Raw genomic sequence first — 57,671 nt, 5'->3', positions numbered from 1 at the left:
AAGTAAATAATGTGAACCTAAGTTTGATGTCATGATGACTACAGTATTTGTAAAGTTCACCGTACGTCCTTGGCCATCTGTAATACGACCATCATCTAAAATTTGCAGTAAAATATTCGCAACATCTGGATGTGCTTTTTCGATTTCATCAAGTAATACGACCGCATACGGATTACGACGAATTTGCTCAGTCAATTGACCGCCTTCTTCATAACCGATATAGCCAGGAGGCGCTCCAACTAAACGAGAAACGCTATGTTTTTCCATATACTCACTCATATCAATACGCACAAAGTGGTCCTCTGAATCGAATAATTGTTCAGCTAACGCTTTTGCTAATTCCGTTTTACCGACACCAGTTGGCCCTAAGAATAAGAACGAACCAATTGGTTTATTCGGATCTTGAATACCAGCGCGCGCACGCCATACCGCTTCCGTTACTAATTTCACCGCATCGTCTTGGCCAACGACACGATTGTGTAAAATATCGCCAAGTGCCAGTAATTTTTCACGTTCACTTTGGAGCATTTTTGTTACCGGTACGCCTGTCCAGCGAGAGACAATTGCAGCAATTTCATCAGATGTCACATCTTCACGTAATAAACGTGTATCACCTGATTCTGTTAATTTTCGCTCTAGTTCTTCTAATTCTTTTTTCAGTTGTGGAATTTCACCGTGACGCAATACCGCCGCTTTATTTAAATCATATTCGGCTTCTGCTTTTTCTAATTCGCTACGTTTTTTATCAAGTAATTCTCGTTTCGCTTGGATATGTTGTAACGCGTGTTTTTCACTATCCCATTGTGATTTCATTGACGCTGAAGAATCTTTTAATTGTTGTAATTCCTCACGTAAATTTTTCAAGCGTTTTTCAGAAGCTGCATCCGTTTCTTTCATCAATGCTTGTTCTTCAATTTCAAGCTGCATTTGGCGACGCGTTACTTCGTCTAACTCTTGTGGCATCGAATCGATTTCTGTACGAATCATTGCACAAGCTTCATCGATTAAATCAATCGCTTTATCTGGTAAGAAACGCTCGGTTAAATAGCGATTTGACAGTTCCGCTGCCGCTACAATCGCGCGGTCATGAATTTTAACAGCGTGGTGCAATTCAAAGCGCTCTTTTAAGCCACGTAAAATCGAAATTGTATCCTCAACAGATGGTTCACGTACAAGTACTTGTTGGAAACGACGTTCAAGTGCAGGGTCTTTTTCAATATTCGTGCGATACTCATCTAATGTTGTCGCACCAATACAATGCAGTTCACCGCGTGCAAGCATCGGTTTTAGCATATTGCCGGCATCCATTGAACCTTCTGTTTTCCCAGCGCCAACGATTGTATGAATTTCATCGATAAATAAAATAATGCGACCTTCTGCTTCCTTTACTTGTTTTAATACGCCTTGTAAACGCTCTTCAAATTGGCCACGGTAACTTGCACCAGCAATCAGCGCACTCATATCAAGCTCGTAAATTTCATGGTCTTTTAAACCTTCCGGCACGTCGCCTTTAACGATACGTTGTGCTAATCCTTCAACAATCGCCGTTTTACCAACACCAGGTTCACCAATTAATACCGGGTTGTTTTTTGTTTTACGAGAGAGAATACGGATGACATTACGGATTTCTTCGTCACGTCCAATAACCGGATCCAACTTGCCTGCTTTTACAGTTTCATTTAAATTACGTCCATATGTTTCTAACGGATTTTTCTCTTGTTCATTGTTCATGTTCATTTGCATATAATTTCCCACTCCTTCATCGGATGTAGTTCGTCAAAGTATTATTTGACCTTCTTTGACCTTTCGATTAATTTCATTATAGTCTCGTTGTTTCTAAAATTCAACTGATATGTTTGACCTTTTTTGACTTTTTGTTTCTGCCTTATTCTACGAACTTAAATGCAATTGGTTTCATTTTTCTATTCCCTTTTTTCACGACAAATGTATGAACTTTTTTTGAATGAAAAAAGGCTCGGCTATGGCCGAACCTTGTTCCTTAATGAATCGTCTGAAATGTTTTATTTTTCAGTTCAAGGACAACATCACATGCACTAGCAATTTCACGCTCATGCGTAATGACGATGACGCATTTTTGCTGTTCATGTGCCAGCTCCGAAAACAACTTAATGATTTCTTGTGAATTTTGTTCATCCAAATTGCCTGTCGGTTCATCTGCTACAACGAGCTGCGCATCACAACACATTGCGCGAACAATCGCCACGCGTTGCTGCTGACCACCAGACAAATGTTGAACATTTTTCTTTGCTATGTCTTCGGTAATCCCAACGCGTGAAAGCATATCAAGTGCATAAGATTTACGGTCGCTACGCTGTGAATTAGTAATTTCGAGTGCTGCTAAAATATTATCAACGGCTGACATATAAGGTAGTAAATTATACGACTGAAAAACAATTGACACATATTTGTTGCGATACGCTGTCAAACCGATTTTGGTCATCGATTTACCATCGTACAAAATCTCACCTTTCTTTGGAACATCAAGCCCCGCAATCAGCGATAAGAAGGTCGTTTTACCAGAGCCTGATGAGCCGAGTATGCCATAAAGCTTACCGTTATCAAATGTTAAATTAATATCTTCATAAAGCGCATCATTTTTTGTTTGGTACCAATAGTTCACGTCTTTTACTTCTAACATTTGCAAATCCTCCTATGAGATTAAAATTTTCTTCGGCTTCATACGCATAATCCCGATCGATGCAATGAGCACTGCAAGGAAACTAATACCTAGACCGAAGCCACCTAGTTCCATTAATTCTTTGATTGATAACGTAATGTCTAAATCGCTAATTTGCTGTTGCATATCGGTTGCTTGTGCATTGCCGCCCATTCCCGGACCGCCGCTTGGCATATTAGAGGGTGCCTGACCGCCGCCAGGGCCTTGCTGTGCACTAGACGTGGCATCGCTCGTTTGTGTCGTCGTTTGTTGCTCAATTAGCTGCTTGCCGACTGCATTGCCGACAAATTGACCGCTAACACCTGCAACGACTAAGGCAAGCGCTAATACAAAAATAAGTTCTGCAAAAAATTGTGCAATGATTTTACTACGTTTTTCACCTAACGACATCAACACGCCGATTTCGTATTTACGTTCGCGAATCGTCAGCATAACAATTAGCGCTAGGATGACCGTCCCTGCAATAGCTACTAACAAGACAATTTTATTGGCAAAACTTTTGACGTTATCGAGTGGCTGCACCATTTGTTGATACTGTTGATCATTTGTTGTTAATGAATACGTGTCTGTATCTAAGCCGGTTGCTGTCGCTGCTTTGACAAAGGCCGGCATTTTTTCTGGGTCCGTTACGTGGAATACGACGGAATCTGCCGTATTTTTGTAGTCGCTTCCTTTTACTTTATTCGCAAAAGTATAGGATGTATAAATCGTATTGTACGGATTAAGTGACGCCATTTGCATACTGCGCGAATCCGTTGATTCAGTTGATTTATAAATGCCGACAATGTTTAATTTATACGTTTTATCGTCGCGTTCAATTTTAATCGTATCACCGACTGTGAGGTCATTTGCTTGTGCTAAAGTTGTTTCAATAACAGCTTTATTTGAATCCATGTCCTCATTGGTAATCCCAACACCATCGATTATTTCAGCAGTACCACCTTTAAATGATGTTGTAGTAGCTGTCGCATTTGTACCAGAAATTGAAATATCACCTTGTGAGGTCATTTGCGGCATTTTCATACCACTTGGAGCGCTTTGCTCACTAGTATTAGATGACTCCTCAGACGAAATAGCTTCAAATGATTTCGCATCGACCGTTGTTGTAGATGACATTGTATAATACGATAAATTATTTAGTGCCGTGATTTTTTCGACATCATCTAAATCGACTGGTGTTAGATTAAAACTTCCAGGATCTGGTCGTTGTCCTTCGTTACTATTTTTTTGCATGTCTTTCATCGCATTTTCCATATTGGCTGATAATGTGACTGTTGCTCCCATGCTTTTCTTCGCATTTTCGGCGGCTGTTAGTGACGCACTTTGAATCGTTAAGCCGGCTAAAATAAAAATTAAAATCGCTGAGAACACAAACGTCAGTAGTAATGATCGACCGACTTTTGCTTTTGTGCTATAAAAAGCACGCTTTAAAAAGTTCATGGCATTTCCTCCTATAATTAACCTGTAGTCACATATGGGCGCTCATATTTACGTGTGCTGTTGTTTACATTTGCTAGTATAGGAGCCTTTTGCGTCAGAAATATGTCAACACCATTTTTTTCAAAAATAAAAAAAGAGGCCGTTTTTTTACGACCTCTGTTCGCGAATTATTTTTCTATAATAGATTTGCCTCTTTCTTTAATACATGCACAAGCTCTGTCGCAGGCATGACGCGAATTGCCGAAAAGTTTTGCCCCGTCCACATCGCGAGTAAATCGGCTCGGTCAAGCTCAGCTGCTTTTTTACGTAAAGGCTGTGTGACATAATGCATCTCCGGGAATGCTTGCGGTGCATCAGGATAACGCATCATAAAATCATTGTTCAAACCGCGTGCTAGGCGCCCGGTATAAGCACGCGTATAGGCTGTCGTTGTAAACTTGCCGCTTAATAACGCTTTAATATGCGTTGGATTCGTGCCACTTTCTGGGCAACATAAAAATGCAGTACCAAGCTGTGCTGCATGAGCACCGGCATCTAATACAGCACGAATTCCTGCTCCGTCCATAATCCCACCTGCCGCTACAACAGGGATTTGTACTGCTGCAACAACCTCTTTTACAAGCGCTACTAATGGCTTGGCATCCACCGGGTCGCTGTCATCGAAGGCAGCGCGATGTCCCCCAGCCTCGACACCTTGGACGCACACTTCATCGATACCGAGCGCTTCTGCTTGGCGCGCTTCGTCAATCGATGTCACCGTTTGAACGGTTTTAATACCCGCCTTTTTCATGCGTGTAATGACATCCGCCGTTGGTAAATGAAATGTAAAGCTAACGACGGGTACTTGTTCGTCAATCATCAGCTGCACTTTGGCATGCCAGCTGTCATCTGAAAATCGGTAATCGCCGATTGTTGTTTCAATTAGCTCTGCCTCACTCAAGAGCTGCTCACAATAATGCTCAATAGATGGCGTGCGATTATTAGGCTTTGCTGGTACAAATAAATTTACGCCAAAATAATCGGTCCCAAGCGCGCGTAGTGAATGAATTTCTTCTTTCAATCTTTCAATTGTTTTATAGCCAGCTGCCAAATAGCCAAGTCCGCCCGCTTCTCCTACAGCGTGTGCAAGCGCTGGTGTCGCATTGCCGCCTGCCATTGGTGCTTGAATAATTTCATACATCGATATTCCCCCTGTCATCGGTTGTTATTGTTATCATACTCTATTTTTAGACATGAAAAAAAAGAGGTAGGCTATGCCCGACCTCTTGTGCTTTTAGCGTACACCTAATGCCATTTTTGCGTAACGTGACATATGATCTTTAGACCACGGTGGATTCCATACAATATTGACGTCTACATCTTTTACTTCTGGAAGTTCAAATAGCGCTGTACGAATTTGATCAACGATAACTGGACCTAATGGACAACCCATCGATGTTAATGTCATTGTAATCATCGCTGTACCTTCGTCATTCATATCAACATCATACACTAAACCAAGGTTGACGATGTCGATACCTAGCTCAGGGTCGATGACATTTTCTAATGCGCCTAAAATGCTTTCTTTTAAATCTGCTTCAATTGCCATGAGAATGTTACTCCTCTCTCTATAGTAGATACTTCTATCATACAATTAACGCAAATGCTCTGCAAGCCAATCAACTCCGGCAAGCATGCCACGACGGTTTACTTTATGTCCTTCATTCTTCGCAATATCAAAACGAATCAATTCGGGGTTCGCTTCATATAAAGGTTGGAATTTTTCAACATATGTATCATATGCCAAGTTAAATGGAACCGTTTTGTCTTGTTTGCCATGCCAAAAGTAAATTGGACGATTGTTTAATTTTTCCGGCGTCAAGCTTAAATCAAGTGACGTTAGCGTATTCATTAAATCAGCCAACTCTTGCTCGGTAAGCTGTAAATCAAACCCTTGCGCTTCAATTTGTGCTAATTGCCCTTTTGCTAATGTCACATAAGTAGCCGTCCCCATGTACACAGCAGCTGTTTCAATCCACTCAAAGACGTTCAAGCAGCCAAGCGTTGTAATGCCGCCCATTGACGTACCAGCTAAACCAAAGCGCCCTGTAAAGCCTTTGCGGCGTAATTCTTCATATAAAAATTTTACTTCTTGAATATTCGTTAACACCGTATCCCAAAAACGCAAACTCATTTCAATCGTATTTAATCCTTGTGAGCGCTCACCATGCAAAATCGCATCTGGCATAATGACGCGCATGCCTTGCTGTACTAGATTGTACGCATAATGCAGATTATGTTCCTTTGCACTTTGGAAACCATGAATGAAAAGGACAATTGGCGTCTCAGCAGTTGCATTTTCTTCATCATAAACATGTAATAACGGGATATCTCCCCAATTTTCATTCGCCACTATCATTTTTTTCAGCTCCTATTCATTTCTTATCCTATCAAAAATGACATTTCATGACAAAACTTTGACGCCATTCAAAAGAAAAAGTAAACTTATTGCTGGCAACACTCGTGATTTAATGAGAAAGGGGTAAAAACTTCATGAAGCCTCATTTGATTGTGTTAGACTTAGATGGTACACTTTTGACCGATAATAAAACCATTTCTGAACACACAAAAAAAGCGCTTGCTATGGCACGGGCGCAAGGACACCAAGTCATGATTGCGACTGGGCGACCGTATCGTGCGAGCAAACTGTATTATAATGAATTAGAGTTAATGACACCGATTGTCAATTTCAACGGTGCTTACGTCCATCATCCTCGCGCTGCATCGTTTCACGCAACGCATACACCAATCGAGCTTCCTGCCGTTCATGACATCGTAGAATCACTCGCATCATTCCACCTCGACAATATTTTAGCGGAGGTCAAAGATGACGTGTACATTCAAAATCATGATGCACGTTTGCTCGATATTTTAAGTATGGGCAATCCGATTATTACCGAAGGACCATTAGCACAAACGTTAAAAGCATCGCCGACGAGCATTTTACTGCAAGCGAAAGAAAATGATGTGGCAGTTATTCGACAACATTTGGCCGAGACGAAAGCCGACGTTATCGACCATCGCCGCTGGGGAGACCCGTGGCACGTCATTGAAATCGTTCATCAAGGCATTCATAAAGCAAAGGGCGTAGCGCATGTCTCGCGTGAACTAGGTATTCCGCGCGAGCGCATTATTGCGTTTGGCGATGAGGATAATGATTTAGAAATGATTGATTATGTAGGGCTCGGCGTTGCAATGGGCAATGCGATTCCTCAATTAAAAAACATAGCGAATGAAGTAACTGACAGCAATAATGATGACGGCATTGCTGCACTTTTAGCTGATCGTCTTCAGCTGAAATTATAGGAGGGTTTTTATGAAAATTTTTACCGATAGCGCCTGCGATTTACCAAAGGCATATTATAGCGACCACGATGTCCATTTATTCCCATTACGCGTGGAAGTAGGCGGACAAGAATTTGATGATGTAACCGGTATCGAGCCACTCGAAATTTACACGCAAATTCGTAACGGGAATCGTCCAAAAACATCACAAGTATCTCCTGAAGCATTTTTAGATGCCTTTACTGCACTAGCAAAATCAGGCGAACAAGGGTTGTATATCGCCTTCTCATCTAATTTATCAGGCACGTATTCAACAGCGATGATGATACGTGAACAAGTCCGCGAAGACCACCCGGATTTACAACTTGAGATTATCGACTCAAAATGTGCATCACTTGGCATGGGCCTTGTAGTCGAAGAAGCTGTGCGCTTACGCGATGACAATTTCTCATATGAAGAAGTTGTTAGCCGCACGCGTTTCCAAGCAGAGCATATGGAGCATTTATTTACCGTTGAAGATTTAGATTTCTTAGCGCAAGGTGGCCGCGTCTCAAAAACGAGCGCCTTTATTGGTGGCTTGTTAAGCATCAAACCACTGATGCATATGGATGACGGCAAACTCGTTCCAATCGAAAAAATTCGCGGCCGCAAAAAGGTGTTCAAGCGCATCATTGACGTCATGGCGGAACGCGGCGAAAATTTATCGGATCAAGTCATCGGCATTTCGCACGGCGATGATATCGATGCTGCGAATGATATGAAGCGCATGATTGTTGATGCATTCCATCCAAAAGCGGTTCAAATCGAAATGGTTGGCTCAACGATTGCTGCACATACAGGTCCTGGTGTCATCGCGATTTTCTTCTTAAATCGTCAATTTAATTAAAAAAGAGGCTTTGACAAAACAGTTCCTGTTCCTTTTTTAGCGTTCGCAACAAAAAACCGGAACCGCGCCACCGCGCGATTCCGGTTTTTCTTATGCTCATCTGAGAGGATGTTGTTACACGTCTGTCCCAGCCTCTTTATTTTTATGCTAAGAAGTTTAACGGACCTAATGGTAAATAGCTACCTACTAGGAATGTCAAGATGAATACAACAATTGTCGCAACCAAAAATGCTGTTGCTTTTTGACCTTTGTTGCTTTTTACAAGTGTCATTTCCATTAAACCAATTGTTACGATACCTAACACAAGTTTTACACCGTACATCATGTCGTTAATACCATGATTGCCTAGGAATAAGAATAAACCTGTTAAGATAACTAAAATGTAGAACAGGCGTAAAATCATATGTGTAATTTTACGTCCTTTAGAACCTTTTTGCATCGCATACGTAACAAAGAACAGAATTAATGCAACTACCCATGATGTAATATGCATATGCGTTGTTCCATATAACGCGTCCATCATTGTGATACCCTCCTTAAAAATTTAAATTTGTTCATTATTATCGTATCAAAGCAGTTTTAACTATACAACTAATAAAAACCCCATGAACCAAAGTTTCATGGGGTTTACGAACGAATTGGACAAATTATTCGAAGCGGTTTACTAACGTACCGATACCTTCGATAGACACTTTAACCGTGTCGCCTGCTTTTAAAAATTGTGGTGGATTCATTCCTTTACCCACTCCAGCTGGCGTTCCTGTTAAAATAACATCGCCTGGTTCTAATGTGACAAGGCTTGAAATTTCCACAATTAAATCCTCTACTGTGTGCATCATTTGAGCCGTAGTACCGTTTTGACGTACTTCATCATTTACTTTCGTTACGACTGTTAATTTTTGTGGATCAGGAATTTCATCTTTCGTTACAAGGTATGGACCCATTGGGCAAGAACCATCTAATGATTTTCCTAAGAAATATTGTTTATGTTTATCTTGAATGTTACGCGCTGTAATATCGTTGGCAATCGTGTAACCAAATACATAGTCAAACGCTAAACCTTTCGGAATATTTTTCCCTTTTTTACCGATGACAACAGCTAGTTCACCTTCATAATCAAGTGAATCCGTTACATCTGCGTGAATTGATAATGTTTGTTCATCTGCAGCAATCGCAGTTGGCGCTTTTGTGAATACGACGATATCTTGTGGTGCTTCGCCACCCATTTCTTTCGCATGCTCGCTGTAGTTTTTGCCGACGCAAATAATGTTTTTCGTCGTGCGTGGAATCGGTGCTAACCATTCAATTTCTGTAAATGCACGTTTGAAATCTGCTGGGTTTTCTGATTTTTCTGCAGCTTCTACTAATTTACGTGCTGCCTCAACGAATTCAAAACCAAATGTCATCCCTTCAACGATTGACTTAGCGAATGATGGTAATACTTGTAATTGTTCTTGGATTGCTAGGACGTCCCAAACAGCTTCCTCTTTTTTTACTTTTGGTCCAAAGCTAACAACATCGTTATAGCGAAATGATAAAATTTTCATGAATAGTAGCACTCCTTCTTGTTTTTTCCATCATACATCATTTTTTAAATAATTTCCTCATTTTTATGTGAATTTTCAATAAGTTGTGAATTTCCGCATAATTTATGAAAATTGTTTAATGCTGCGATGAATAATTGCCTGATTAGACGACATAACCTCTCGAAATGTTGCCGTGTAATCATGTTTTTACAATAGTATTCTACAGTACCACTGTTTCAGCAATATCAAACGCATAAATCACTTTTTTCGCAATTTTCATGCCAAGAATGCATTCAATCGCCTCAGTATAAAGGTCTAACTGAATCGCATAACGCTCACGAAGCGCCTGTTGTGGATTGTCCTGGTGTTGTAATCGGTCTGTCTTGTAATCAAGAAGCACCCAGTCGCCTGTTGCTGTTTCAATTAAACAGTCGATAATCCCTTGCACAATTTGCTCATCACCATCTACATCTGCACGGCGATACGTAAATGGCAACTCACGATGTATCGTGCGCGCCGCTGTAAACGCTGCACCAATTGTCGAATTAAAAAACGCTAAAACATTTTTATAATAAATCGTTTTCGCTTCCGCTTCGGTCAATAATTCATTCGCTACTAACGCTTCGACAAATGCCGCGACTTGCGATAGATTGTCAAAGCCAAGCTGCGGTACGTGCTGCATAACCGTATGCATCGCAGTCCCTGCCTCAGCAGCACTCATGCTCTTCTCTTGCATAAAGCGCGGGCGCGTCGCAATGCGCTGTGCCGAAGATGTTGGTTCAGCAAAAATCTCTGGTAATTCTTGCTGCTCCAGCGTTTGCAGTCGTTTTAATTCACTGACAGATGCTTTTGAACGTTTATGCAAACGATTTTTATGTGCGTACGGCGTATCAAAACGTTGCTCGATGCGCTGTAATATCGCCGCATCAATCGGCGTTTCTGGTACATCGACAAGCTCATCATCAACGGTCGCTGCTTGGAATGACGTTGCATCAACAATTTGCACATCAAAGCGCGATGGCTCACCCGGACGCGCAGACAGCATCATGTCGAGTGTTTGTTGATAATCTGCATGGCGCGCTACTGCTGGACCAATCCAATCAAAATAGCTTGACGCAGTGCGACGCAAATACGGCGGCAGTGGCTCATCAAGCGAGAGCTGCTGCATATCATGCCAAGAACTTGCCACCTTATCCCAATTTTTTACGGTGCCTATTAAAAACAGCTTTTCTTTTGCGCGCGTCATGGCCACGTACAAAATCCGCATTTCTTCGGCTTTCATTTCCAATAATTTTTTCTCTTTCACTGCTAAAAATGGTAGCGATGTATATTGCAGTCGTTTTTCAGGGTCAATCATCTTCACCGCTAACCCAAAGTTTTGATCGAATAAATATGGTAAATTGAAATCCATTTTATTAAATGGACGCCCCATACCCGCCGCAAAAACATACGGGAATTCAAGCCCTTTCGATGCATGAATCGTCATAAGACGCACGACATTTTCGGACTGGCTAATCGCTTTCGCCGTCCCTAAATCTTCGCCGCGTAAACGAATGCGGTCGACGAAACGTAAAAAACGGAACAAGCCGCGGAATGCCGTTTTTTCATACGCAATGGCGCGGTCATAAAGCGCGCGCAAGTTTGCTTGACGCTGCTTACCATTCGACATCGCACCAGCCATCTCATAGTAGTTCGTATCCATATACACTTGCCAAATCAGTTCCGCGAGCGAACCGCGACGTGCTAAGTCACGCCAATCATCAAATTGCAGTAAAAAGCGCTGCAATTTTTCAGCAGTTCCCGCATGTAAACCGCTGCGTTCTTGTAGCACAAATGACTTCAACGCATCATAAAATGGCGCTTTTGGCTCGGCTAAACGAATCGCTGCTAGTTCATTTTCGGTCATGCCAACGAACGGTGCGCGTAACACCGATGCTAGTGGAATATCTTGATACGGATTGTCGATAATGCGCAACGTGTTCATCATAATCATCACTTCAAGCTCTTCAAAATAGCCGGCCGATAGTTCTGCATACAACGGAATACCCGCCAATTTAAACTCTTCAACAAAATCATTTGACCATGTCATCGAACGCATTAAAATGACGATATCGCGGTATTCCACGTCGCGCTTCACCGGATTTCCCGCCGCATCTTTTTCATAGGCATCATACACTTGCGCGCCGGTATCGATCAATTGTTTAATTTGCTCGATAATATAACGCGCTTCTAGCTGTGACTTTTTCATTTCTTCTTCCGCTTGAAGCTCTGGTATGTCAAGTTCTTCGTCAAACTCTGGCGTATGCAAGACAGCGAGTGTAATCGGCATATCAAGCTCCGCATACGGCGCTTTTGGCTTCAACGCAGCGGCATCATCGTAATCGATTTCGCCGACTTCTTCACTCATAATTTGTTTGAAAATGTAGTTTGTACCATCTAGCACTTCGCGGCGACTACGGAAATTGGCATTCAAATCGATTTTCATGCCCGTTCCGTCCGCTTGCTCTGTAAAGCGCGCATATTTATCTAAAAACAGCCCTGGTTCGGCTAGTCTAAAGCGATAAACTGAATTGAGTAAGTGCCCAGCGCCTTTCTATATCGCTATAGTAGGTTTCCAAACACTCCTCCCAGAACCGTACGTACACCTCTCGATGTATACGGCTCCCCATTCATCAATCTAGTTTGCCATTATGGAGTTTTACATGACAACTTGCACATAATGCTATTGTTTTTCGTTGCCTTTCAATCATATGTTTTTCCCATAATGCTTTACCTTTAAGGTCTTTAAGCTTACGTACATGGTGCATTTCTAATTTCTCATTACTTCCACACCATTCACATTTTTCCGCTTTTAACCTATCTACAAGGCTTGTTCGAGCTGTGAATATTTCAGTTGTTGGCTGTTTGTCTATATTTGAATTTTGTTTCTTAATCGTTTGATTTTTTACAAATACTTTATCAATGAAATATCCGTATTTGACCCCTTTTTTCGTTTCATATTTAATTCTGAAACGTCCATCTTGTGAAAACCTGTTCCAAATTTTCGATACTTTTGTACGATATTTACTTGCAAACGTTTTTAACATGCTTTGTTCCATGATGTAACAGAATTTGTGCATTACGCTCGCGTTATTTGCCAGTCTATAATAATTGTATAGTCCGCTAATTTCCGCATTGTATTGCATTAAAATTTCAATATCGTCGTTGTGCTGTAATTGGGGTCTAGCTTTTCCTTTCCATTGACCTTCTTTTGTAATTTCTAATACACCAAGTTCTTTCAACTTACCTTCCCATTTTTCTTTCGGTACATATAATTTTATATGCCTATTTTGTCTTGCTTTTATCCCATTATTTTGGGTTACAGTGTAATCTTTACTTCTCTCTGTTGTGATGTCATACCCAAGAAATCTTGCCTTTTTCGTTGTGTTTGTTATTAATGTTTTTTCTTGCGATAAATTTAAATTTAATTCTTCTTTTAAGAATTTTGTTAAATTCATTTTAATTTCTTGTGCATCTTCTTTAGAGCCTATCACACCAATTAAGAAATCGTCTGCATAGCGTGTATAATGCATCCTTTTAAAATTTTTATCCAATTCATCTTTTGAAGGTATACTTTTTAATTTTCTTTTCAGTTCTTTTACTTTTTCAAGATACATTTGTCCTTTTTCTGTTGTCATTCCTACTTGATTCACTCGTTTTTTATAATGTCTTATTAATGCTGCCACATTTATATATTCTTTGCTATGTTTGCGCTTTGTTCCTATTTCGTATCTTTCTTTATATACCTTCATGTATTTATCTAATTCATGAAGATATATATTTGATAAAACAGGACTAATAATTCCACCTTGAGGAGTTCCGCTGTAGCTTTTATGCCATTTCCAATCATCTACAAACCCTGCTTTTAAAAATTTCCAAATCAAATTAATAAATTTTTCATCTTCAATTCTTTTTCTTAGTAGCTTGATTAGTGTATGGTGTTCAATATTATCAAAGAAGCTTTCTATATCTCCTTCAATAAACCACCGTACCCCACTTTGGCGTTTTTGAATTTGCATAATTGCTGTATGACAACTTTTATTTGGTCTGAAACCATGTGATGTATCTTCAAAAGAACCTTCATATATATTTTCTAGTATCATTCTAATTACTTCTTGGACTAATTTATCTTCAAAAGATGGAATTCCTAAAGGTCTTGTTTTTCCATTTTTCTTTGGGATATTTACTCTTCTTACTGGGTTAGGTTGGTAAGATTGGTCTTTTAGTTTTGCGATTAAGTTTTCAATTTTTTCTAGACTCATACCATCAATTGTTTTTTCATCTGTACCTTGCGTCATATTACCTGGTTTCGCATCAATTTTTTGGTAAGCCATGTAATAGAATTCTGCGTTGTATAAATTTCGATACAGTTTTGTATATTTATAATTTTCTTCGCTCGAATGTTTTGCTAGATTGGCTAATACTACTAATGGATTTCTCATAGAGCCTCTCGCTCCTTCCCAATTTTGTATTTCACCCGATGAACTGTTCCCCTTCGCCATGTACTAGGCTTTCCCTAGCTCGGACTACTACGAGAACTCTGTTACCATGCGGGATTTTCAAGAGCCACATTTCTCGCTTTCGCTTGAAATCATCCTCTATAGCTAACATTAGCATTCCCGTTTAGGTAATCCCCATTTAGCATAGTTAGAACTTGGCTGATGCAATGTCGGATGTGACGTTCGTCCTTTATACTCTTATCGAGATTGGTTGGTCAAGACTCGCTTATTACATCTTACACATGAAAAGATGTAATCCTTTTAAATAAAGTTAAACAGTCAAACTTTATTACATGACCACATGTTGTTTCAACTACTCTACAACACGGCTGACGTTAGAACCCCTCGGACTGTCATTCAGGCAGTATAGCTTTCATCCTCGTTTACATATTTCACCTCGATATTCGTCTTCGTCTAAGTAGTTTCGACGGATTATACCTTTAATCACATGCTACTGTCCTCAACGGTGTTTCCCCCGCTAAGTTAGTGATTGGTGACAGAGTGTTAATTGCGAGTTAATCTCTGCGAACTTGCCAAAGTTCGAATTCTAATCTACCCTTATGGGCGCACCTGCTTGACATCGCCAACCATAAATAAATTACCATCTGTCTCGCCACCTGCTTTGACGAGCTGCAAAATCGTTTCCTGTAGGCGATTCGATATGGATAGGTAAGCCTTTGAAGTTATCTCCAGCTTTTCCCCCCATTCACACCGTACGTGAGAGTTTCCACTCATACGGCGTTCCATCATTGTTAACCTATAAAATTAATTCATTATTTTCAGCTTTTATTCTTAAATTATTAAGCGTTTAAGAGTTTTAACTGACACAGTCAATATTATTCACCAACCATTTCTGATTAGTTTTCACATTTCTTTTAGTCATACGAGAACCTGTGTATATAATAAATTATGTTTTTAGTCGTTAACATTGACTAGTGGCTATCCCTCCATCACTTATTATCATGACTTCATAGGTACTGTGCCACCACTTTCACTGACCTTAAATTAAGTTATACTTTCGTTTTCCTTAATACCACTTCTTCGACTGCTACATCTCCATGTGGTCAGCTTACCACGTTCCAACAATCCTATCTTTACATTCATTACTTTTAGGTCGTTCCTCTAGCCCTGTTAGCTTGATGATGCCTGTAACATCATAAGGTATTTCATAAAGACAAATCTTACTCTACCTCACTAACCCAACTTACAGTTGTTAATGTCCTTTCGGACACCTATATCTTTAGAGCCGTACATTCAGAACTTTGTCAGATAGACCTTTTATCGTCTATCATACTAACCATTTGTAATCTTATAGAATCCCAGCCTATCTATCACGAGAGATACCTCTATCCCTTATTCCTTCATTTCTGATTAGGGTGATATTCAGCTGACTTCACCGAGCTTATAACGATTTCTTAGTAGCATAATAATCGCTATTCGGAGTATTAGATTAGGCCTTTCAAGGCGTTACCCTTTCATTCGACCTATCAGATTGTCAGTTCTCCTAACCGAGGGCTAGTGGCTAATCTTTTCAATTAGCAACGTGTCGCACTATCTTGGTACTCATCAACGAGCACTTCTTTAAAGCGTTGTTGATACGTCTTCGCAACATCGGACGCCACAATTTTGCCATCCACTTCTTCCGTTAAAATCGCGAGTGCAAAATGCTCTAAATCTGAGAAATCAACGATGCCTTTTTTATTTTTCGCCGCGCTATAAGCTACGCTAAATTGCTGTGTTAACGCAACGAGTGTTTGGAGAAGTGGATACATATGCTGCATTTCTTCTAATAAACGCGCTGGACTGCGACTGAAAAATTGCTCGGTCGCATCGGCCAACACTTTTTTTGCATCATTGCGTTTTGCTTTCGCGCGCTCTAATAAATGCTCGTCACAGCTTCCTTTTTTCTGCGACTTCAACTTGCCCCATTTAAACGTTGTAAAAAAGCCATATGCCTCTTCCCATGAACGCTCGTTTAAAAAGGCACGCGCTTCATGTAAGAGCACTAAATCGGCCTGTGCTGTCTCCCCGTAGGCATCGGGACCATCTGGTGTATTGGCGAGCGCCCGCACTTCTAAAATAAGCGCAATGGCCTCATCGACGCTATGAACCATCGTCTGACGAATCGATTGTACAAAATCAAGTGCATCAAGCGACGTCACACCGTCCATGTTATAGCGTTCTGGTAACGCATCTAACCACCGGAATGGCTCTGGATTGACGCGTGCCATATCATACAATTTTTCGATGAGTACTTCGATATCTTCGTCATTGCGGTCTGATGTGAACGCATCAACTAAGCGATACATCGCACTTGGGTCACTTACCGCATACGCCGCTTCAAGTACTTCAGCCATCGTGTCGTCTTTTAAAAGCGCCACCTCATTTTCGTTCGCAATGCGAAATCCCGGATCAACGTTTAATAAATAAGCATACTGTCGCACAATCGCTAAACAAAATGAGTGCAACGTCGAAATTTGCGCCTTATTAACGAGCGTCAATTGACGACGTAAATGCTGCGACTCAGGATTTGCTTTAACAGCTTTTTCAAGCGCCGTGGCCATTCGTTGACGCATTTCAGCAGCCGATGCGTTCGTAAAGGTCACGACGAGCAATTCATCGACATTAATAGGCTTTGTCTCATCGATGACCTTTTGAATCAGGCGCTCAATTAATACAGCCGTTTTCCCCGAACCAGCAGCGGCCGACACAAGTGTATCTTGTCCGGTCGCCCATATCGCTTTCCATTGATCATCCGTCCATGTGACGTTTTGCGGTTTAATTGGTAATATCGTCATTTGACGCCGCCTCCTTACGAATTTTTTCGATAACAACTTCTGGTTTGTCGATTGGCAATGCGCGGTATTGCTGATGCGCATCATTAGCGTCAAATTGGCAAACCGATTTATAGGAACAATATTCGCATGGTGTTTTTTGCTTCATGCGGTACGGACTAATCGACGTATCTCCTTGCAAAATACCTTGTCCGGCAACTTTATGTTTTTGGCGTACAAATTTTTGTAAATCGCCCATATCTCGTTCATTAATGACCGAGCTCCAACTAGCCGATGTCGAGCCATCTTTTTTCAAATAGGCTGGAATAATATTCGAACGCCCGCCACTTTCTGCTAAGTTTTCGTCCATTTCAACGAGCACATCACGGTTATCTAGCAGCAACCCTTTCATTTTGAAATCTTTTAACACTTCTTGCTCCTGCACGTCATTGCTCAACAGCGCGTCTGTTTTCAACATCGGATTGTGAACGTGAATGTAGAGGACACCACCCGCTTCTGCATGGAGCGGTAGCCATTCGCTTGAATTCGTCATCGCCACGTCTAAATACGTCAACATTTGTAGTGATATGCCATGATACACGTCGTTTAAATCAAGCTTTTGCGCCGATGACTTATAATCGATGACGCGAATGTACGACTTATTATCAACCTCTGTCGCATCAATGCGGTCAATTCGCCCACGCATTTTTAACTTATGCTCATCATCTAATTGAATGACAAGCGGTGGTAGCGTATCGCCCCGCCCCGGTCCAAATGCCGCCTCAATGGCGATCGGTTTAAAACCTGTCGTGCGCGCATGATTGGCGAGTGACAGCATCGTGCGCTCAACGATTTGCGTCAGCTTACGCATAATGTAACGATAGCGTGCCGTACTTAATAAAATTTTGTGATACAGCATCGGCACAATTTCAGCGACCGCTTCACGTGATAACGCGCGACATTCCGCTACTGAAAGCTCACCCCAACTGCGCTGCATCGCATGTGTTTTTTCAGAAATATATTTCAGCGCCGCATGGAATAAGTCGCCGATTGTTGGCGTTTCTAAGCGATATTCTTTGCGCTCTTCTAAATGCAGACCGTATGTCGTGAAATGTGAGAACGGGCAACTATAATATTTTTCGATGCGCGACACGCTAGAAATAATATCGTTGCCATACAATTCATGCGTATATTGTGGCGTCAGATTTTCGGCGCGGTTATGCGTAATGAGTGGGCGCATTAAACGCTGTAGTACATCGGACCAATACGGGTCATTATCATAATATTGTTTTAACGCAGCCCAAGCTGGCGGCAACGCATCATGGTCATAATATTGCTTGCGTAGTTGAATCATTAAATACGCGAGTGCCGTACGTGGATGCGCAATATAATGCCAATCATCGTCCGTATCAAGCGACTCCTCAGGGCTCATATAAATGTAGCGCTCCTCTAGCTCCGGCACGATATCATGAATTTTTTTCAAATACATCGATGGCAATAAGCCCTTCCCTTCGCTATCGGCCATCGTATAGCTAATAAATAGCTCGGTGGAGGCGACCGTTAACGCGCGGTACGCAATAAAATTCTCTTCTAATAATCGCTCGCGTGACGTCGGCGCAATCTCATTACCGGTGCGTTCAAACCATTCGCGCTCCGCATCAGCGAGTAACCCTTCGCGGTCAATGCGCTGCGGATACACGCCTTCATTCATGCCGATGACAAAGACGGCCTTCATGTTCATTAGCCTTGCGAGATCAGCCGTTACGACCGTTACTTCATCAATCGACGGTGGAATGCGGGAAAATTCGAGCGTATCAAGCCCTTCATCTAAAATCTCAATAAATTGTTCTAGCGTTAGCTCGACATCGCCAAACATTTCAACGAATTGATCTAACACATTCACCCATTCATTCCATGCCTGCTCATGCTCGCTCGAAGCAAGCAGTTTGCCGCGTTCATGTTCATAATCTTTCAGCTCTTGAAGTTTCGCAAAAACGTTTAAGTCGTCGATAAACGTATATAAAATTTCCGCATACGCTCGCCCTGTATGTGCTTGCGCTAAAGCTTCTTGAAGTTTTTGCAGCGGCTCGCGCACAAGGTTGCGCACCGCTTCAATTTCTTGCCCTAGGGCGCGTTCTTCATCGGTTTGTGTCGTCGTAAAAAATTCTAAACCGCGGTATTTTTTATAAACCCAACGCACGTCATCAAACCAACGCTCCCCGTAAATTCCTTGCGCCATCACAAAGTTTTCTAAACGGTCTGCACGCTCACGCCAAATTTTCTTATTGGCATTTAGCGGGAAAAATAAATCCGTTTTGACCGCGCGGAAAATCGGCTCATATTTCCACTCACTTTGAATACTTTCTAAAATGGAACGGCTAAATTCAATTAATGGATGATGCAACATCGGTTTCTTTTGACTAATGAAAAATGGAATATCATATTGCGGAAAAATCGTTGACAGTAGCGGGTCGTATTGCTCGGCCTGACGATAAATAATCGCCATTTCATTGTAGGCAATGCCCTCATGTGACAGCGTGCGAATTTTGCGCGCTACTTCATGAATCTCAGCGTGCGGATTGACGGCTGCCGCAATATCGATATGCGCTGTCGTTTTAACAGCCTCCGGATAATAGTGTTCAAATTGTGATTCAATCGCGCGCAGTGTGTCATTGTCATAGCGCATCGGCTCTGTTAAATGCACATCTGGTTGCACTTCAACGCCATTTGAAAAAGCGACATCTTTTAAGCGACGCGCCGTACTTGCAGGCTCATAAAAAAGCGCCTGCTCATCATCCGCATCAAATTCCTGTTCATACGGCAACGCAATCGTGACGTTTTTTGCCGTTGCGAGCAACTCCTGTACAAGCTCAAACTCCTGTGTTGTAAACGACATAAAGCCATCAATATAAATCGAGGCCTCGCGAATCATATGAGAGTCGACTAATTTTTGCTGTAACAGCGGCAAATAACCTTCACTATCAACATAAGTCGTTCCTAAGCGCTCCTCTACGGCTGCTTGAATAAGTTGAATATCATGCACTTTATCTTGCAACGTGCGCGGTGCTTCGAGCTGATGAAATTCTTGTTGAATTTGCGCTAACTTTTCACCGTTGACGCTATAGCGACTGAATTCTTTTAACAGTTGCTCCATCTCCTCGGTAAAGCCACGTTTATCGGCAGCTTTCGTAAAAAGGCGCAACTGCTCTTTTTGTTCTTCGAGCACACTTTTAAGTAGCATGCGGTAACCAAAACCATTTAATTCTTGGCGGCTAATACCACCCGCTTCTTGTAAAATACGCCATGCTAAACGTTTAAATGATGTCACTTGCACGCGAATTGTCCCGCGTGATTTGCCTGCCATCCACGTTAAATTACGTTCACTTGAAAAGGACATTTGGTCTGGAACAATCATAAATATCGGCGTGCCAAGTGGTTCTTTATTCACTGCATCCATAATTTCACGTTCCATAAAATGCGTTTTCCCAACACCAGCTCGCCCTGAAATAACACGTAATGCCATCTTACTCCCCCTTTTAATTGTCGTTCCCTTTATTATACATCGTACGCATACGATTCGCACAAAAAAAGAACGTACATTCGCTTTTGGAAGAAAGAAAAAACCTTCTACTTATCAGAAGGTTTTCGATGTTGCTTATTTAAATCTTCGGCCATTTTTTTATTCATGCGCTTTTCGGCATATTTACCGCCACCCCACATGAGCACAATCAACAACACGACAATAACGGTGCGCTCTGGCTGTGTAATCAATGCGCGCAAATCGGAGCCAATCCAGCTAATCACAAGCAATTGAACGACTTTTGCGAGCATGATTGTAATGAAATAATGCTTCTTTTTTAATTTCGATAATCCAGCGACAACATTGACGACCGATGTAGGTGTAAACGGAAAACATAACAACACAAACAACGGCGTAAAGCCATGATATTCAACCCAGGTAATTAATTTGGTGATGGCCTTGCGCTCGGTAATAAAACGAAAAATTTTCGCGCGGCCAAATTTTCGCACGAGTAAAAAGACGCAATACGCTCCGGCAACGGACCCTGTCCACGATAATAAAAAGCCAATCCACAGGCCATATGCAGACGCATTCGCCACAACAAATGCGGCGAGTGGTAATACCGGTAAAAATGCTTCTAAAAACGGGAATACGAATGCCAAAATCATACCGATTAATTGATGTTGTTGGGCAATGGCCTGAAAATTTTCAACTGTTAACCACGCTGGCATAGCCCTGCCCCCTTTGTTCGCAACCTTTTCTAATAGAGCGTTTGATTCCGTGAAAAGTTGCCGTCTTTACGATTATTATAACGAAAAAAAAAGAAAGTTCTACTACTAATAGAACTTCCCTTTTTTCATCATTTCAACACGATTAAACCAATGCGGAAATGATCGTGACGGAAAATAACGTGCTGACGAATACGAATTTCCTTTTGTGCATCGAGTACTTCAATACGACAATGTGCCGCATTAATTTGTAGCGCTTCATAGAGCTCTGTTTCCGTTTTCACTGGGATGCCATTGACGCGGCGAATAATCTCGCCAACTTCAATGCCCATCGCTTCAGCAGGTGACTCAGGTAACACCGCGGCGACGACAACCCCTTCATTTTGAGGTGTCACCGCAAACGCTCCCTTGCGCTCACGAATCGAATAAATAATCGAAATGAGTGCGCGGCCAACGAATGCTACAGCAACGGCGGCGATGCCCATGATCGGGAAGAAAATCGCCAACACGGCTTCAATCAATACGAGCACACCGAGCAATTGAATCGTGGCACCAACTTGCGGGTAAAATGCCTTTGGTAACATTTTGCGCGCGCGTTGTTGGAAACCGATAACTACCGGGAATAACACAACGCCGTATGTCTCGCCACCTAATGACAGCTGCGGCCAAAACGGTGCCCATTCGGGAATCGCGCCACCCGGAATAAAGAATACGACCGGCAAAATCCATAAACGTTTCGCTAAGTAAGTCACGGCACGCAACCCACGCGCTGTTGTTTGCAGACGCGGCGATGAATTGTTCGCAGCGTATTTACGCACAAGTTGCCCTTCAACGACAAGCAGCAATGCAATAAGAAGCGGTACGGCAATTAATAAATGTTTGTGCATGATTGTCGCATCAAATTCAACGCCTAAAATCGACCATGACCAATCGTACATATACGTTAGCCAAATGGCCGCAAATGCGAGCGCAAACGCGTACGCAGCAGATGCTAAATGATAGTAAAACGACACGATACTAACAAGCATCACAATCGTCACAAGCACTATGTATTCAACTGGTAAGACAATCCCTAAAGCGATGCTGATGAGCGACAACATAAGCGCCAGCATCCAACCTTCTTTTAATAAATAAACGGCTTCGTACATGCCCCAATGAATACGCCGATTAAACGATTTTCGTTCATTAATCACACGGCGATAGCCTATAAGCACACAAAATAAAATCGCTACATAGAGCAACGGATTCATAAAAAGTCGTCCGATTCCTTTTAATAGCTCAATTACGATATCCAGTGTGATTCACCTCGTTCCAATGTTAATTATTAACTGTTTCTATTGTAACAAAGTGAATCCTTTTAGGCGAACGAACTTAGCGCATTTCATTAAATATCTGCTTTAGTTGTGCACCACTCACACCGCCCTCTACCTTTTGACGGATAACGCCGTCTGCATCAATAAAATACGATGTCGGAATGACGCCAACTTGATACGTTTTATTGACGTCATCCATCGCATCAATGACCGTCGTAAATGACATGTCATAGGTTGCGATAAATTTTTCAACCGCGGCAGTACTTGATTCTGTCGATACAAGATTGACCGATAAAATTTCGATATCTTGCTGCTTATTCGCCTGATAAAAGTCGACCATCTCCGGCGTCTCTTTAATGCACGGCGGACACCACGTTGCCCAAAAGTTAATCATGACGCGCTTGCCTTTATAATCACTTAATTTCACAGCCTCGCCATCAAGCGTATGAAGCTCAAAATCCGGCGCCTTATCGCCAATTTTAATGCCTTCCGTTACTTGATGGTCGTTCGTGAACACATTGTACGCTGCAATGCCAATCAATACGATGACAAGCACGATACCTAGCCATTTTTTCATGTTTGCCCACATCCTTTCGTCCATTTTAGCATGTCGCAGTACAAAAAAAGAGAATGCCACGTAATTGACATTCCCACTTCATCATTATTTCACAGTTAAATATTTGCGTACCGACATCGCACTACCAAACACGCCGATAATAATGCCCATTAGCACTAATACCGCAATTAATAGCGCTAATAAATTCGCCGGCGCAACGAAGCTAAACACTTCATTTTGAACGAGTGGCGAGAGGTTATGATAGACGCTCACATAGCCAATTGACATGGCTACAACCGGCAATAGCGCGCCTAGTAAGCCTAGCCACATGCCTTCTAACATAAAAGGGATGCGCACGTAGTTGTTTGTCGCACCAACAAGTTTCATAATCTCGATTTCATGTTGGCGCGCCGCAATCGTTAGCTTAATCGTATTCGAAATTAAGAACACGGCAATTAATACAAGGACGATACTAAACACGATCCCGATCGTTCGCGTCGTATCAACGACATCAAACAATTGCTCGATTTGACCTTTGCCATACAACACGTCATCGGTTCCTTTTAGCGCATCGATTTGGCCGGCGACTGCCGCTGTTTTTTGCGGCTCGCTCGCTTTGACATACAACACATTATGTAATGGATTTTCTTGGTCAAACAAGCTCAAATCTTCGCCAAAGTCAGCGACAACTTTTTTTAATTCATCGTCTTTTGACACATAGCGTACTTCTGCTACATTCGGCAGCTTTTTCACTTTTTGCGTGAGTTCTAGCGCCTTACTTTCATTCATTGTTGTGCTAATTAACACTTTTATTTCAACGTCATTTTCAAAATCAGAAGCGATTTTATTGACGTTTAAAATGACCGCGATAAAGACCCCAACAAGTAATAATGTCACGGTCACCGCACCGATTGCGGCGAGCGACATCCAGCGATTGCGCCACATCGACGTCAAGCTATCGCGCACATGCCGGTTCCACGTTTTAATAGCCATCGTAGCCACCTCCACGCTGGTCATTTACAAGACGTCCTTTGTCAATACGCAACACGCGATGGCGCATTCTATCAACGACTTCGCGGTTATGTGTCGCCATAATAATCGTTGTGCCTTGTGCGTTAATCGCTTCAAATACTTTCATAATCTCCCACGTTGTTTCCGGGTCTAAATTCCCCGTTGGTTCATCAGCAATAACAATTTGCGGTTGATTGACGATCGAGCGTGCAATGGCAACGCGTTGCTGCTCGCCGCCTGATAGCTCATGCGGAAAGCGCTTTGCTTTTGTCGCTAGACCAACGAGTTTCAGCACAGCAATAACGCGCTGCTTAATAAATTTCGTATCTTTCTCAATAACTTCCAGTGCATACGCAATATTTTCATAAACATTTTTTTTCGGCAATAATTTATAATCTTGAAAGACGACACCGAGTTGGCGGCGTAAAAAAGGTACTTTGCGCGCCGGCAGCTTCGTAATATCAACATCGTTGACGATTACTTTACCGGCTGATGCGCGCTCCTCTGCATATAACATTTTAATAAATGTCGATTTTCCGGCGCCACTTGGTCCGACTACATAAACAAATTCTCCTTGTGCAATCGACACATTCAACCCTTGCAGTGCCTTGTTGCCACCTGGATACTTTTTGACAACGTGCTTCATTTCAATCATCGTGTCGTTCCACCTTTATACTATTCTCTGCTAGTTATAATACCACAATTTACGGCGTCATCTCGTCAAAAAAACGAGGCTGGGACATCAGATGAGCATAAGAAAAACCGGAATCGCGCTGTGGCGCGGTTCCGGTTTTTTGTGGCAAACGCTAAAAAAGGAACATGAACTGTTTTGTAAAAGCTTCTTCTAAAAATATTATTTATAACGCGTAACGCACAACTACTGTACCGGTACGTGCTTCCGCTTCTAGCATTAGTGGCGCATTGTCATCCACTTTTTTCTCAAAGCGTACAGATTTCGCTAAAAATTGGTCTTGTGATTGCAACAATTGCACATCATGTAATTGAATATCAATTTTACCAAAGTTTGAAATCGCTTCGCCGCGAATTCCAACTGTATCCGGCACTTGTACGTCAATTTTGCCTGCTGTCGTTTGCGCTTTAATTTTTTCAGCGTGCGGGTCGGTCGTTTTGACGTTAATGGTGCCATTTGCTGAACGCGCTTCGATTTCACGGAATGCCCCTTCAATTGCGACTAAGCCATTGATTGTTTCAGCCTCAATTTCCGTTGCTGCAACACCGCGCACTTCGATCGCACCGTTTGACGTTTCGACCTCTACTTTACGGAACGTCGCACGCTCAACATTAATTTTGCCATTCATCGTTTGAACATCTAGTTCATCGGCATTAATATTCGCCAATGTAAAGCCACCGTTGAATAATTCGGCATTAATTTTTTGATACGTTGCTGCTGGTAAATACAATGTCGTATTCACATGGAAGCCGCGATTATCACTCGTAATGCGCGCGGTACCATTGTCATTTGTCACCGTAAAGTGTTTTAAAAAGTCCGCTTCAACATCTTCACTGCGCACGATAAACGTTGGCGCAACCGCTACTTCAACATACGCTGTGCCATTCGTTGATTGGACTAATTCTAAATGGCCGTTTGGAATTTTGACGCTAACATCATGAATTGATGCAGCGCCTAAATCAAAGCGATGCGTGAAGCTACGTTTTTCACCAGTAATATCCATATCGCGTACTTTTGAAAACGTATTTGTTAAAATATCCATAAACTTCGTACTAAATTGTGTGAAGTCTTGCTTTAAATCATCGATAAACTCTTTATCCGTTTTTTCATCATAGTGCTTGTGATCGAAATAATCATCGCCCTTTGGTTCATCGTGCTGTGGTTGCTCTTGTGGCGCTTCTTTTTCAGTCGTTTGTTGCTTGTTCAATGATGCTTGTGGAATGTCAGAAGGTGGTGTCGCGTGCCCTGATTTCTCGTCAGCGATTTTTTCCAGTAAATCTAGTGCTTCTGCTGCAGAAATAACACCCTTCTCAACCAAATCCAAAATACGTTTACGTTCATCTTGCATACGAAAACAGCTCCTTTAAAAGTTAGTACTACTATTTACGAATTTCTTATTAAAAAGTTTCACTCCATGCGAATTTTCTTGACGACGTCGGCAATTTTTTCAGCATCTAACGCCACTGCATTGTCATATTCAATGACAACATTTTGCTCAAATAGCTCGCCATCTGCATACACCGGAAAGCGCGTAGCAACATATTCAGCCCAATTCATCGCCGCGTACAATGTCGGGTTATGCGCGGCTAATTGCGCGCGCTCCATCTCCACGGGTAACGTCACTTCTACGTGCGCGACTTTTAATTCCGTGCGCTCGACAATATGCGCATCACTATAATATGTCGATAATTCAAGCACCGTATCGAGGCCAACTTCCTCATGATCTAATACAATCGTCCGCAGCGCGGCAACTGCCTTGTCGGTTTCTAAACGCTTTTTCATGACCGTTTGAAAATCATGGCCATGCAACTCCTTCGCTGTCAGCACTTCATCCATTAAACGCTCAATTGTCGCTGGTCCATTAAGAAACGCGGCGCCCATAGCACGCGCTATCGCCTTGGCGACCGTTGTTTTGCCAACACTCGCATACCCTGAAACTATAACTAACATGTTCATCACTCCAAAAAAGAGAGCCTGCCGCTGCAAGCTCTCGTCATTACATTATTTATCGGTTGCTTCGGCCAATTTTGAGGCCATACGCGCACGTTCACGCACTAAAATTGGTTTCAAATATTGTCCGGTATACGAACCTTCTACATCCGCCACTTCTTCCGGTGTACCGGTTGCGACAATTTCGCCACCGCGGAAACCACCTTCTGGCCCTAAGTCGATAATATGGTCAACCGCTTTAATGACATCTAGATTATGTTCAATCACTAGCACCGTATCGCCATTTTCAACAAGGCGCTGTAGCACATCAAGCAGACGCGCAATATCGTCAACATGTAGCCCGGTTGTCGGTTCATCTAAAATGTAAATCGACTTCCCAGTTGAACGCTTATGAAGTTCCGACGCCAATTTTACACGCTGCGCCTCACCACCTGATAACGTTGTTGCCGGTTGCCCTAATTTCATATAGCCAAGACCAACATCGACTAATGTTTGCAGTTTACGATGGATCTTCGGAATGTTTTTGAAAAATTCCGTCCCGTCTTCAATCGTCATATTAAGCACATCGGCAATGCTGTTGTCTTTATATTTCACTTCTAATGTTTCGCGGTTGTAGCGCTTACCATGACACACTTCGCATGGCACATAAACATCTGGCAAGAAGTGCATTTCGATTTTAATAATGCCATCACCTTTACAAGCTTCACAGCGCCCGCCTTTAACATTGAAGCTAAAGCGTCCTTTTTTATAGCCGCGCACTTTTGCTTCGTTCGTCGTCGCATACACATCGCGAATATCGTCAAACACGCCGGTGTACGTCGCTGGATTCGAGCGTGGTGTACGGCCAATTGGCGATTGGTCAATATCGATTACTTTTTCAAGTTGCTCGATTCCTTCTACACTTTTCGCATGACCTGGTTTGGATTTAGCACGATTCATTTTTTGCGCAAGCGTTTTATAAAGCACTTCATTAATCAACGTACTTTTCCCAGAACCCGACACGCCTGTAACCGCTGTAAAAACGCCAATCGGAATCTCAACCGTGACATTTTTTAAATTATTTTCAGTAGCGCCACTAATTTTCAGCACGCGCCCGTCGCCTTGACGTCGCGTAACAGGTAGTGGAATAAATTTGTCGCCACTTAAATAACGTCCGGTAATCGACTGTTTATTGTTCATGACTTCTTGCGGTGTGCCGGCCGCAATAATTTCACCACCGTGGTCCCCCGCGCCTGGGCCAACATCGATTAAATAATCAGCCGCAAGCATCGTGTCTTCATCATGCTCGACGACAATTAACGTATTGCCGAGGTCGCGCATCGATTTGAGCGTGCCAATTAAGCGCTCGTTATCGCGCTGATGTAGACCGATTGATGGTTCATCTAAAATGTAGAGCACACCCGTTAAGCGCGAACCGATTTGTGTCGCTAAACGAATGCGCTGCGCTTCACCGCCCGACAATGTACCGGATGCACGGTTTAGCGTTAAATAATCTAAGCCGACATTATTTAAAAAGGACAGACGTTCATGAATTTCACGCAGCACAAGGCGCGCAATTTGAAAGTCTTTTTCTGATAGCTCTAAACCGTCGAAGAATGCTTGTGCCTGTTGAATCGAGTATTGCGTCACTTCGCCGACATGCTTGCCGTCAATTTTCACGGCCAAGGTTTCCGGTTTCAAACGGTGTCCATGACAGCTCGGACATGGCAGTTCCGTCATATATTTTTCCATTTGCTCGCGAATCCAATCGGAATTTGTTTCATGATAGCGGCGGTCTACATTCGGCAGTACTCCTTCAAATGGCGCTGTTTTTTCGCGTGTATTGCCAAACTCATTCGTGTACACAAAATGAATGTCTGTATCACCTGAGCCATTCAAAATAATATCCATTTGCTCGTCCGGCAACTCTTTTACCGGCGTATCCATATCGATTTCGAACGTGTCACACACCGTTTTAAGGAGCGTTGGATAATATGCCGAACTCGTCGGAATCCACGGCACAATCGCATTGTCATTCAATGATAAATCCCAATTCGGAATGACAAGCTCTTTATCCACTTTGAGCTGTGCACCTAAGCCGTCACACGTCGGACAAGCTCCAAATGGACTATTAAATGAAAACATGCGCGGTTCAAGTTCACCGATTGAAAAGCCACAAATCGGACAGGCATGATGCTCGCTAAACAGTAATTCTTCGACACCCATCACATCGACTTTCACGCGTCCTTCAGCAAGGCGTAGCGCTGTTTCTAATGAGTCGCTTAACCGCGCTTCGACACCTTCTTTGACGATGACGCGGTCAATTACTGCATCGATATCATGTTTTTTATTTTTCTCAAGTTCAATCGCATCGTCTAAATCGCGCACTTCTCCGTCAACACGTACGCGAACGAAGCCTTGCTTTTTCAAATCGTCCAAAATTTTCACATGCTGTCCCTTGCGTCCCGATACAATCGGCGCAAGTAGCTGCAGCTTTGTGCGCTCTGGATATTCCATAATGCGGTCTACCATTTGCTCGACCGTTTGCGACGTAATCTCGATGCCATCATTTGGACAAATTGGCTTGCCGACACGCGCGAATAATAGGCGCAAGTAATCGTAAATTTCCGTTACGGTCCCGACTGTCGAACGCGGATTTTTACTTGTCGTTTTTTGGTCAATTGAAATGGCTGGTGATAAGCCTTCAATTAAATCTACATCAGGTTTATCCATTTGCCCTAAAAACTGACGCGCATAAGCAGATAGCGACTCGACATAACGACGTTGCCCCTCTGCATAAATCGTATCAAATGCGAGCGATGATTTTCCTGACCCTGACAAGCCCGTCATGACAACTAATTGGTCGCGTGGAATTGTCACATCAATATTTTTTAAATTATTTGCACGTGCCCCTTGCACGACAATCTCTGTATTTTTCAACGTTGTGTCACCCTTCCGCCTTTAGCTCTAAAATCGTATCGCGAAGCTCTGCCGCACGTTCAAAATCAAGTGCGCGCGCCGCATCGTTCATTTCTACTTCAAGCGACGCAATCAATTCGTCGCGCTCTTTTTTCGTTAACTTTTTATTGGAAACGTATTTATCGACTTCCTCAGCCACTTTCGTTGCGCGAATCGCCTCACGAATTTCCTTATGAATCGTCGTCGGTGTAATGCCATGTTTGTCGTTGTACGCCATTTGAATCGTCCGGCGACGCGTCGTTTCATCAAGCGCCTTTTGCATCGAGTCGGTCACTTTATCAGCATACATAATGACGTGACCATTCGCATTACGCGCGGCACGACCAATCGTTTGAATAAGCGCACGCTCCGAACGCAAGAACCCTTCCTTATCGGCATCTAAAATCGCAATGAGCGATACTTCAGGAATATCGAGCCCTTCACGCAGTAAATTGATGCCGACTAAGACATCGTACGTACCTAGACGCAAATCACGAATAATTTCGGTACGTTCAAGCGTTTTCACTTCGGAATGTAAATACTGCACTTTAATGCCAATTTCTTTTAAATAATCCGTTAAGTCCTCCGACATTTTTTTCGTCAGTGTCGTAATTAGGACGCGTTCTTTTTGTGCAATACGCGCTTGGATTTCATCAATTAAATCATCAATCTGCCCTTCAATTGGACGCACTTCGATTTCTGGGTCGAGTAACCCCGTTGGTCGAATAATTTGCTGTGCCATGTCTGGCGTATGCTCAAGCTCAAATGGTCCCGGCGTTGCCGATACGAAAATCGCGTTGTGAATATGTTGCTCAAATTCCTCAAAACGCAGCGGACGGTTATCCATCGCAGACGGCAAACGGAAACCGTGATCAACAAGCATTTTTTTACGCGCCTGGTCACCGTTATACATGCCGCGAACTTGCGGTAATGTCACATGACTTTCATCGATCACTAATAAAAAATCTTCAGGGAAGTAATCGAGTAATGTATACGGCGTCGCACCCGCTTCTCGCAGCGTTAAATGGCGTGAATAGTTTTCGATTCCTGAGCAAAAGCCCATCTCACGCATCATTTCCAAATCGTAATTTGTCCGTTGCTCAAGGCGCTGTGCCTCTAATAATTTACCGTCACCGCGCATCACTTCTAGTTGCTGCTCAAGCTCTATTTCGATATTTTTAATCGCCTTTTGCAACTTTTCATCGCGCGTGACGAAGTGAGATGCCGGGAAAATCGCAATATGGTCGCGGTCGCCGAGCACTTCACCTGTTAATGCATCGATTTCACGAATGCGATCAATTTCGTCGCCGAAAAACTCGACGCGTACACATTGTTCATCGCGTGACACCGGGAAAATTTCAACGACATCACCGCGCACGCGGAACTTGCCACGCGAAAAATCGATATCATTGCGTTCATATTGAATGTCGACAAGCTTACGCAGTAACTGATTGCGCTCGATTTCCATGCCTGGGCGCAGCGACAGCACCATTTCCTTGTATTCTTCCGGTGAGCCTAGACCATAAATACACGACACAGATGCAATAATAATGACATCATCGCGTTCAAATAACGACGATGTTGCCGAGTGACGCAATTTATCGATTTCATCGTTAATGCTCGCATCTTTTTCGATAAATGTGTCGGTTTGTGGTACATAGGCTTCCGGTTGATAATAGTCATAGTAACTCACAAAATATTCGACCGCATTATTCGGGAAAAACTCTTTAAATTCACTATACAACTGCCCTGCTAGCGTCTTATTATGCGCGATAATAAGCGTTGGCTTTTTCACTGCTTGAATGACATTTGATACCGTAAATGTTTTCCCGGTACCAGTCGCACCTAATAATGTTTGATAACGTTTGTTGTCATGAATACCTTGTACAAGTTCAGCAATTGCTTGTGGCTGGTCACCACTTGGCTTGTACGGCGATTGTAACTCAAAATCCATGTTCTTAACCTCCTCAGTCAAAATATCGTACGTACAGTGTACCATATTTCTTCTGAAAAAGCCGAACATACGTTTTTGACGTTCCAAAATAAAAACACCCACAATTAATGGATGTTTTTATCATTTATACGGACGCACGTAGCGCATTTAATTCAGTTGTTAATTGCATGAACAGCTCTTCATCACGAGTATCTAATGCTTCATCAATCTTTTGCATATAATATTCCTCGTATTGCTCCGCATGCACATGGTTTAAAAATAAATCTAAGTAAATGTCGTTTAGTAATTCCTTACCTTGCAACCCATGGCTTAAGTGATTTGTGTCGTTTGATTTAATAGAACGATATTCCATATGTCATCACCTCTATACCTTTTTTTCATTATATACTAGGTTCGATGCGGATTTCAACCTTAATTTTCTGAATATTTGTATAAATATAAGGTATTTTATGTAAAATAAATAAATATGTAGCATTGAAAACGCTATCATTTACGCTTTATAATAAACATAGCGACAAATAGAAAGGAGTTTTGCAATGATGAATTTGAAGATTATGGAGTTACAGCATTACACCGTTTCAAAAGAACTAATGTTATTAGAGCCTCGCCTATTGAAGGGCCAGCGCTGTACGGTCGTTCATGAACGGCATCGCAAATACGTCGTCCATGCCTCGGTGAAGCGTGTTGTATCACGCGTCTGCGCGCTATATGGTACCTCGATTCAATCCTCGACCATCTTATCAAAAGAAATTACGAAAGGCACAAAAAAACTGCCAATCGGCTTAGGTACAATCCAACCACTCATTTTAATTCCCACTGCCTCCCCGTCAAACAGCCACACACAATGGGTCGTTTTTGACGCCATCCAAAATTATGCTCCAGCTATTTTCAACGAATGTTCCATTCAACTTGCCAACGGTGAAACACATACATTAAATCTTTCCTATCACAGTTTACGCACACAAATTTCCCATGCTCACGCGATTGATAAATACTTTCGAACGTTAAATTTTGACCAACTCAACAACATGTATGCCCCGCTATTTTACGGCGAAGTCGCACTACATATGTTACTGCCGGTTGATTAATGATAAAAAGGCTTGGAACACGATTTGTCCCAAGCCTTTTTATCATGCCATTTGCATTCGTAAATACGCATTTATAAATTGATCGATATCGCCGTCCATTACCGCTTGCACATTGCCTGTTTCCACATTTGTGCGGTGATCTTTCACCATTGAATAGGGGTGGAATACATACGAGCGGATTTGGCTTGACCAACCGATTTCTTTTTGTTCCCCGCGAATTTCATCGAGATGCTCTTGCTTTTCTTCCATTTTTAATTGATACAATTTCGCTTGCAGCATACTCATCGCTTTTTCACGGTTTTTAATTTGTGAGCGCTCTGCCTGACAAGAAACGACCGTACCTGTTGGAATATGCGTAATACGCACCGCAGATTCCGTTTTGTTAATATGCTGCCCACCAGCACCCGATGCACGATACGTATCGACTTTTAAGTCCTCGGTGCGAATCTCAACAACGACTTCATCGGTAAACTCCGGCATAACATCGCATGAGACGAACGACGTATGACGGCGACCTGCTGAGTCAAATGGTGAAATACGCACAAGACGATGAACGCCTTTTTCCGCTTTAACGTAACCGTACGCATTGTGACCACGAATCGCCAGCGTCACCGATTTTAGCCCCGCTTCATCGCCGGGTAAATAATCGAGCGTTTCCACTTTGAAATCATGTTTTTCAGCCCAGCGCGTATACATGCGTAGTAGCATCGTACCCCAATCTTGAGATTCCGTACCACCAGCACCTGGATGCAGCTCTAAAATGGCATTATTTTTATCGTATGGACCACTTAATAGCATTTGCAGCTCAAACTCATCAACGCGCTTTTGGAATGCATCAAGCGCTTCAAAAGCTTCCACTAATAGCTCTTCATCCGGCTCTTCTTTTAACAATTCAAGCGTCATTTCTAAATCTTCTTGCTCTGATTCGAGCGCGTAAAATTCATTGACGACCTCTTTCAAGCCTTTTGATTCATTGATGATGCCCTGCGCTTTTTGTTGGTCATTCCAAAACGTTGGGTCGAGCATAATTTCATCCATTTCTTGAATGCGGAACTCTTTGTTTTCTAAGTCAAAGAGACCCCCTAAAGTCTTCAATTTTCGTTGCTGTGGCATCTAATGCATTGCGGATATCTGATAATTCTAGCATGTCGTTTCCTCCAGTTATTAAAATCACAAAAGGACTGTCGTGAATTGAACGCACAGTCCCATTTGTGGCGAGCTATTATTCTTCAACTGCACCGTGACAGTTTTTGTATTTTTTACCGCTACCACACGGGCATAAATCATTGCGGCCGACTTCTTGTTTTTTGCGTACAGGTTGGCGTTTTTTCTTTTTGCCTTGGCCTTCCTCTTTCGGATTAACCGCTTGCCCTTTCGCTACTTCTTCACGCTCTAAGTTCGAACGGATTTCCGCTTTCATTGCAAAGCGCGCAACATCTTCCTTAATTGCTTCAAGCATTAAGTTAAACATACGGAAGCCCTCTTGCTCGTATTCGTGAAGTGGATCGGTTTGCGCATACGCACGTAAATGAATCCCTTGGCGTAATTGTTCCATCGCATCGATATGGTCAATCCATTTTGAATCGATTGCACGCAGTAAAATAACTTTTTCGAATTCACGCATACGTTCTGGTGACATTTCCGCTTCTTTTTCATCGTATTGCTCTTTTACAAGTGCGCGTACCATGTCGATGATTTCATCGGACGTTTTCCCTTGTAAATCGTCAATCGTTACAGAATCTTCACGTAATAAGTTTGTATTTAAAAATGCGAGCATCGACTCGTAGTTCCAGTTATTTGCATCTTCTAATGCTGTGAATGATTGAATATTAGACACTAATACATCATCAATCATCGTTTCCACTAAATGACGCATATCTTCTGTTTCCAATACTTCAAAACGCTCTTTATAAATGATTTCACGTTGTTGACGTGACACATCATCATATTGTAATAAACGTTTACGCGCATCGAAGTTGTTCCCTTCAACACGTTTTTGCGCAGACTCAACAGCTTTTGACACCATGCCTGATTGAATAGGTTGCGTATCATCCATACCAAGGCGTGACATCATCGCTTTCATGCTATCTGAACCGAAACGTTTCATTAAATCATCTTCAAGTGATAAGTAGAATTGAGATACCCCTGGGTCACCTTGACGACCAGCACGACCACGTAATTGGTTATCGATACGGCGAGATTCGTGACGTTCCGTACCTACTACAGCTAAACCACCTAATTCAAGGACACCTTCGCCAAGTTTAATATCGGTACCACGACCCGCCATGTTTGTCGCGATTGTGACAGCGCCGCGTTGACCAGCAAGTGCAACGATTTCCGCTTCACGTTCGTTATTTTTCGCATTTAATACTTCGTGCGGAATTCCGCGTTTACGCAGTAAGTCCGATAATAATTCAGACGTTTCAATCGCTACTGTACCAACAAGTACCGGTTGACCTGCTTGGTGACGCTCTGCGATTTCATTCGCAACCGCCACGAATTTGCCGTGCATTGTCGCATAAATTAAATCAGGGCGGTCATCACGCGCAATCGGTCTGTTCGTTGGAATCACGACAACATTCATATTGTAAATGTTACGGAATTCCTCTTCTTCGGTTTTCGCTGTACCGGTCATACCAGACAGTTTTTCGTACATACGGAAGAAGTTTTGGAACGTAATGGTCGCCATTGTCATCGATTCGTTTTGAATCTCAACGCCTTCTTTAGCTTCGATTGCTTGGTGTAAGCCATCAGAGTAACGACGACCGTTCATAATACGTCCTGTAAAGCCATCAACGATCATAATTTCGCCGTCTTGCACGACGTAATCAACGTCTAAGTGCATCGCTGCATGTGCTTTTAATGATTGGTTAATCGCATGTAATAGTTGTACGTGTGATAAATCGAATAAGTTATCGATATTGAAGGCACGTTCTGCTTTTTCCATGCCGGCTTCTGTTAATGCCGTTGCTTTTGTTTCAATGTCGTACGTGTAATCGCCATCACCATACTCCATTTTACCTTCTTTATTTTTCGTTCCTTTTGCTTGTTTTAATGTGCGCACAAACGCATTGGATTGCTTGTAAAGTGCCGCAGATTTATTCGCTTGTCCAGAAATGATTAACGGTGTACGCGCTTCATCGATTAACGCTGAATCGGTTTCATCGATTACAGCATAGTAAAGTGGACGCTGTACGCGTTCTTCTTTGTACAGCACCATATTGTCACGTAAGTAGTCGAAACCAAGCTCGTTGTTCGTACTATAGGTGATATCGCATGCATAAGCCTCGCGCTTTTCATCTTTTGACATGCTGCTAACATTTAAACCAACCGTTAAGCCAAGAAACTCATACAGTGGACGCATCGTTTCAGCATCACGCTCTGCTAAATATTCATTGACTGTCACAACATGGACGCCTTTACCTGTTAGCGCGTTTAAATAAACAGGTAATGTTCCCGTTAATGTTTTACCTTCACCGGTTTTCATTTCCGCGATATTACCTTCATGTAACGTTGACCCACCCATGATTTGTACACGGTATGGATAGAGTCCTAATACACGTTTCGCCGCTTCACGAATGTTCGCAAACGCCTCTGGACGAATTTTATCTAATTCTTCGCCATCTGCAATACGTTGTTTGTAGTCCTCTGAGTTTTGTTTTAATTGTTCGTCAGACATCGCCGCAAATTCATCAGCAAGTGCCTCTACTTGATCCGCCACTTTGTTTAAGTGTTTTATTTCACGTTTATTCGGATCAAAAATTTTATTTAAAATGCCAAGCATTTATGTTCACATCCTATATAGTCTTAACTCGCAGTCCATTACTCGATACAAAAGTATTAGACTAATCGAATTATCATCATCCTGAATTCCCTCTAATTTGTATAAATCATTATACATCGCCATCTTTTATTGTAATGAAAAAATGACTTTGTAGCAATGAAAAGAGCTGATTCTTCCAAAAAATTACGCACTTTGGAAAAATCAGCTTTCAATTAGTCTTCTTTATCTAAAATTTTAGCCGGACAACCGACAGCCGTACACCCAGCAGGCAAATCGGCGATAACAGCCGAGCCCGCGCCAACGACCGACCATTCGCCAATCGTACGGTTTGGAATAATCGTACTATTTGCGCCGAGACTGACACCTGTTTCGACGACCACTTCACGCGTAATCGAAGCACCGGTTGAGACATGTACATAATCTTTTAACACGCTTTCATGCTCGACGACCGATTGCGAGTTTAAAATACAATGCTTGCCAATGACGGCACCGGAGTTGACGACCGCACCAGGCAAGACGACCGAGCCTGAGCCAATTTCGCTATAATGGCTCACAACCGCTTTTGGATGAATGACGATGCCATATTTTTCACTAGGCAATTGTAAAAAATCGACGAGCTGTTTGCGCACCCCATTGTCGCTATACGCCAAGATGACGCGCCGATGATCAATTTCTAACAAGCGGCTCATTTCGCTTAGCGGCCCTCTAAAAATATCGCCATCCATTGACGGAATCGCATCTTTATCATCGAGAATCGCAAAAATCCGGTCGCCATTCGCCTCGATACAATCACGAATGACGCGCGCATGACCGCTATTACCAATTAAAATATAATCCATAATACCAACCCCCTTATATAGGTTATTTTCCCGAATTCACGTAAAAAACACATTAAAAAATAGCCTAAAGCATTGGCTCTAGGCTATTTTGAACGTTTAAAGTTAGTTTGTTTCGATTAACCCGTATTTGCCATCTTTACGACGGTATACGATGTTTGTTTCGTCTGTTTCCGCATCGGTGAAAATGTAGAAGTCATGACCTAATAAGTTCATTTGAAGGATTGCTTCTTCATCATCCATTGGTTTTAATGAGAATTGCTTTGTACGAACAATTTGTAATTCATCTTCAAGCTCTTCCACAGCCGTTGCGCCTGTTTCAGTAGCTGGTGCAGTAGCAAAGTATAAACCAACACCTTCGCGATCGCGGAATTTACGGTTTACTTTCGTTTTATGCTTGCGAATTTGGCGCTCTAACTTGTCAACAATTGCATCGACGCCGGCATATAAATCGTCATTGCGTTCCTCAGCACGTAATGTTAAGCGCTTCATCGGAATTGTCACTTCGACTTTTGTACGTTTGTCGTTATAAATTTTTAAGTTAACGTTAGCTGCAGCGTCCATATCGTTGTTAAAGTAGCGTTCTAATTTAGAAATCTTCCCCTCAACGTATTCGCGAATTGCTGGAGTTACCTCAATGTTTTCCCCACGAATGTTAAATGTTAGCATGTAAACTCCTCCTTTTTGAACTTCCACCATCTATAAAGATTTTGAAATGGTGGATGCTTACGAATGATGTTAACATTCGGTAAGCGTAGCCCCCGTACATGAATTGTTACGGTTGTTATAATGCTATATTCTACAGTTCCCCTGCAAAGTCCTTCTTAAACGCCAAAATAATTAAAATATTTTTTTAAGATAGAAAAAAAGACGTTTTTTGTATCAAAATACGCCTTTTTTACGGTCTGTTACTTCTTTTTGCTGTTTGCGACTTCTTGCTTACGACGCAGCTTTAAATCTTCAATAATTGTCTCCTGCATACGCCCATCGACTTGTAAGCTAATGCCACACGTATTATTCGGGTGGACCCATACACACTCGCCTTCAGTTTCTAGCGTGCGCTCATGAATCATAAATTGTAGCGTCAGCGCGCTATCTTTCATGCCTTGTGGTAATATGTGCTCAAACCCAAGACGCATCCCATTTGGGCTAATATCAATCATCTTCCCGTGAATTTCCAAAGCTACACCATCCGCCGGTTGCTTCATCGTACATACGACATCGATTGGGCAAATTAACGTGTGGCGAAACGATTCATTTCGTTTAAATTCCATCATGCCCCTCCTCTCGTTCAATAGTTCTTTTTAAACTTATATTTTTTTACTAAACCATTACATTATACCTTTTATATTAACTTAATTAAACAACTGTCACGCATCTGTTTAAAATTTGGGATTATTTAACAAAAAATTATACAAAAAAAACAGTTCCACGTTGGGGTGGAACTGTTTTTGTGGTGTTATTTTTTAAATACTTCATCAAAATTCTTTAATTGATTTTTCATATCAAACACTTTGTAGTAATAGTGATAGCGCGTTTGTGCTTTTGTATCTACAGCTGCTAATGGTTTTAATGAAACACCATTAATTTTCACTGTTTTATTTAAGCCATTACGCAAATTCGCCATATCAATCGCATCTTTTAAGAATTCTTTTTTATCGCCTGCTTGATTGTCATCTAAATAGACAACGAGCTCTTCAAGCATGACAATCATTTGGTACGGATCATATGAAGTTGTTTTGTCTTTAGTTGTTTTGTCTTTAAATGATATGTCTGCTTTCCCATTGAAATCATATTTATATTGCACTTTCTTCACTTTTGCATAATATTTCTCAAGCTTTTTACGATTCTTGACATATTGTTGCTGTTGTTTTGTAAGAGCATCATATGCTTTTTGTGCCTTCACAAATTGTTTAAAGAATGAGCTACCTTCTTTGACAGAATCAATGACTTTATCTACCGCTTCAGCTTGTGCGATATTGTATTCTTCTGATAAATATGCTTTATTTGGCAGCTTCGTATTATCAAAGACCGTTTTAGCATCACCTTTTAACGCTTTATGCAGCTTTAATGTTTGCGATAACACAGCTGCTTGTTCATCTGATAATTCACTCAATTCCTTGCTGGCATCAAATTTCGGTAATTTATAAAGATTTTCACGAATCGTCACAAGTGGCGCAAATTCATTGTAGCGCGTAAGCACTTTACTATCTAACCATGCTTTTTGGTAATCTGTAAGATTGTTATACATTGCCACAACAGGCGAAATATCATCTGAAATTTTTGATAAATCTGTTCCAGTGGGATTCTTTATATCTAAAATCGATTGCGAGCTCAATTTTGCTACCGCTTTTTCAAACGCTTGAACATTCGCATCCGGTTTATTCGTTGATTCTGTGCCATCTAATTTCGTCCCACTATACATCTTTTCAAAATAGCGTTTTTGATCCATGATTTTGTTCGTATTTAATACATACCAACGCGCATTGTTCGACAATTCATCATATGCAAATACTAATTCTTTTAACGCTTCTGCATATTTTTTGGCCTCTTTATCAACAAGTGGCGGGCGTGGATCTGATGGGTCGTCCCCATATGGAATTTCTGTATACTGCGTCACAAACTTCGTATATAAAGCGTCCATTTTTTGCGCTTCATCAATAAATTTCTTTTGATCAACGTACAACGGTAAATTTTGCAGTGATTTTTCAAAATAAGTCGTAGCCGTCGTTTCTAAGTTTTTCACAATTGTTTCTTGCACGCTATCTAGTTTTTCATACGTAGCAATCGCTTGTTTTAAGTCTTCCATTTCTTTCAACGTATACGGTTTACCGATAATCGTGCCCGTTGGTTTATTTGGAGACTCAACTGTTAACATATCTGCTGACACGCCAAGCGCAAATGTTTTATCTTGCGGCACATCTTGCTGTTTTAACTTTTCAGCACTCAATGTATACGTTACTTTTTTAGAACCTGAAGAAATCGTCGCTATACGTTCAATTACAGCTACATTCTCTTTATCACGTAGCTCCGGCACCTTTAAATCCAGCAGCAGCACAAATTCCTCATATTTTTTCATGACATCATCTGCGACAACGCTTTGGACGTAATCTGATAGACGGTTGTAGCGGTTGTAGACACTTTGAATTGTTGGCTCTTGATAAGCAGTCGGGCCACCTGTATTCATAATTTCGCTATCAACCGATAAATTTTTCACTGCTTTTTCAAAATTCGCTAAGTCTTCGATTTCTGTCTTGAATTTTTCTTTTAATGCTTCGATTTCTTTCGCATGTTTGACGAATGCTTTCGTCGCCGCATCTGCATCATCATACGCTTTAATTAATTCCATGACTTTTTCTAAATAGTCTTTACTACTTGGCTTTAATGCCTCATACATTTTATCAATTTTTGAAGCTTCATCTAAAAATGCTGCACTCGCTAAAAACGACGTATCACGCATAACTTCACGCTCATCCTTTTTATTTGGAATATAACAAGCACTTGATGTTTCGCTATCGGTACGGTGCTTACTTGAGGCGATAATGCCCTTTTGTTCCACATCTAATGTATTGTACGCTTTTAAAACCTTCAGCAAATCATCATGAGATAAATCGACATATAAATAGTCATACGACAACATATCATCCGTACTACACCAATATTTATAGAAGTGTTGGTAGCGCGCAACGTCTTGGATTTGAATCAACACCATCAATTTATTGTATTCGGCCATTTTTGCTTTTGGTACAAAGGCTTGAATGATTTCGGACTTTTGAACATTTTTCTCATAATAATCTTTTAAATCATTTACTTCGCCAATATTACTAGCGCCGGTAATTTTATCAATTTCAGCAATGAATGCAAGTGACGCTTCATACTCTTTTTTATACGTCACTTCAATCGCCTTTAAATCTTCTGCTGCTGCGACGTATTTACGCACCGTTGGAGAGGCGTTGATAAATGTCGTATACAACTTAATCATATCGACTTGGTACGTTGGAGAAGATGGTTTTAATTTTTGGTACGCTTTATCGATTTCGGTTGCCGCTTTAATTTCATCGACCTTCCCAAGCACTTTAGCTTGCGGTGTTTCGGCGCCACCTGATGCTTTAAATGAATTGACAACTGCTTTTTTCGGACCAACGTCCAGTTTATCGTAAATTTTAATCGCTTCTTGAATATTTTTAATATCCTGTGTTGTTGGATGCTCGATATCAGACGCTGCGAGTAAGTTGACAACATTATAAGCCTTTACATATGTTTCATACTTTTTCATGACTGATTTTTCAATAATACTTTGCGTGCTCGTATCATGTTCAACCATTGTTTCGTAGTAACTGATCGCTTCGATTAATGTAGAAGCACCATTTGTCGTATGACCCGCATCAATCCCTGTGCTCGAATTTAGCTTACCGACGATTTCGGTAAATTTATTCGCAATCGCTTGTGGATAATTGCCTGATGTTTTAGAAACAAGCCCATTAAACCAATGTAGACGCTCTTGGTTAATGACGTATTTTTTCACTTTTGGCGCTGCTGATTTGTATTGGTGATACACCTTTTTCACATCAGCTGCGAATGACTTACTGCTCGTATTTAATTTTAAAATCGCCACGTCAATTTTAATGGCATCGGCTACAAGTTTGTATTCGGTACCCCAAATACGTGCGATTGGCGTCGTCACATTATCATTACGCTTTGACTCATCCATTGTTACCGCTTTATCGACTAATAAGCGCTGTGGCTCTGTCAGCTTACTGTACGTTGTCCCAAACGCCACAATACGCTCCTCATCACCGGTATTGTATTTGAAATCTTTTTCTTCAACTTTTAGCTCAGCTGTACCCGGTTGATACGGTTTTTTCACTAATTCATCTGACAGCGTTTGCCCTTCACGAATCAATTGTGGCAATGTCATATACAGCTCGTAATCTTTCACTAAGTCTTTCGGCAGCATATCAAGTGCTGCGGGTTTCCCCGGATTGGCCGCTTTTTTCGCTTCTAATGCTTTATACGCTTGGCGTAAAGACTCAAGTGCTGCCTTTACCTCATCTGCTGTTTTAATATCTTTTTTATCGGTAACCGTTAAATCATTCGGTTTGTTCGGGTCCGGTATTGTAATCGTGCCCGTTTTCCCTTGGTTTAATAAGGCTACTTGCTCTTTAAATTTATTAATATCCGCAATTTGGTCTTTATACGTTTCTTGTACAGAGGCCATTTCCTTACCGAAAATCGTATACTTCTTCACTTCAGGAAGTGCTTTCCCGAAATCGACCGAAGAATCAATTAATGCTTGTAAGTCATTTTTATCGACTGCTTTGACATATGTTTTATCAAGTTTTTCGGCATCTTTAATTTGGGTTTCTTCTGGGAAAAAGCTACGGTTTAACGCGATTTTTTCCGATTCTGTTTTTGTAAAGCCGTACGGGTTCACTAATGTTACCGGGCTTGGCAATACCGATGACTGTTCGATTGTTCCAGCGGTTAGGGCATCGACAAATTTCTGTTGATCCTCACCTAATTTTTTATATTGCTTTTGTGCTTCAGCGATTGTCTCGCGATGCTTTTCAAGCTGAATATTTTTTTGGTTCGCAGCTACCTTTTCATTCGGATCCCAATTAATTGAATTATAGGCTTCTGCACGATTTAATGTGCGCAGTAGTTCAGGTATTTCCGCGTAGGCTTCGTAAAGCTTCACAAAATCCTTCTCAAGGTATTTCGAGAGTTGAATCCCTTGGCTTAATTTCGTTGATGCTTTATACGCGTCTTCTGCCGCTTTAATTGTCGCAAGCGTCACATTTGGTGTATCTTCTAATACTTCAAGCGCTTGATTATAGGCCGTTAACTTCGCATGCGTGTCACGATACTTTTCGTAAATGATATCCATTGCCTCGACATAATACGGATCGATATAGCGTTGTGTCAGTTTTCCGTCAATCTTTTCTTTCGGATAAAGCACACTAAAATCATGATAGGCCATCATTAATTCAAATGATTTACTATCAAAGTTTTTATTCGTCGGATTTAACGCCTCATATAATTTCGCCAGGTCCACCGATTGATTGATCTTATCTTCATCTTTTAAATATTCGTTGATTTTTGCAATTTCTTCAGCATCAAATAAACTTTTTTGGAAATCATCTAATTTTTTATACGACGCTAAAAATTCTTTTAATTCTTTTGCGGCTAATGTTTTATTCGATGTATACGTTTTATCGAGTTTCCCATCCGCATCTAAAATCATGCCGTCTTTGCTAATCTCTACGACAATCGATTCGCCATCTGAATCCGTTGTAATTGTCGATAATAAGTTAACAACATTTTTATACGATGCTTTCGCCTGCGCTGGATTTGAATACTTTTGCAATCTCTTCAATGTTGTTGTAGGAACTGCTGCCTTTGTAATGCTCGTCATCGCATCATATGTTTTTTGTGCTTTTGGTGCTTGCGTTACATAGTTTTTCGTTGTAATCGAATTGACTTGTGCTGTTAAGGCTTTGATTTTTTTCTCCAGTGGCGCAATTTTAGCCACATGTTTTTTCAGCGTACTATAATTACTGACTAACTTTTTATCTGCTGTCGATAATTTTTTATACGCATTGTTCGCCGCACGCGTTTTTGCGATATAATTTGTCTTTTTCGAATCAATCGCTTTAATTTTATCAATGACTGCTTTCGCTTTTTTTGTTGGTTTCTTCGTTGCTGCTTGTGCTACTTGACCTCCGTTTGGAAAAGCCGATGTTAGCCAAACTGGCACCGTCAGCGCAACCGCCAGACTCGCCGTTAAAATTTTCTTATGCACTCGGAAATCCTCCCTTTCGTTCTCTCGCTTTTTCTATTCTTTGAATATTCGTTTTCTTGGTATATTGTTTGTATCGGTAAGATTTATGAGAAATAAAGGGAGAGAACGAAAAAGAGACCCTAGCTTGTCGGCTAGAGTCTCCAATTTATTTGCGTTTATCGTAATACGTACCATCACGATTATAAAATGCGCCATATGGATTGTGGTATTGTTGCTCAGACTTCTTCGTTGTTTGCAATTGCTTCATATCCTCTGCAATGTCACGTTTAAAGCTTTCTAATCGTTTGATAATCGCTTTATCAAGCTCTCGAAGTTGCACCTCATATTCATGACCAATCACAGGATTTTCAGGCATCGCTTGCAACTTATCCACCGTTTGTCCGCGAGCAGTCAACAACTTATCAATATGCGCAATATAGTCATCACGCTTATCCTCTTTATCTTCAGGAGCCTTCTCCAAAAAAGAGTACAGCTTTTCAGATAATAGTAAAAACTGCTTGACTAAATCCATTACACTTGGCTTCCTGAAGCATATTGAGATTGCTGCTGTTGACGGTTCATTTGGATGACTTGCTTCCACGTATCGCGGAACTCGACTACCAGACCTTCTACTTCGTCTAAAATTGCGACATCATTATTAATATTTGCCTGTGTTAATTGATGATACATATATTCGTATAAATTAAACATCTCTTTTGACACAGGAATATCCATATTTAATGTAGACATCAATTCATTCAAAATTGCTTGTGCCTTTTGAACATATTTATTGCGATTGGAAATATCTTTCACTTCAATCGCCTTCTTTGCTTGATGGATAAATTTAATACATCCATTGTAAAGCATTAATGTCAGTTCACCTGGGGACGCGGTCGTAACACTATTTTGTTTATATGCATTGTATGCATTTTGTACTGACAAACTAAACAACTCCTTTTAAATAAACGTTAATTATTATTGCATAAAGATAGACGATTGACTATTGGCTTTTTGAATCGCATTTTCCATTGCAGAGAACTGCTTCCAGTAACGTTCCTCGATGCCTTTAAGACGGTCTTTCCAATCGTCAATTTTATTATCTAACGACGTAATTGTTTTACCTAATGAATACGTTGCATCTGATTCAGAAGTTGCACTACCAGCTGTTTTTTGAATTGTTTTCACAGCGTTTTGTGCAGTCGTACGCATTTTAGAAACGATGCCGTCATTGCCATTCCCGTCGCCTGTAAAAATGCGGGACACCACATCTGGGTCTGACTCTAAAGCTTTACGCAACTTATCTTCGTCAATTTCTAATTTACCGTTATCTTTATACGATTTTGAAGTAGTAATGCCGATTTTGGCTAACATATCTTCACTACCAGAGCCATAAGTAGACAATGTACTACGTAAATCAGATAATACTTTGTTAATTGTTGAATCACCTTTTAATAAACCTTGCTTTGCGGCAACTTCCCATTTTTCGATTTCATCCTTAGACATTTCTGCTTTTTGAGCGTCTGTTAACGGTGCATAACCAACTTTTTTCTTTTCAGCAGTTTGTTTCCCTAAATCAGCAATTAATTCGTTATAAGAATCAACGAATTTTTTTACTTTGTCAACGACTTTATCTGTATCATTCGTTGAAGTAATCTTGGTTGCGGCATCATTTGTTGTGATGTTTTTATTCAACGTAACTTGATAACCTGAGATAGTGTATTTATTTGATGTACCTTCAATTTTTACACCATTTGCGACTACATAGCCATTAGAGCCTTCTGTAATTGTAGCATTAGCACCTTTATCGGCAATAATATCCCCACCTTTAGAACCTTCTGCTAAAACACCTAATTTGGCAAATAAACCATTATCATCTTTTGTAATGAACATAGATTGTTTAGTAGTATTGCCATCTTCATCTTTAACTGTACCTTCGTTGTTAGCTGTTAGTGATAATTTATCTCCTGATGCTAATGCAGTAATTCCGACACCTGATGCATTGATTTTCGACATCACATCACTAACTTTATCAGTTGACGCATAAGAAATTGTTTTTTCTACTAAGTTACCTGTATTATCTATTGCACTGATTGAAAATGAACCTGATGATGAAGTCATTCCTAATGAGGCCATCGTAGAATCAGCTGTAATATTACTTGATGACATATCGACTACCGATTGTGCTGCTGTCGCTAATTTCCCTTCGGTAATATTCAATGTTCCATTTGCTGATGAAGTGGCTACTGCTGAAGCAGATTCATTAGATGCACTGACATTTTTCATATTCCAAGAGCTTTTTAAGCCGTAATCCGTAAAGGCATTTTTTTCAAATGTTGAAAGCTTCGTATTTACGTCACGATACGCATCGCGTTTCCACTCATATTTTTGCTTTTGCTGTTGAAGCTTTTCCATTTGAGCACTTTCTGCCTTCATGAGCTTCTCCATAATTGAATCGATATCCATACCCGACACTAAACCACTAACTTTATTTTTATATTGTAAATAAGAAAATGCTGTTTGTGTACTTGTATTATTTTCTACTGGCATGTTAATTCCCCCTTTTTATGCTTGTGTATCAAAAATTTTCCCTGCTAATTTTTGCATTTCATAATAGGCATCTAATAAAGCCTTAGGCGGTACTTCTTTCACTACTTCTTGAGACTGTGCATCCACTACTTCAACATAATAACGCTCTAAGTCTTTATGGAAAATAAATTTTGAACTCTTTTGACTATATTCCATAAACTCATTTAATTTATTGACCGCTGTTTGATAAGCTTGCTCTGTCGGATTACCATTTTCATCGGTCATTTCAGAAATGTTTACATCATTTGTTGGAATTTGTTTAGATATGGAACTCTGAGTAGTTGCTTGCTGCACAGAGTTTTGAGACTTAGTTAGCGTATCTAAATTTACATCAGATGAGATTTTCATATTGAACCTCCTTTCCTAGTTCTTTACTAGTTTTATCGACTTAAAATAAAAAAAATAAAGAAAGAAGGTTCGACTTCTTTCTTTATTTTAAAGATTCTTCCATAAGAAAATTACATATCTTAAAATCTATCGGTTCATCAATATCATAAGAATGATTTTTAGGCATTATAAATGGCATTGTAGCATCATTTAAAAAATTCTTCTCTTTTATAAAGTCTGTCGTTTTCGCTATGTATAATGCCCCGTTTAAGGAATACGTTTTATTGAGCTCTTGTCTAGTTGCTGGTGGATTTTTTATTAAAGGGTTCATAATATTTTCAAAATCCACTGTATACATCCAATACGGAGATTCTGCAGACTCTGTTACAGAAACACAAAATGAATAATCATCCTTTATTACTTGTTCTACACAGTTATCGATATCTTCTACCGTTCTAAACGGCGACGTCGGTTGTAAAAGAAGCACATAATCGTAACCTGGACACTCTTGAAGAGCATGTAACACTGGCTCCATACCCGATGTTTGATCTTGTGCCAATTCAGATGGTCTTTTAAAAGGAACTTCACAACCATATTCTTTCGCCACTTTTATAATTTCATCGTCATCGGATGAAAGAATTAAACGCGTTATATATTTTGACTTTTTAGCTTCTTCAATGGTCCATGCAATTAAAGGTTTCCCCGCTAAATTTTTAATGTTTTTCCGTGGAATTCCTTTAGAACCTCCGCGAGCTGGAATAATTGCTAAAATAGAGGGATTAGTCATTAATATTCACACTTTCATAGTCTTTATTTGCTTGTTCATAGTCTGCTAATTGTCCAATGTCCATCCAGTACTCATGAATCGGAAAAACAGACGTATTCATATCCATAGAAATTAATTTATTAAATAGTTCAGGCATATCATAAAATTCATGATATGGAATGTATTTTATTGCTTTGGGACTTAACATATAAATTCCTGCATTTACATATTCCTTTTTCAAGGGCTTTTCTTGAATAGATATTAATTTGTGTTCATCTGTTTGTATAACTCCGAATGGAATTTGATATTCATATTCGCGTACGCACATCGTTCCAATAGAGCCTGTTTCCAAATGATATTCTAGTAATTTAGAAAAATCCACTTGAGTTAACAAATCACCATTCATAATAAAAATAGGATCTTTTACATCATGCTGAAGTAAAGATAAAGCTCCCGCTGTTCCTAATCTTTTATCTTCTTCAATATACTCAATATTCACATCAAATTGAGCACCATTCTTAAAATAACTTTGAATAATCTCTTTTTTATAGTTCACACAAAGAACAAAGTTATTAAACCCATAACTCTTAAAATTTTCAATAATAATTTGCAGTATTGGTTTATTCCCAATTTTCAACATCGACTTTGGTAAATGTTCTGTAAGTGGTCTTAATCTAGACCCTAACCCTCCAACCATTAAAACTACTTTATTTGGATATTGAATTTCTTCGGTCTTATTTAATCCAACAATACACTGAATTTTTCTTTCGATATCAATAACAGGTAAGTAATTAATTGAATATTCCTTAAGCTTTTTCTGATAGTCTGTACTAGATTGCGACACACAACCATATATAGGATTTTTATTCATTACTTTATCAATTGAAACTTGCAAACTTTTTTCCCTTAATAATGATCTACGAATATCCCCATCTGTTACAGTTCCTACCAATCTTTTTTCTTCATCAATTACAAAAGCGATTTTAAATTCCGAATTATTTATCAGATTCATTACATCTAATAATGTTTTTTGAACACAAATTAAATTGTTTTTATTAGACATAAAATCATCCTTTTTTCGCCATACTAATAGTCCATTCAATAACTGACTGTTTTTCATTTTCAGTTTCTCGAATAATTTTTCCTAAACTGTTTATATTGAAACTTTCGCCATACAATTCAAAAACATCTTGTTTAGTAGCAAAACGCGTTGGTCCAATATTCGCTAAAACGCCTTCAGTTGAAACAAACATATGTCTATCTACTAATTCTCCTGCTTTATCCCCTTGAGAATCTTCTGCAAAATGTCTTGAGTAAAATTTACCGTTTGGTTTTAATACCCTTTCAATTTCTGCAAGTATTTCTAAAGAATCTTTCCAGTTATTAGTACTTATCGCTTCAATATCAATAACAGCGTCAAAATATCCTTCTTCAAAAGGTAATTTCTCCATGTCTCCTACAAAAACTTTTGTTTTCTTCTCATCAATATTTTTGTCTTGCATTAAACGTTCTTGTGTAATTTGCACACCAGTTTTTGAACCCTCAATACCGTAAACTGAAAATCCTTCGTTAGCTAAATACCAAATATTACTTCCCGTACCACTTCCTACTTCTAGAATTTTTATATTTGATCGATTTTCAACATTGTAAAAATTTCTTGCGATAAATCTAATTAAATCTTCAGACGGATATTTCCCCCAAGGTTTTGATTGGAAAATATCTTCCCATAAACTATTCCACGCCATCTGTATACTCCTATCTATAAAATAAAATATTATTATTTTTTATGTTATTTTCTTTTTTTAATTCTTTATATTTTATATCGTCATAAATATAATATCCTATATAATAATTTCTAACTTCATTTGAAAAACCTTTTTTATAGTACAAAAGCGAATTCCCTTCCTCTACAGAATTTCCTCCACCTAAGTATAAACAAGAACAATTTTTTTCCTTTCCAAGTAAAGCTGCTTCATACATTAACAAATAATTTGCGTAACTTTCTTTTCCTAAAATATTTGAAGCACCTAAATGATATTCCATAAGATCATTTGTAATAAAATATAGAGCTACAGCAACTATCTCACCTTCAGCATTAATAGCATTTCCCAAAATACATTCTTTATGCGAAAGTAAGTTTACATAATACTCCAAATCAAAAAAATAATTTTTCTCAGCTTTTTTAGATTCCATCAGTTGGTTATATATTTCTTTAAAATGTTTAATATATTTTTCTTCATTTGAAAAAACTATTTCTATGTTATTCGATTTAGCTTTTTTTACCCCTCGTTTTACACGAGTTCTAAAATTAGAAAATATCGAGTCTACATCTAAGTTAATATACACGGTTTCCCTATTAGACAAAATTTCTCCATAATAATTCAAATGATTCTCTAAAATTGGATGAAATCTCATAAATTCCACTAAAATATTATTATTCTCACACCATTTCAAATATTTCTTTGTAGCATTTTCGCCAAACTCTTTAGAACCTACGATAAGTGGCCCTCCGTATCCATATGGTGATTGAATATCATATAGATTTTTATTTTTATGAGGAATCTTTCCTTTATAAAATGCATGATAAAAAATATTTTCTTTTTCTTGAATAATGAAAAAACATACCTCTAAACCTATCTTATTTTTCACATCTTCCATTAGATAATCTGGATGATAATAAAATGATTGTTTATTTGAGGGTAAGAGATTATATATCTTTTTTGCTTCATCACTTGTTACAATCATTTAAAGCTATCTCCTCATCATATTCAAAAGATTTTGGTGCTGAAAATTGTTGGACATCCCAATAATAAAGTGGAGATATTCCTGTACCAGGTCTTTTAATAGCTAAATTTTCTACATCAAATTTTTCATTTTTAGATATTTCTCTTTTAGCTACTAAGCTTTTTCGTGCAACGCTACGATTCTTTAATTCAATAGCTGAAGGAATTTTTACGCCATTCCCCAGAGATTCTTCAATTTGTCGAATATTCTTCACCAATTCTTTCAACTCCAACGGTTCAATAGATGCTAGGTGATCTGGTCCTTCTGCTTTTTTATCATATGTTATATGCTTTTCAATTATTTTTGCTCCCATAGCTACAGCTGCTAAAGAAATTGCAAGCCCTTCTGTATGATCCGAATATCCTATAGGTAAATTAAAAGTCGCATTCATAGTCGGAATAGCTTTTAAATTAACAGAATTTACAGGTGCAGGATACTCTGTAGTGCAGTGTAACAATGTTACATACTCCCTTAATAAATGCTGCCCTTCTTCAGACATATATGCTTTTTCAAAGTTTGAGATACTTGGTAAAATATTTTCCTTATTTATCAATCCGAAAGCAATGACTCCTAGTGCAATTTGAATATCAGCTAAAGTTGCCATCCCTGTCGAAATAATCATTTTGCGTTTAAATTTCGAAATATGAAGTAAGAAAGGCGCATTTGTTATTTCTCCAGAAGGGATTTTAATCGTCTTTAATTTTAATTCATCTAACAAAAAATCGGCACTTTCAAAATCAAATGGTGTTGATAAAAATTCAATATCTTTACTATCACAATAATTTTGGAGAATTTTAAATTCGTCAAACTTCAATTCCAATTTCTTTACCATTTCTAATTGGTTACCATCTGTACCTGTATTTTGTTTTTGATAATCCGCTTTTTCAGCAAATGTGCTAATTTCATTTTCACTAATAAAAGTTTGAAACTTTACCGCGTCTGCTTTAGCTTCAACTGCAATGTCAATTAATTGTTTTGCCCTATTTAAATCTCCATTATGATTTACTCCTGCTTCTGCTATAACATATACACTCATAAATAAACCCTCTTAATCTTAAAATTTTATATCATAAAATAATTTAGTTTTCTTAGATTCGAAATCAATCTCTTTTAAAACCTCTACCATTTTATTTGATGTATTTTCTCCTTGATAGTAGAGTTCCATGTCTTTCAAACTTCTATTAAATTCTGGCTGAAGTATCTTATTTAAAGACTCTACTATATTCCGTTCACTGCATTTACATTCTACAATTGATTTAGCTTTTAATCTTCCTTTTTGACGATTCCCAATATCAAGAGTAGGTACTTTTAAAATAGGAGCTTCTATAATTCCACTTGAAGAATTGCCTATAACTGCTGATGCATATTTCATTGTACTTAAATATTTCTCATAACCGAGGGAGAAATATGCTTTAGCATTTTCTCTATTATCCTCTACATATTCGTCAATTAATTCATTAATAATTCGACCTTCACTATCTGCATTAGATTTAGTAAAAATAAATTTATAATTTTTAAAATTATCTAGTGCTTTAAATAACTCTTTAATTTGTTGTTCTGCCAACCGAGGTTCTTGTGTTACTGGATGAAAAGTTATTAAAAAGAAATTCTCTAAATCCCAGTTGAAAAAATCTTCCAATTGATTTTTTTTTATAAAATCCAATCGATAAATATTTTCTACAGAGGGATCCCCGAAATTAAATACATTGTTAGGATGTTCTCCCAATTGAATAATTCGTTTTCGATATATTTCATTTGCAGGAAAATGAATAGTACTTAATTTAGTAAGTGCATGTCTAATCGAATCATCTATGGCCCCTTCGGTGATTTCTCCTCCAGATATATGAACAAGTGGAATTTGCATAATCAGAGCAACTTGTGCTACCGCTAACATTTCATATCGATCTCCCATAATCAAAATACAATCAGGTTTTAATCTATTGAAAGTTTCTGAAAAACTTATAGTTGTGAGTCCTATAGTTTTGGCTATCCCAACTGTGGTATCAGAAGATAATAAAGTTTCTATTTTTTCATTGATATGGAATCCATCTTTTTCAATTTCCTGATATGTCAATCCATACTCTGGAGATAAATGAGCTCCTGTTGCGATAATTTGTAGTTCTAAATCAGGATCAGAATTTATAGTGTTAATTAATAATTTTAAAGCGCCATACTCAGCTCTAGTTCCTGTTACTACACAAATTTTTCTTTTCATAATTTACTTCCTCATAGTTTTGGTGTACTTGGCACATTCACAATCCGTTTATTCAAATTTTCTACTACGGCTAAATCTCCTCTAGGACAATCTTTGTACATTTCTAAATAATGCATCGGCTGCCAAATTGGACGACTCATTACACCATTGTCATTTAAATAAGCTAAAACTTCATCTCGTTCAATTGAAGCATCTAATAATAGCGTTTGTAACCAATAATTACTTTTCGTATCTCTCGGTTCTTCAAATAAATGAACCCCTGGTAATTCTTGTACTAACTTTTTGTAGAAAGTTGTTAGTTGGCGTTTCGATTCAACAAACTCATTTACTTTTTCAAGTTGTGCACAACCTAATGCTGCATTGATATTGGGCATACGATAATTGTAGCCAATTTCATCATGAACATATTCCCACTTGTGCGGTACTTTTGCCGTTGTTGTTAAATGCTTCGCATAATCAGCTAACGCTTCATCATCTGTTAGAATAGCTCCACCGCCACCTGTTGTTGCGATTTTATTACCATTAAAGCTCATTGCATTAACTTTACCAAAGCTTCCCGTATGCTTTCCTTTATAATACGAACCTAATGATTCAGCAGCATCCTCGACTAATGTTAAATTATACTTTTCACAAACAGTAATTAATTCATCTAATTCTACTGGATGGCCAAATGTATGCATTGGCACTACCGCGCGGATAACGCGCCCTGTTTCTTTATTAATTAACACACCATTTTGTTTTACTGCGATTTTTGCTAAATAGCTATCTAGCTTCAAGGGATCTAAACCTAATGTAGATTCTGATACATCGACGAAATGAGGAACTGCGCCAGCATAAGAAATCGCATTAGCAGTAGCAATAAACGTCAATGCTGGCATTAATACTTCTTCATTTGGTTGTACTCCTACTACTTTTAAAGCAATGTGCAGGGCTGCTGTACCATTCACAACAGCCACAGCACGCTTGACGCCTACCATCTTAGCTAAATCTTCTTCAAAGCGTGTTACATACGCGCCTACAGAAGATACCCAACCTGTTTTCACACAATCTGTGACATATTCTAATTCTTTTTCATTAAATGTTGGTTCATGTAAAGGAACAAAATCTTGATTATACTGTTTTTTGACAGTTTGCACGAACGAACTCCATTGTTCATTTATCATATGTTATAAACATCTGCCTTATATTGAGCTAAATTTTGTGGATTTGTAAACCACTCGATTGTTTCTTCTAATCCTTTACGGAATCCTTCTTTACCACCGTATTGTGGCGTCCAACCAAGTAACTCTTTTGCTTTTTTATTTTCTGCCCATAAGCGATTTACTTCACTTTTTTCTGGACGTAAGCGTTGTTCATCCGTTTCAATTGTTAGATTAACATTCATAATATCCGCAATCATCTCAGCTGTTTCACCAATTGACACTTCATAGTTAGAACCAATATTAATTACTTCACCAATTGATTTTTCTGAATTCATAACAGAAATAAATCCTGAAACCGTATCCATCACATAGTTAAAGTCACGCGTCGGACTGATTGCGCCGAGTTTAATCGTATCTTTTCCATTCGCTAATTGGCTAATGATTGTTGGAATAACGGCACGTGCTGATTGACGAGGGCCGTATGTGTTAAATGGTCGAATAATCGATACGGGTGTATCAAATGAGCGATAATAAGATAGTGCCATTTGGTCCGCACCAATTTTTGATGCAGAATAAGGTGATTGCCCTTGCAATGGATGTTCTTCATCAATCGGGACATATAAAGCTGTACCGTACACTTCACTCGTTGAAGTTTGTACAACTTTTTCTATCTCTAATTCACGCGCTGCTTGAACAATGTTCAAAGCACCATTAATATTTGTATCAATATATGTTGCCGGAGAATGGTATGAGTATGGAATAGCAATTAACGCCGCCAAATTTAAGACATGTGTACAGCCTTTCATTGCTTCTTTCACACCAAAGGGATCACGAATATCTCCAGAGAACACATCTAAATTTGCTTTAATATCGTTTGGTGTAGAATCTAACCATCCCCATGAATTGAATGAGTTATATTCTACAAAAGCACGTACGTCATAACCTTGGCGTACAAGCTCTTCTGTTAAATGGGAGCCGATGAATCCGTTAGCTCCCGTTACTAGGATTTTTTTCATTATTTAACTTCCTTTATAGAATCAAATTCATCAACAACTTTTTGTGTTTCTTCAATAATAGTTGTCATAACTGCAATAATAACATTTAAAAGATAGATTTGTGCTTCTTGTTTATTTTTTAACGTTTCTACTGTAATTTTGTCTTCAACTGAATTAATCTTCCAAAAATATTGAATAATTTCAGCTTGTAAATTGTGTACGAGTAATGGTTCTCCCATAATCATTGGTAAAACTTTATCCATATAATTTAATTGTTTTATAAAAGCATTTTTCTTCTTCATATTCCATGATGTGATTTTCATCTTTTTTAAATCGATTAAATACCTGACACAATCAAAGTTAAAACGATTAAATCTTTTTAAATCTGCTTCAAATGCATTTTTAATTTGGACTAAGTCACAGTTATTTTTAGGAATTGAAATAAGCTTATTATTAATATCTATATTATTCATTTCTAATTCGGAAATAGCTTCGTTTAGAGTTTTCTGTTGAGCATAGTTAATTTTCGCGCCGCCTTCTGTAGCATTAATAACTACTGAATTAGTGCTTTGAATCATTTTTTCAAAAAGCATTTTAAATTGAATCCATACAGCTGTTGTAAAAACATTCTCACCAAAATATCCTTCAGTTTGGATATTTTCTTGCTTTAATTGAATGGCATTTCCATCATAAATAGTTCCGCCAGCATGGGTATTAGTTTTATCTTTCCCATAAGCTAAATCTTGCCCTACCAAAATAATAGGTGAGCATGCCATATGTATAGCTAATCCAAAGGCTACATGAGCACATGAAGTCCCCATTTCAAACCCATCATCCTCATTTAAATTCATTTTATCGCTTAACCAATTCGATTCTCTTACGCCATTTCGTAAAGGAATAAACATATGCTCAATATTTTCCTCAAAAACTTTATTATATAAAACTGGAGGCCCAACTACAAAAACATCTTCTGGAATAGTTTTATTTTTATAAAAATAATTATATGTTTCTATCCCTCGCTCTATAGAACATACAAAATGAGGTTTAATCCCTTCTGCTAACAACCTTTCTAATATTGTATCCACAGCAATTATAATAATATTATTTTTTATATTCTTTAAATGCTTAATATTCTGGTTCAAAGAAGGTCCTGCCGATACAACTATTGCAGGAACATTTTTAAATAGCTCTTTTAAATGTGATACACTTCTTGATTGTTGTAAATTCTTCAAGTTGATTAAATTTCGTTTCAATCCAATTAAATTATCATCGATATCATTTCCATACAGTGTTGTTGTTACAACTATTATTTTTCGAATTTCTTTTATAAAGCTATTTATTTTTTCTAAATCATACTTTTGATAATAGTTTGTGACATACAGTTCAATATTTTTTAACAATGCTAAAAACTCAAATTTAGTCATAAATTTATTAAGAAATTCGCTTAAATTTTCTATCTTATCATCAGCAAATAAATAAACATGCTGCTCATTAAGGAAAGCTAAATCTAAATAATTTAGTGCAGTTTTCATTAAAGTTAGGCTAGGTTCTATTATAATTAGTATAGATTCTTTGTGCTTTTTTCTAATGATTTCTTTAATATTAGGAGTATCTAAAATACCCATTACTAATATAAGCTCTTTCTTGTTTTGATTAGGTATTAGATTATCTTCTTGTAATTTATTTTCAGAAAGAAAAATATCACCTTTTTCATTTGAAAAGAAAAAATCATTCTGTTCTTTTGCTAAAAAAATTTTATCTTCTCTCTCGTTAAAATCAGTAATATAATTATATGGATTTTTTAAAATCGTATTTAAATTTTTATCTATCATATTATATGCCATCCTTATTTTTAATATGTTATTTATATCGACTAAGTTTATAATATTTAAAGTAAGCCCGAAATATAAAAAAACGCGCACCTTAACGGTACGCACAGCAAATAGCCGATTAGTCGAATGATTTTTGACTAGTCGGCTATTTATTTTCTACAAGTGGCCTGAATATCTTCGGACCATGGTAGATAACGCTCTAAAATTTCTGGTTGCTGCTGAAAAGGCAGGTTCGGTAAATCTGTCATCAATTTCACCAAGTATTGATAGAAATCAATGCCATTGGCTTTAGCAGTTTCAGCAAGACTTAAACAAATGGCATTTGAATGAGCGCCTGCTTCACTGACAGAAAACAGCCAATTTTTTCGACCAATCACATTTGGACGAATCGCATTTTCTGCAGCGTTATTATCAATGGCTATATAGCCATTATCAAGGAATCGTTTTAATGCAACTTTACGATTCAATGTGTAGTCAGCAGCTTTAGCAAGTGCATTTTTTCCGAAGAACGGCGAACGATCCACCCATTCAAAAAATTCATCTACAATCGGTTTGGATTCTTGCTGACGAATTTTCACACGTTCTTCCGGTGAAAGATGCTTGATCTTACGCTCAATATGAAATAACTGATCGCAATATTGCACGCCTTTTCGACCATTGTTACTATCAGCCTTTAACCAATAGCGGCG

The 57,671-nt window shown here is 39.5% G+C and carries 44 protein-coding genes and 1 pseudogene (1 of these 45 running past the window's edge); 3 read left to right on the top strand and 42 right to left on the bottom strand.

What is annotated here, in order from left to right:
• The 6 genes from V514_RS18725 to V514_RS0102040 all read right to left on the bottom strand — a co-directional run.
• Positions 1–1,743, bottom strand: partial view of an ATP-dependent Clp protease ATP-binding subunit gene (locus V514_RS18725; protein ID WP_081714980.1) — the 5' portion only. It extends 408 nt beyond the left edge of the window; the window shows 1,743 of its 2,151 coding nt (coding positions 1–1,743); its start codon is at positions 1,741–1,743; its stop codon lies beyond the left edge, outside the window.
• Positions 1,744–1,999: 256 nt separating this feature from the next.
• The gene (locus V514_RS0102060; protein WP_029498026.1) at positions 2,000–2,659 is read right to left on the bottom strand and encodes an ABC transporter ATP-binding protein; all 660 of its coding nucleotides are present in this window, start codon (positions 2,657–2,659) and stop codon (positions 2,000–2,002) included.
• 12 nt (positions 2,660–2,671) lie between these two features.
• Positions 2,672–4,138, bottom strand: a complete 1,467-nt coding sequence (locus V514_RS0102055; protein WP_029498025.1) for an ABC transporter permease — start codon at positions 4,136–4,138, stop codon at positions 2,672–2,674.
• 175 nt (positions 4,139–4,313) lie between these two features.
• Entirely contained in the window at positions 4,314–5,336 is a 1,023-nt protein-coding gene (locus tag V514_RS0102050; RefSeq protein ID WP_268744196.1) for an NAD(P)H-dependent flavin oxidoreductase, read from the bottom strand.
• Between the two features lie 75 nt (positions 5,337–5,411).
• On the bottom strand, positions 5,412–5,726 hold the full coding sequence (locus tag V514_RS0102045) for a metal-sulfur cluster assembly factor (RefSeq protein ID WP_081714979.1): 315 nt from the start codon (positions 5,724–5,726) through the stop codon (positions 5,412–5,414).
• Between the two features lie 45 nt (positions 5,727–5,771).
• Positions 5,772–6,536, bottom strand: coding sequence for a prolyl oligopeptidase family serine peptidase (locus V514_RS0102040; protein ID WP_029498021.1), 765 nt, complete (start codon positions 6,534–6,536; stop codon positions 5,772–5,774).
• A gap of 134 nt (positions 6,537–6,670) precedes the next feature.
• Here V514_RS0102040 and V514_RS0102035 point away from each other — a divergent pair, with 134 nt between their 5' ends.
• Together V514_RS0102035 and V514_RS0102030 are read left to right on the top strand one after the other, a co-directional pair.
• Positions 6,671–7,483 carry a Cof-type HAD-IIB family hydrolase gene (locus tag V514_RS0102035; protein WP_029498019.1) on the top strand — a complete coding sequence of 271 codons (813 nt, stop codon included), beginning with the start codon at positions 6,671–6,673 and terminating at the stop codon, positions 7,481–7,483.
• A gap of 10 nt (positions 7,484–7,493) precedes the next feature.
• Entirely contained in the window at positions 7,494–8,348 is an 855-nt protein-coding gene (locus tag V514_RS0102030) for a DegV family protein (protein WP_029498018.1), read from the top strand.
• A gap of 142 nt (positions 8,349–8,490) precedes the next feature.
• On the opposite strand, the gene V514_RS0102025 is transcribed toward V514_RS0102030, so the two are convergent.
• The 16 genes and pseudogenes from V514_RS0102025 to V514_RS0101940 form a co-directional block, all read right to left on the bottom strand.
• Complete coding sequence (locus tag V514_RS0102025; protein WP_200864010.1) at positions 8,491–8,871, bottom strand: YisL family protein; 381 nt, start codon at positions 8,869–8,871, stop codon at positions 8,491–8,493.
• Positions 8,872–8,995: 124 nt separating this feature from the next.
• A complete protein-coding gene (locus V514_RS0102020; RefSeq protein WP_029498015.1) occupies positions 8,996–9,895 on the bottom strand; it encodes a fumarylacetoacetate hydrolase family protein in 900 nt (299 codons plus the stop codon).
• A 199-nt stretch (positions 9,896–10,094) separates the two neighbouring features.
• Positions 10,095–12,458, bottom strand: a pseudogene (gene addA, locus V514_RS0102015) (helicase-exonuclease AddAB subunit AddA); the annotation flags it as partial.
• Positions 12,459–12,546: 88 nt separating this feature from the next.
• Entirely contained in the window at positions 12,547–14,355 is a 1,809-nt protein-coding gene (locus V514_RS0102010; protein ID WP_029498012.1) for a reverse transcriptase/maturase family protein, read from the bottom strand.
• Positions 14,356–15,947: 1,592 nt separating this feature from the next.
• Positions 15,948–17,210: a UvrD-helicase domain-containing protein gene (locus V514_RS0101995; RefSeq protein ID WP_029498011.1), complete on the bottom strand. Its 1,263-nt coding sequence runs from the start codon at positions 17,208–17,210 to the stop codon at positions 15,948–15,950.
• Positions 17,191–20,709, bottom strand: a complete 3,519-nt coding sequence (gene addB, locus V514_RS0101990) for a helicase-exonuclease AddAB subunit AddB (RefSeq protein ID WP_029498010.1) — start codon at positions 20,707–20,709, stop codon at positions 17,191–17,193. Before addB ends, V514_RS0101995 begins: the two co-directional genes overlap by 20 nt.
• 104 nt (positions 20,710–20,813) lie before the next feature.
• A complete protein-coding gene (locus V514_RS0101985; RefSeq protein ID WP_029498009.1) occupies positions 20,814–21,437 on the bottom strand; it encodes a TVP38/TMEM64 family protein in 624 nt (207 codons plus the stop codon).
• 128 nt (positions 21,438–21,565) lie between these two features.
• Positions 21,566–22,684: a PDZ domain-containing protein gene (locus tag V514_RS0101980; protein WP_235073021.1), complete on the bottom strand. Its 1,119-nt coding sequence runs from the start codon at positions 22,682–22,684 to the stop codon at positions 21,566–21,568.
• 121 nt (positions 22,685–22,805) lie between these two features.
• On the bottom strand, positions 22,806–23,324 hold the full coding sequence (locus V514_RS0101975) for a redoxin domain-containing protein (RefSeq protein ID WP_029498006.1): 519 nt from the start codon (positions 23,322–23,324) through the stop codon (positions 22,806–22,808).
• Between the two features lie 84 nt (positions 23,325–23,408).
• Positions 23,409–24,296: a permease-like cell division protein FtsX gene (gene ftsX / locus V514_RS0101970; RefSeq protein WP_029498005.1), complete on the bottom strand. Its 888-nt coding sequence runs from the start codon at positions 24,294–24,296 to the stop codon at positions 23,409–23,411.
• Entirely contained in the window at positions 24,286–24,969 is a 684-nt protein-coding gene (gene ftsE / locus V514_RS0101965; RefSeq protein WP_029498004.1) for a cell division ATP-binding protein FtsE, read from the bottom strand. Before ftsE ends, ftsX begins: the two co-directional genes overlap by 11 nt.
• A 202-nt stretch (positions 24,970–25,171) precedes the next feature.
• Positions 25,172–26,353 carry a DUF4097 family beta strand repeat-containing protein gene (locus V514_RS0101960; protein WP_029498003.1) on the bottom strand — a complete coding sequence of 394 codons (1,182 nt, stop codon included), beginning with the start codon at positions 26,351–26,353 and terminating at the stop codon, positions 25,172–25,174.
• Positions 26,354–26,412: 59 nt separating this feature from the next.
• A complete protein-coding gene (locus V514_RS0101955) occupies positions 26,413–26,955 on the bottom strand; it encodes an AAA family ATPase (protein WP_029498002.1) in 543 nt (180 codons plus the stop codon).
• 51 nt (positions 26,956–27,006) lie between these two features.
• Positions 27,007–29,874 carry an excinuclease ABC subunit UvrA gene (uvrA, locus tag V514_RS0101950; protein WP_029498001.1) on the bottom strand — a complete coding sequence of 956 codons (2,868 nt, stop codon included), beginning with the start codon at positions 29,872–29,874 and terminating at the stop codon, positions 27,007–27,009.
• A gap of 7 nt (positions 29,875–29,881) precedes the next feature.
• Positions 29,882–31,846, bottom strand: coding sequence for an excinuclease ABC subunit UvrB (gene uvrB, locus V514_RS0101945; protein ID WP_029498000.1), 1,965 nt, complete (start codon positions 31,844–31,846; stop codon positions 29,882–29,884).
• 124 nt (positions 31,847–31,970) lie between these two features.
• Entirely contained in the window at positions 31,971–32,198 is a 228-nt protein-coding gene (locus V514_RS0101940; RefSeq protein WP_029497999.1) for an IDEAL domain-containing protein, read from the bottom strand.
• A gap of 184 nt (positions 32,199–32,382) precedes the next feature.
• Here V514_RS0101940 and V514_RS0101935 point away from each other — a divergent pair, with 184 nt between their 5' ends.
• Complete coding sequence (locus V514_RS0101935; protein WP_029497998.1) at positions 32,383–32,934, top strand: competence protein ComK; 552 nt, start codon at positions 32,383–32,385, stop codon at positions 32,932–32,934.
• A gap of 42 nt (positions 32,935–32,976) precedes the next feature.
• Here V514_RS0101935 and prfB read toward each other — a convergent pair.
• The 20 genes from prfB to V514_RS0101835 form a co-directional block, all read right to left on the bottom strand.
• Positions 32,977–34,081, bottom strand: a protein-coding gene (gene prfB / locus V514_RS0101930; RefSeq protein ID WP_152528928.1) for a peptide chain release factor 2 whose coding sequence is annotated in 2 segments (ribosomal slippage) — positions 32,977–34,005 and positions 34,007–34,081 — 1,104 coding nt in all. Because the reading frame shifts where the segments join, the coding sequence is not laid out codon by codon here.
• Positions 34,082–34,156: 75 nt separating this feature from the next.
• On the bottom strand, positions 34,157–36,718 hold the full coding sequence (gene secA / locus V514_RS0101925; protein WP_029497996.1) for a preprotein translocase subunit SecA: 2,562 nt from the start codon (positions 36,716–36,718) through the stop codon (positions 34,157–34,159).
• A gap of 212 nt (positions 36,719–36,930) precedes the next feature.
• Positions 36,931–37,557, bottom strand: coding sequence for an acetyltransferase (locus V514_RS0101920; RefSeq protein WP_029497995.1), 627 nt, complete (start codon positions 37,555–37,557; stop codon positions 36,931–36,933).
• 102 nt (positions 37,558–37,659) lie between these two features.
• Positions 37,660–38,223 carry a ribosome hibernation-promoting factor, HPF/YfiA family gene (hpf, locus tag V514_RS0101915; RefSeq protein ID WP_029497994.1) on the bottom strand — a complete coding sequence of 188 codons (564 nt, stop codon included), beginning with the start codon at positions 38,221–38,223 and terminating at the stop codon, positions 37,660–37,662.
• Positions 38,224–38,462: 239 nt separating this feature from the next.
• Positions 38,463–38,831, bottom strand: coding sequence for a PilZ domain-containing protein (locus V514_RS0101910; RefSeq protein ID WP_081714974.1), 369 nt, complete (start codon positions 38,829–38,831; stop codon positions 38,463–38,465).
• Positions 38,832–39,013: 182 nt separating this feature from the next.
• Positions 39,014–44,356, bottom strand: a complete 5,343-nt coding sequence (locus V514_RS0101905) for a hypothetical protein (RefSeq protein ID WP_029497992.1) — start codon at positions 44,354–44,356, stop codon at positions 39,014–39,016.
• Between the two features lie 145 nt (positions 44,357–44,501).
• The gene (locus V514_RS0101900) at positions 44,502–44,867 is read right to left on the bottom strand and encodes a flagellar protein FliT (RefSeq protein WP_029497991.1); all 366 of its coding nucleotides are present in this window, start codon (positions 44,865–44,867) and stop codon (positions 44,502–44,504) included.
• Positions 44,867–45,277 carry a flagellar export chaperone FliS gene (gene fliS / locus V514_RS0101895; protein WP_029497990.1) on the bottom strand — a complete coding sequence of 137 codons (411 nt, stop codon included), beginning with the start codon at positions 45,275–45,277 and terminating at the stop codon, positions 44,867–44,869. The genes V514_RS0101900 and fliS overlap by 1 nt, the downstream gene beginning before the upstream one ends.
• Before the next feature lie 33 nt (positions 45,278–45,310).
• Positions 45,311–46,882, bottom strand: a complete 1,572-nt coding sequence (fliD, locus tag V514_RS0101890) for a flagellar filament capping protein FliD (protein WP_029497989.1) — start codon at positions 46,880–46,882, stop codon at positions 45,311–45,313.
• Between the two features lie 15 nt (positions 46,883–46,897).
• The gene (locus V514_RS0101885; protein WP_029497988.1) at positions 46,898–47,269 is read right to left on the bottom strand and encodes a flagellar protein FlaG; all 372 of its coding nucleotides are present in this window, start codon (positions 47,267–47,269) and stop codon (positions 46,898–46,900) included.
• 82 nt (positions 47,270–47,351) lie between these two features.
• The gene (locus V514_RS0101880; RefSeq protein ID WP_029497986.1) at positions 47,352–48,035 is read right to left on the bottom strand and encodes an acylneuraminate cytidylyltransferase family protein; all 684 of its coding nucleotides are present in this window, start codon (positions 48,033–48,035) and stop codon (positions 47,352–47,354) included.
• Positions 48,028–49,077 carry a nucleotidyltransferase family protein gene (locus V514_RS0101875; RefSeq protein WP_029497985.1) on the bottom strand — a complete coding sequence of 350 codons (1,050 nt, stop codon included), beginning with the start codon at positions 49,075–49,077 and terminating at the stop codon, positions 48,028–48,030. The genes V514_RS0101880 and V514_RS0101875 overlap by 8 nt, the downstream gene beginning before the upstream one ends.
• A gap of 4 nt (positions 49,078–49,081) precedes the next feature.
• On the bottom strand, positions 49,082–49,759 hold the full coding sequence (locus V514_RS0101870) for a class I SAM-dependent methyltransferase (protein WP_029497984.1): 678 nt from the start codon (positions 49,757–49,759) through the stop codon (positions 49,082–49,084).
• A gap of 10 nt (positions 49,760–49,769) precedes the next feature.
• Positions 49,770–50,759 carry a hypothetical protein gene (locus V514_RS0101865; RefSeq protein WP_029497982.1) on the bottom strand — a complete coding sequence of 330 codons (990 nt, stop codon included), beginning with the start codon at positions 50,757–50,759 and terminating at the stop codon, positions 49,770–49,772.
• Positions 50,743–51,834, bottom strand: a complete 1,092-nt coding sequence (gene neuB, locus V514_RS0101860) for an N-acetylneuraminate synthase (protein WP_029497981.1) — start codon at positions 51,832–51,834, stop codon at positions 50,743–50,745. The genes V514_RS0101865 and neuB overlap by 17 nt, the downstream gene beginning before the upstream one ends.
• 18 nt (positions 51,835–51,852) lie before the next feature.
• Positions 51,853–53,013 (bottom strand): UDP-N-acetylglucosamine 2-epimerase, encoded by a 1,161-nt coding sequence (gene neuC / locus V514_RS0101855; RefSeq protein WP_029497980.1) that lies wholly within the window; start codon positions 53,011–53,013, stop codon positions 51,853–51,855.
• 11 nt (positions 53,014–53,024) lie between these two features.
• A complete protein-coding gene (locus tag V514_RS18720) occupies positions 53,025–54,176 on the bottom strand; it encodes a LegC family aminotransferase (RefSeq protein WP_051392415.1) in 1,152 nt (383 codons plus the stop codon).
• Complete coding sequence (locus tag V514_RS0101845) at positions 54,173–55,171, bottom strand: NAD-dependent 4,6-dehydratase LegB (RefSeq protein WP_029497979.1); 999 nt, start codon at positions 55,169–55,171, stop codon at positions 54,173–54,175. The genes V514_RS18720 and V514_RS0101845 overlap by 4 nt, the downstream gene beginning before the upstream one ends.
• Positions 55,171–56,982: a motility associated factor glycosyltransferase family protein gene (locus V514_RS0101840; protein ID WP_029497978.1), complete on the bottom strand. Its 1,812-nt coding sequence runs from the start codon at positions 56,980–56,982 to the stop codon at positions 55,171–55,173. The genes V514_RS0101845 and V514_RS0101840 overlap by 1 nt, the downstream gene beginning before the upstream one ends.
• Before the next feature lie 149 nt (positions 56,983–57,131).
• Positions 57,132–57,671 (bottom strand): IS66 family transposase (locus V514_RS0101835; protein WP_029497977.1); only part of this gene is annotated, 540 nt, incomplete at its 5' end.

It is taken from the genome of Kurthia huakuii LAM0618 (genome assembly GCF_000505545.1).
GTDB classification, from domain to species: domain Bacteria; phylum Bacillota; class Bacilli; order Bacillales_A; family Planococcaceae; genus Kurthia; species Kurthia huakuii.
The sequence above is the reverse complement of the archived record's forward strand: the minus strand, read 5'-3'. Positions and strand labels throughout refer to the sequence as shown.

Coding starts and splice junctions, on each gene's coding strand:
- V514_RS0102060 (WP_029498026.1), bottom strand. CDS start 2,659: ATGTTAGAAGTAAAAGACGTGAACTATTGGTACCAAACAAAAAATGAT.
- V514_RS0102055 (WP_029498025.1), bottom strand. CDS start 4,138: ATGAACTTTTTAAAGCGTGCTTTTTATAGCACAAAAGCAAAAGTCGGT.
- V514_RS0102050 (WP_268744196.1), bottom strand. CDS start 5,336: ATGACAGGGGGAATATCGATGTATGAAATTATTCAAGCACCAATGGCA.
- V514_RS0102045 (WP_081714979.1), bottom strand. CDS start 5,726: ATGGCAATTGAAGCAGATTTAAAAGAAAGCATTTTAGGCGCATTAGAA.
- V514_RS0102040 (WP_029498021.1), bottom strand. CDS start 6,536: ATGATAGTGGCGAATGAAAATTGGGGAGATATCCCGTTATTACATGTT.
- V514_RS0102035 (WP_029498019.1), top strand. CDS start 6,671: ATGAAGCCTCATTTGATTGTGTTAGACTTAGATGGTACACTTTTGACC.
- V514_RS0102030 (WP_029498018.1), top strand. CDS start 7,494: ATGAAAATTTTTACCGATAGCGCCTGCGATTTACCAAAGGCATATTAT.
- V514_RS0102025 (WP_200864010.1), bottom strand. CDS start 8,871: ATGATGGACGCGTTATATGGAACAACGCATATGCATATTACATCATGG.
- V514_RS0102020 (WP_029498015.1), bottom strand. CDS start 9,895: ATGAAAATTTTATCATTTCGCTATAACGATGTTGTTAGCTTTGGACCA.
- V514_RS0102010 (WP_029498012.1), bottom strand. CDS start 14,355: ATGAGAAATCCATTAGTAGTATTAGCCAATCTAGCAAAACATTCGAGC.
- V514_RS0101995 (WP_029498011.1), bottom strand. CDS start 17,210: ATGACGATATTACCAATTAAACCGCAAAACGTCACATGGACGGATGAT.
- addB (WP_029498010.1), bottom strand. CDS start 20,709: ATGGCATTACGTGTTATTTCAGGGCGAGCTGGTGTTGGGAAAACGCAT.
- V514_RS0101985 (WP_029498009.1), bottom strand. CDS start 21,437: ATGCCAGCGTGGTTAACAGTTGAAAATTTTCAGGCCATTGCCCAACAA.
- V514_RS0101980 (WP_235073021.1), bottom strand. CDS start 22,684: ATGAATCCGTTGCTCTATGTAGCGATTTTATTTTGTGTGCTTATAGGC.
- V514_RS0101975 (WP_029498006.1), bottom strand. CDS start 23,324: ATGAAAAAATGGCTAGGTATCGTGCTTGTCATCGTATTGATTGGCATT.
- ftsX (WP_029498005.1), bottom strand. CDS start 24,296: ATGGCTATTAAAACGTGGAACCGGCATGTGCGCGATAGCTTGACGTCG.
- ftsE (WP_029498004.1), bottom strand. CDS start 24,969: ATGATTGAAATGAAGCACGTTGTCAAAAAGTATCCAGGTGGCAACAAG.
- V514_RS0101960 (WP_029498003.1), bottom strand. CDS start 26,353: ATGCAAGATGAACGTAAACGTATTTTGGATTTGGTTGAGAAGGGTGTT.
- V514_RS0101955 (WP_029498002.1), bottom strand. CDS start 26,955: ATGTTAGTTATAGTTTCAGGGTATGCGAGTGTTGGCAAAACAACGGTC.
- uvrB (WP_029498000.1), bottom strand. CDS start 31,846: ATGGATTTTGAGTTACAATCGCCGTACAAGCCAAGTGGTGACCAGCCA.
- V514_RS0101940 (WP_029497999.1), bottom strand. CDS start 32,198: ATGGAATATCGTTCTATTAAATCAAACGACACAAATCACTTAAGCCAT.
- V514_RS0101935 (WP_029497998.1), top strand. CDS start 32,383: ATGATGAATTTGAAGATTATGGAGTTACAGCATTACACCGTTTCAAAA.
- secA (WP_029497996.1), bottom strand. CDS start 36,718: ATGCTTGGCATTTTAAATAAAATTTTTGATCCGAATAAACGTGAAATA.
- V514_RS0101920 (WP_029497995.1), bottom strand. CDS start 37,557: ATGGATTATATTTTAATTGGTAATAGCGGTCATGCGCGCGTCATTCGT.
- hpf (WP_029497994.1), bottom strand. CDS start 38,223: ATGCTAACATTTAACATTCGTGGGGAAAACATTGAGGTAACTCCAGCA.
- V514_RS0101910 (WP_081714974.1), bottom strand. CDS start 38,831: ATGATGGAATTTAAACGAAATGAATCGTTTCGCCACACGTTAATTTGC.
- V514_RS0101900 (WP_029497991.1), bottom strand. CDS start 44,867: ATGGATTTAGTCAAGCAGTTTTTACTATTATCTGAAAAGCTGTACTCT.
- fliD (WP_029497989.1), bottom strand. CDS start 46,882: ATGCCAGTAGAAAATAATACAAGTACACAAACAGCATTTTCTTATTTA.
- V514_RS0101885 (WP_029497988.1), bottom strand. CDS start 47,269: ATGAAAATCTCATCTGATGTAAATTTAGATACGCTAACTAAGTCTCAA.
- V514_RS0101880 (WP_029497986.1), bottom strand. CDS start 48,035: ATGACTAATCCCTCTATTTTAGCAATTATTCCAGCTCGCGGAGGTTCT.
- V514_RS0101875 (WP_029497985.1), bottom strand. CDS start 49,077: ATGTCTAATAAAAACAATTTAATTTGTGTTCAAAAAACATTATTAGAT.
- V514_RS0101870 (WP_029497984.1), bottom strand. CDS start 49,759: ATGGCGTGGAATAGTTTATGGGAAGATATTTTCCAATCAAAACCTTGG.
- V514_RS0101865 (WP_029497982.1), bottom strand. CDS start 50,759: ATGATTGTAACAAGTGATGAAGCAAAAAAGATATATAATCTCTTACCC.
- neuB (WP_029497981.1), bottom strand. CDS start 51,834: ATGAGTGTATATGTTATAGCAGAAGCAGGAGTAAATCATAATGGAGAT.
- neuC (WP_029497980.1), bottom strand. CDS start 53,013: ATGAAAAGAAAAATTTGTGTAGTAACAGGAACTAGAGCTGAGTATGGC.
- V514_RS18720 (WP_051392415.1), bottom strand. CDS start 54,176: ATGATAAATGAACAATGGAGTTCGTTCGTGCAAACTGTCAAAAAACAG.
- V514_RS0101845 (WP_029497979.1), bottom strand. CDS start 55,171: ATGAAAAAAATCCTAGTAACGGGAGCTAACGGATTCATCGGCTCCCAT.
- V514_RS0101840 (WP_029497978.1), bottom strand. CDS start 56,982: ATGATAGATAAAAATTTAAATACGATTTTAAAAAATCCATATAATTAT.